The 56,760-nt window shown below is 46.1% G+C and carries 61 protein-coding genes and 1 pseudogene (2 of these 62 cut by a window edge); 10 read left to right on the top strand and 52 right to left on the bottom strand.

Features of this window, described 5'->3' with window-relative positions:
• The 6 genes from RRU94_RS14875 to RRU94_RS14850 form a co-directional block, all read right to left on the bottom strand.
• Positions 1–578, bottom strand: partial view of a purine-nucleoside phosphorylase gene (locus tag RRU94_RS14875; RefSeq protein WP_315695286.1) — the 5' portion only. It extends 238 nt beyond the left edge of the window; the window shows 578 of its 816 coding nt (coding positions 1–578); it begins with the start codon at positions 576–578; its stop codon lies off the left edge, out of view.
• On the bottom strand, positions 575–1,756 hold the full coding sequence (gene deoB / locus RRU94_RS14870; RefSeq protein ID WP_315695284.1) for a phosphopentomutase: 1,182 nt from the start codon (positions 1,754–1,756) through the stop codon (positions 575–577). The genes RRU94_RS14875 and deoB overlap by 4 nt, the downstream gene beginning before the upstream one ends.
• 151 nt (positions 1,757–1,907) lie before the next feature.
• Positions 1,908–2,798 carry a site-specific tyrosine recombinase XerD gene (gene xerD / locus RRU94_RS14865; RefSeq protein WP_315695282.1) on the bottom strand — a complete coding sequence of 297 codons (891 nt, stop codon included), beginning with the start codon at positions 2,796–2,798 and terminating at the stop codon, positions 1,908–1,910.
• Between the two features lie 51 nt (positions 2,799–2,849).
• A complete protein-coding gene (locus RRU94_RS14860) occupies positions 2,850–3,335 on the bottom strand; it encodes a ferric iron uptake transcriptional regulator (RefSeq protein ID WP_242233560.1) in 486 nt (161 codons plus the stop codon).
• 55 nt (positions 3,336–3,390) lie between these two features.
• Entirely contained in the window at positions 3,391–4,020 is a 630-nt protein-coding gene (spoIIM, locus tag RRU94_RS14855; RefSeq protein WP_251270965.1) for a stage II sporulation protein M, read from the bottom strand.
• A gap of 48 nt (positions 4,021–4,068) precedes the next feature.
• On the bottom strand, positions 4,069–4,614 hold the full coding sequence (locus RRU94_RS14850) for an NUDIX hydrolase (protein WP_315695279.1): 546 nt from the start codon (positions 4,612–4,614) through the stop codon (positions 4,069–4,071).
• Between the two features lie 67 nt (positions 4,615–4,681).
• Here RRU94_RS14850 and RRU94_RS14845 point away from each other — a divergent pair, with 67 nt between their 5' ends.
• Both RRU94_RS14845 and RRU94_RS14840 read left to right on the top strand, forming a co-directional pair.
• Positions 4,682–5,605, top strand: coding sequence for an aldo/keto reductase (locus RRU94_RS14845; protein WP_315695277.1), 924 nt, complete (start codon positions 4,682–4,684; stop codon positions 5,603–5,605).
• A complete protein-coding gene (locus RRU94_RS14840) occupies positions 5,554–6,516 on the top strand; it encodes an alpha/beta hydrolase (protein WP_315695275.1) in 963 nt (320 codons plus the stop codon). The genes RRU94_RS14845 and RRU94_RS14840 overlap by 52 nt, the downstream gene beginning before the upstream one ends.
• 280 nt (positions 6,517–6,796) lie before the next feature.
• On the opposite strand, the gene RRU94_RS14835 is transcribed toward RRU94_RS14840, so the two are convergent.
• The gene (locus tag RRU94_RS14835) at positions 6,797–7,573 is read right to left on the bottom strand and encodes an SDR family NAD(P)-dependent oxidoreductase (protein ID WP_315695273.1); all 777 of its coding nucleotides are present in this window, start codon (positions 7,571–7,573) and stop codon (positions 6,797–6,799) included.
• Entirely contained in the window at positions 7,563–8,528 is a 966-nt protein-coding gene (locus RRU94_RS14830) for an MBL fold metallo-hydrolase (RefSeq protein WP_315695271.1), read from the bottom strand. Before RRU94_RS14830 ends, RRU94_RS14835 begins: the two co-directional genes overlap by 11 nt.
• Before the next feature lie 153 nt (positions 8,529–8,681).
• On the opposite strand from RRU94_RS14830, the gene proC reads away from it, so the two are divergent.
• Complete coding sequence (gene proC, locus RRU94_RS14825) at positions 8,682–9,503, top strand: pyrroline-5-carboxylate reductase (RefSeq protein WP_315695269.1); 822 nt, start codon at positions 8,682–8,684, stop codon at positions 9,501–9,503.
• On the opposite strand, the gene rnz is transcribed toward proC, so the two are convergent.
• On the bottom strand, positions 9,500–10,417 hold the full coding sequence (rnz, locus tag RRU94_RS14820; RefSeq protein WP_315695977.1) for a ribonuclease Z: 918 nt from the start codon (positions 10,415–10,417) through the stop codon (positions 9,500–9,502). The two genes, proC and rnz, sit on opposite strands and share 4 nt — an antisense overlap.
• Before the next feature lie 128 nt (positions 10,418–10,545).
• On the opposite strand from rnz, the gene zwf reads away from it, so the two are divergent.
• Complete coding sequence (zwf, locus tag RRU94_RS14815; protein WP_315695267.1) at positions 10,546–12,045, top strand: glucose-6-phosphate dehydrogenase; 1,500 nt, start codon at positions 10,546–10,548, stop codon at positions 12,043–12,045.
• A gap of 332 nt (positions 12,046–12,377) precedes the next feature.
• Here zwf and RRU94_RS14810 read toward each other — a convergent pair whose 3' ends face one another.
• From RRU94_RS14810 to mce, 3 genes are all read right to left on the bottom strand, one after another.
• Complete coding sequence (locus tag RRU94_RS14810; protein WP_315695266.1) at positions 12,378–13,493, bottom strand: M20/M25/M40 family metallo-hydrolase; 1,116 nt, start codon at positions 13,491–13,493, stop codon at positions 12,378–12,380.
• An 83-nt stretch (positions 13,494–13,576) separates the two neighbouring features.
• Positions 13,577–15,127, bottom strand: coding sequence for an acyl-CoA carboxylase subunit beta (locus RRU94_RS14805; RefSeq protein ID WP_315695264.1), 1,551 nt, complete (start codon positions 15,125–15,127; stop codon positions 13,577–13,579).
• Positions 15,124–15,534, bottom strand: coding sequence for a methylmalonyl-CoA epimerase (mce, locus tag RRU94_RS14800; RefSeq protein WP_251270975.1), 411 nt, complete (start codon positions 15,532–15,534; stop codon positions 15,124–15,126). The genes RRU94_RS14805 and mce overlap by 4 nt, the downstream gene beginning before the upstream one ends.
• Before the next feature lie 123 nt (positions 15,535–15,657).
• On the opposite strand from mce, the gene prli42 reads away from it, so the two are divergent.
• Positions 15,658–15,753: a stressosome-associated protein Prli42 gene (prli42, locus tag RRU94_RS25705; RefSeq protein WP_410493026.1), complete on the top strand. Its 96-nt coding sequence runs from the start codon at positions 15,658–15,660 to the stop codon at positions 15,751–15,753.
• On the opposite strand, the gene RRU94_RS14795 is transcribed toward prli42, so the two are convergent.
• The 5 genes from RRU94_RS14795 to RRU94_RS14775 all read right to left on the bottom strand — a co-directional run bounded on the left by RRU94_RS14795 (position 15,746) and on the right by RRU94_RS14775 (position 22,215).
• On the bottom strand, positions 15,746–16,732 hold the full coding sequence (locus RRU94_RS14795) for an aromatic acid exporter family protein (protein WP_251270976.1): 987 nt from the start codon (positions 16,730–16,732) through the stop codon (positions 15,746–15,748). The genes prli42 and RRU94_RS14795 overlap by 8 nt on opposite strands.
• A gap of 58 nt (positions 16,733–16,790) precedes the next feature.
• Positions 16,791–17,228 carry a BrxA/BrxB family bacilliredoxin gene (locus RRU94_RS14790; RefSeq protein ID WP_251270977.1) on the bottom strand — a complete coding sequence of 146 codons (438 nt, stop codon included), beginning with the start codon at positions 17,226–17,228 and terminating at the stop codon, positions 16,791–16,793.
• Positions 17,229–17,426: 198 nt separating this feature from the next.
• Positions 17,427–18,509, bottom strand: a complete 1,083-nt coding sequence (gene meaB, locus RRU94_RS14785) for a methylmalonyl Co-A mutase-associated GTPase MeaB (protein ID WP_315695259.1) — start codon at positions 18,507–18,509, stop codon at positions 17,427–17,429.
• Positions 18,506–20,689, bottom strand: a complete 2,184-nt coding sequence (gene scpA / locus RRU94_RS14780; RefSeq protein WP_315695257.1) for a methylmalonyl-CoA mutase — start codon at positions 20,687–20,689, stop codon at positions 18,506–18,508. The genes meaB and scpA overlap by 4 nt, the downstream gene beginning before the upstream one ends.
• Positions 20,686–22,215, bottom strand: coding sequence for a methylmalonyl-CoA mutase family protein (locus RRU94_RS14775; RefSeq protein WP_315695255.1), 1,530 nt, complete (start codon positions 22,213–22,215; stop codon positions 20,686–20,688). Before RRU94_RS14775 ends, scpA begins: the two co-directional genes overlap by 4 nt.
• Before the next feature lie 186 nt (positions 22,216–22,401).
• Between RRU94_RS14775 and RRU94_RS14770 the strand changes: the two genes are divergently transcribed.
• Positions 22,402–23,262: a DUF1002 domain-containing protein gene (locus RRU94_RS14770; protein WP_315695253.1), complete on the top strand. Its 861-nt coding sequence runs from the start codon at positions 22,402–22,404 to the stop codon at positions 23,260–23,262.
• Positions 23,263–23,298: 36 nt separating this feature from the next.
• Here RRU94_RS14770 and RRU94_RS14765 read toward each other — a convergent pair whose 3' ends face one another.
• The 4 genes from RRU94_RS14765 to lpdA are packed head-to-tail and all read right to left on the bottom strand — an operon-like array spanning position 23,299 to position 27,969.
• Positions 23,299–24,528, bottom strand: coding sequence for a dihydrolipoamide acetyltransferase family protein (locus RRU94_RS14765; protein ID WP_315695251.1), 1,230 nt, complete (start codon positions 24,526–24,528; stop codon positions 23,299–23,301).
• 20 nt (positions 24,529–24,548) lie between these two features.
• The gene (locus tag RRU94_RS14760; protein ID WP_315695249.1) at positions 24,549–25,532 is read right to left on the bottom strand and encodes an alpha-ketoacid dehydrogenase subunit beta; all 984 of its coding nucleotides are present in this window, start codon (positions 25,530–25,532) and stop codon (positions 24,549–24,551) included.
• Positions 25,532–26,539 carry a thiamine pyrophosphate-dependent dehydrogenase E1 component subunit alpha gene (locus tag RRU94_RS14755; protein WP_315695247.1) on the bottom strand — a complete coding sequence of 336 codons (1,008 nt, stop codon included), beginning with the start codon at positions 26,537–26,539 and terminating at the stop codon, positions 25,532–25,534. Before RRU94_RS14755 ends, RRU94_RS14760 begins: the two co-directional genes overlap by 1 nt.
• 14 nt (positions 26,540–26,553) lie before the next feature.
• A complete protein-coding gene (gene lpdA / locus RRU94_RS14750; protein WP_315695245.1) occupies positions 26,554–27,969 on the bottom strand; it encodes a dihydrolipoyl dehydrogenase in 1,416 nt (471 codons plus the stop codon).
• Between the two features lie 168 nt (positions 27,970–28,137).
• Here lpdA and RRU94_RS14745 point away from each other — a divergent pair, with 168 nt between their 5' ends.
• Positions 28,138–28,377 carry a DUF2627 domain-containing protein gene (locus RRU94_RS14745; RefSeq protein ID WP_315695243.1) on the top strand — a complete coding sequence of 80 codons (240 nt, stop codon included), beginning with the start codon at positions 28,138–28,140 and terminating at the stop codon, positions 28,375–28,377.
• 364 nt (positions 28,378–28,741) lie between these two features.
• On the opposite strand, the gene RRU94_RS14740 is transcribed toward RRU94_RS14745, so the two are convergent.
• Positions 28,742–29,050: a replication initiation and membrane attachment family protein gene (locus tag RRU94_RS14740; protein ID WP_315695241.1), complete on the bottom strand. Its 309-nt coding sequence runs from the start codon at positions 29,048–29,050 to the stop codon at positions 28,742–28,744.
• A gap of 484 nt (positions 29,051–29,534) precedes the next feature.
• On the bottom strand, positions 29,535–30,053 hold the full coding sequence (locus RRU94_RS14735; protein ID WP_315695239.1) for a DUF6241 domain-containing protein: 519 nt from the start codon (positions 30,051–30,053) through the stop codon (positions 29,535–29,537).
• A gap of 301 nt (positions 30,054–30,354) precedes the next feature.
• Here RRU94_RS14735 and RRU94_RS14730 point away from each other — a divergent pair, with 301 nt between their 5' ends.
• A complete protein-coding gene (locus RRU94_RS14730; RefSeq protein WP_315695237.1) occupies positions 30,355–30,948 on the top strand; it encodes a restriction endonuclease in 594 nt (197 codons plus the stop codon).
• A gap of 111 nt (positions 30,949–31,059) precedes the next feature.
• Here the strand turns inward: RRU94_RS14730 and RRU94_RS14725 are convergent, their stop codons facing one another.
• The 28 genes from RRU94_RS14725 to RRU94_RS14590 all read right to left on the bottom strand — a co-directional run bounded on the left by RRU94_RS14725 (position 31,060) and on the right by RRU94_RS14590 (position 53,731).
• Complete coding sequence (locus RRU94_RS14725) at positions 31,060–31,284, bottom strand: hypothetical protein (RefSeq protein WP_251270990.1); 225 nt, start codon at positions 31,282–31,284, stop codon at positions 31,060–31,062.
• Between the two features lie 311 nt (positions 31,285–31,595).
• Positions 31,596–32,372 carry a sporulation transcription factor Spo0A gene (spo0A, locus tag RRU94_RS14720; RefSeq protein WP_315695234.1) on the bottom strand — a complete coding sequence of 259 codons (777 nt, stop codon included), beginning with the start codon at positions 32,370–32,372 and terminating at the stop codon, positions 31,596–31,598.
• Positions 32,373–32,558: 186 nt separating this feature from the next.
• On the bottom strand, positions 32,559–33,641 hold the full coding sequence (gene spoIVB, locus RRU94_RS14715; RefSeq protein WP_315695232.1) for a SpoIVB peptidase: 1,083 nt from the start codon (positions 33,639–33,641) through the stop codon (positions 32,559–32,561).
• 89 nt (positions 33,642–33,730) lie between these two features.
• Positions 33,731–35,422 (bottom strand): DNA repair protein RecN, encoded by a 1,692-nt coding sequence (gene recN / locus RRU94_RS14710; RefSeq protein ID WP_315695230.1) that lies wholly within the window; start codon positions 35,420–35,422, stop codon positions 33,731–33,733.
• A gap of 17 nt (positions 35,423–35,439) precedes the next feature.
• Complete coding sequence (gene ahrC, locus RRU94_RS14705; RefSeq protein ID WP_251270998.1) at positions 35,440–35,889, bottom strand: transcriptional regulator AhrC/ArgR; 450 nt, start codon at positions 35,887–35,889, stop codon at positions 35,440–35,442.
• 133 nt (positions 35,890–36,022) lie between these two features.
• Positions 36,023–36,850 (bottom strand): TlyA family RNA methyltransferase, encoded by an 828-nt coding sequence (locus RRU94_RS14700; RefSeq protein ID WP_315695228.1) that lies wholly within the window; start codon positions 36,848–36,850, stop codon positions 36,023–36,025.
• A 2-nt stretch (positions 36,851–36,852) separates the two neighbouring features.
• A complete protein-coding gene (dxs, locus tag RRU94_RS14695) occupies positions 36,853–38,748 on the bottom strand; it encodes a 1-deoxy-D-xylulose-5-phosphate synthase (protein ID WP_315695226.1) in 1,896 nt (631 codons plus the stop codon).
• Between the two features lie 92 nt (positions 38,749–38,840).
• On the bottom strand, positions 38,841–39,722 hold the full coding sequence (locus tag RRU94_RS14690) for a polyprenyl synthetase family protein (RefSeq protein ID WP_315695224.1): 882 nt from the start codon (positions 39,720–39,722) through the stop codon (positions 38,841–38,843).
• Positions 39,719–39,949: an exodeoxyribonuclease VII small subunit gene (gene xseB / locus RRU94_RS14685; protein WP_242233525.1), complete on the bottom strand. Its 231-nt coding sequence runs from the start codon at positions 39,947–39,949 to the stop codon at positions 39,719–39,721. The genes RRU94_RS14690 and xseB overlap by 4 nt, the downstream gene beginning before the upstream one ends.
• Positions 39,939–41,294: an exodeoxyribonuclease VII large subunit gene (xseA, locus tag RRU94_RS14680; protein ID WP_251271002.1), complete on the bottom strand. Its 1,356-nt coding sequence runs from the start codon at positions 41,292–41,294 to the stop codon at positions 39,939–39,941. The genes xseB and xseA overlap by 11 nt, the downstream gene beginning before the upstream one ends.
• An 87-nt stretch (positions 41,295–41,381) precedes the next feature.
• Positions 41,382–42,233 carry a bifunctional methylenetetrahydrofolate dehydrogenase/methenyltetrahydrofolate cyclohydrolase FolD gene (folD, locus tag RRU94_RS14675; protein ID WP_315695219.1) on the bottom strand — a complete coding sequence of 284 codons (852 nt, stop codon included), beginning with the start codon at positions 42,231–42,233 and terminating at the stop codon, positions 41,382–41,384.
• 14 nt (positions 42,234–42,247) lie between these two features.
• Positions 42,248–42,640, bottom strand: coding sequence for a transcription antitermination factor NusB (gene nusB / locus RRU94_RS14670; RefSeq protein ID WP_242233522.1), 393 nt, complete (start codon positions 42,638–42,640; stop codon positions 42,248–42,250).
• 102 nt (positions 42,641–42,742) lie between these two features.
• The gene (locus RRU94_RS14665) at positions 42,743–43,162 is read right to left on the bottom strand and encodes an Asp23/Gls24 family envelope stress response protein (RefSeq protein ID WP_242233521.1); all 420 of its coding nucleotides are present in this window, start codon (positions 43,160–43,162) and stop codon (positions 42,743–42,745) included.
• A 16-nt stretch (positions 43,163–43,178) separates the two neighbouring features.
• Positions 43,179–44,537, bottom strand: coding sequence for an acetyl-CoA carboxylase biotin carboxylase subunit (gene accC, locus RRU94_RS14660; RefSeq protein ID WP_315695216.1), 1,359 nt, complete (start codon positions 44,535–44,537; stop codon positions 43,179–43,181).
• A 13-nt stretch (positions 44,538–44,550) separates the two neighbouring features.
• On the bottom strand, positions 44,551–45,033 hold the full coding sequence (gene accB / locus RRU94_RS14655; protein ID WP_315695214.1) for an acetyl-CoA carboxylase biotin carboxyl carrier protein: 483 nt from the start codon (positions 45,031–45,033) through the stop codon (positions 44,551–44,553).
• Positions 45,034–45,182: 149 nt separating this feature from the next.
• On the bottom strand, positions 45,183–45,701 hold the full coding sequence (locus RRU94_RS14650) for a SpoIIIAH-like family protein (protein WP_315695212.1): 519 nt from the start codon (positions 45,699–45,701) through the stop codon (positions 45,183–45,185).
• The gene (locus RRU94_RS14645) at positions 45,701–46,249 is read right to left on the bottom strand and encodes a stage III sporulation protein AG (protein WP_315695210.1); all 549 of its coding nucleotides are present in this window, start codon (positions 46,247–46,249) and stop codon (positions 45,701–45,703) included. The genes RRU94_RS14650 and RRU94_RS14645 overlap by 1 nt, the downstream gene beginning before the upstream one ends.
• Complete coding sequence (locus tag RRU94_RS14640) at positions 46,242–46,742, bottom strand: stage III sporulation protein AF (RefSeq protein ID WP_315695208.1); 501 nt, start codon at positions 46,740–46,742, stop codon at positions 46,242–46,244. Before RRU94_RS14640 ends, RRU94_RS14645 begins: the two co-directional genes overlap by 8 nt.
• 4 nt (positions 46,743–46,746) lie before the next feature.
• Complete coding sequence (gene spoIIIAE / locus RRU94_RS14635) at positions 46,747–47,832, bottom strand: stage III sporulation protein AE (RefSeq protein WP_251271009.1); 1,086 nt, start codon at positions 47,830–47,832, stop codon at positions 46,747–46,749.
• Between the two features lie 3 nt (positions 47,833–47,835).
• Complete coding sequence (locus RRU94_RS14630) at positions 47,836–48,144, bottom strand: SpoIIIAC/SpoIIIAD family protein (RefSeq protein WP_251271010.1); 309 nt, start codon at positions 48,142–48,144, stop codon at positions 47,836–47,838.
• A gap of 99 nt (positions 48,145–48,243) precedes the next feature.
• Entirely contained in the window at positions 48,244–48,447 is a 204-nt protein-coding gene (gene spoIIIAC / locus RRU94_RS14625) for a stage III sporulation protein AC (RefSeq protein ID WP_242233513.1), read from the bottom strand.
• A gap of 13 nt (positions 48,448–48,460) precedes the next feature.
• The gene (locus RRU94_RS14620) at positions 48,461–48,973 is read right to left on the bottom strand and encodes a hypothetical protein (protein ID WP_309087539.1); all 513 of its coding nucleotides are present in this window, start codon (positions 48,971–48,973) and stop codon (positions 48,461–48,463) included.
• Positions 48,970–49,863: a stage III sporulation protein AA gene (gene spoIIIAA, locus RRU94_RS14615; protein ID WP_315695201.1), complete on the bottom strand. Its 894-nt coding sequence runs from the start codon at positions 49,861–49,863 to the stop codon at positions 48,970–48,972. Before spoIIIAA ends, RRU94_RS14620 begins: the two co-directional genes overlap by 4 nt.
• Before the next feature lie 92 nt (positions 49,864–49,955).
• Positions 49,956–51,062 carry an acyl-CoA dehydrogenase family protein gene (locus tag RRU94_RS14610; RefSeq protein ID WP_315695975.1) on the bottom strand — a complete coding sequence of 369 codons (1,107 nt, stop codon included), beginning with the start codon at positions 51,060–51,062 and terminating at the stop codon, positions 49,956–49,958.
• A gap of 108 nt (positions 51,063–51,170) precedes the next feature.
• Positions 51,171–51,728, bottom strand: coding sequence for an elongation factor P (gene efp / locus RRU94_RS14605; protein ID WP_242233510.1), 558 nt, complete (start codon positions 51,726–51,728; stop codon positions 51,171–51,173).
• A 20-nt stretch (positions 51,729–51,748) separates the two neighbouring features.
• Entirely contained in the window at positions 51,749–52,810 is a 1,062-nt protein-coding gene (locus RRU94_RS14600) for a M24 family metallopeptidase (protein WP_315695197.1), read from the bottom strand.
• 4 nt (positions 52,811–52,814) lie between these two features.
• Complete coding sequence (gene aroQ / locus RRU94_RS14595; RefSeq protein WP_315695195.1) at positions 52,815–53,252, bottom strand: type II 3-dehydroquinate dehydratase; 438 nt, start codon at positions 53,250–53,252, stop codon at positions 52,815–52,817.
• Between the two features lie 59 nt (positions 53,253–53,311).
• Entirely contained in the window at positions 53,312–53,731 is a 420-nt protein-coding gene (locus tag RRU94_RS14590; RefSeq protein ID WP_315695193.1) for a hypothetical protein, read from the bottom strand.
• Positions 53,732–53,838: 107 nt separating this feature from the next.
• Between RRU94_RS14590 and RRU94_RS14585 the strand changes: the two genes are divergently transcribed.
• Together RRU94_RS14585 and RRU94_RS14580 are read left to right on the top strand one after the other, a co-directional pair.
• Positions 53,839–54,777 carry a DUF1385 domain-containing protein gene (locus tag RRU94_RS14585; protein WP_315695191.1) on the top strand — a complete coding sequence of 313 codons (939 nt, stop codon included), beginning with the start codon at positions 53,839–53,841 and terminating at the stop codon, positions 54,775–54,777.
• 37 nt (positions 54,778–54,814) lie between these two features.
• The gene (locus RRU94_RS14580; RefSeq protein ID WP_315695189.1) at positions 54,815–55,195 is read left to right on the top strand and encodes an SA1362 family protein; all 381 of its coding nucleotides are present in this window, start codon (positions 54,815–54,817) and stop codon (positions 55,193–55,195) included.
• Positions 55,196–55,291: 96 nt separating this feature from the next.
• On the opposite strand, the pseudogene RRU94_RS14575 reads toward RRU94_RS14580, so the two are convergent.
• Positions 55,292–56,760 (bottom strand): annotated as a pseudogene (locus RRU94_RS14575) (vitamin B12-dependent ribonucleotide reductase) (its annotated part continues 274 nt past the right edge of the window); the annotation flags it as partial.

Raw genomic sequence — 56,760 nt, 5'->3', positions numbered from 1 at the left:
GTTTCATAAACTGGGCCCGTATTGCCTGCATAAACGCCCTCTCGAACGTTCAAGCCAACCCGCTCCGCTGCTTTTCTTGCCAGTTCTCTTAGTTCCCGGCTGTAAGCAACAGACATATCCGGAAAACGAACGCCAAGGCGTGAATCATTTTTGCCGATCAGCGGGTTTCCGCCCATTAAATTTAAATGATCTGAAATGAGCATTAAGTCGCCCGGCTCAAACGATTCATTTACGCCGCCCGCTGCATTCGTCACAATAATCGTTTCGATGCCCAGTGCTTTCATCACGCGCACCGGAAATGTCACTTCCTGGAACGAATAACCTTCGTAATAATGGAAGCGGCCTTTCATCGCTGCAACAGTTTTTCCTGATAAAGTTCCAATTACGAGTTCTCCTGCGTGGCCTTCTACTGTTGAAACCGGAAAGTGTGGAATGGTTTCATACGGAATCGAAACAGCGTTTTCCACTTCGTCCGCCAATACGCCGAGACCAGACCCTAAAATCAATCCGATTTCTGGTGTGACATTTAGTTTTTCTTTTAAAAATCCCGCAGCTTCTTCAATATGTTGAATGTTCATGTTAATTCCCCCATAAAACTATTTCCATGCTCTGGCATTTTGACGTTAAAGTTGTCCGCAACCGATGCGCCAACATCCGCAAACGTTTGGCGAAGAGGCAGCTCGCGGCCTTCGGCAAACGCTTTTGAATAAACGAGCAGCGGTACAAATTCACGTGTATGATCGGTTCCATGATGAACAGGGTCATTGCCATGGTCCGCCGTTAAAATAAGCAGATCCTGTTCAGTCAGCTTTTCTAAAAGCTCCGGCAGCCGCGCATCAAATTCCTCGAGCGCCTTGCCGTAGCCCTCTGGGTCCCGGCGGTGTCCAAAAAGAGCGTCAAAGTCAACCAGGTTTAAAAAAGACAAGCCAGTAAAATCTTTTTCCGCCGTTTGAATAAACTTATCCATTCCATCCATGTTTGATACAGTTCGAATGGCTTCGGTAACGCCTTCCCCATCATAAATATCAGAAATTTTCCCTACCGCAATCACATCTAATCCGGCATCCTTCAATTCATTCATGACCGTGCGGCCAAATGGCTTCAGTGCATAGTCATGCCGATTAGCAGTTCGTTTAAACTGCCCTGGTTCGCCGACAAACGGGCGGGCAATCACGCGGCCGACCATATAATCACCTGTTTTGGTCATTTCACGCGCCATTTCACAGATACGATACAGTTCATCAAGCGGCACGATGTCCTCGTGAGCAGCAATTTGCAAAACGGAATCTGCTGATGTATACACGATCAGGGCCCCGGTTTTCACATGCTCTTCTCCAAGCTCATCTAAAATTTCGGTACCGCTGGCCGGCTTGTTTCCGATAATTTTGCGCCCTGATTTTTCTTCCAATTCTTCAATCAGTGAAGCAGGAAACCCATCCGGAAACACCTGGAAAGGCGTATCGATACGCAGTCCCATAATTTCCCAGTGTCCTGTCATGGTGTCTTTTCCGTTTGATGCTTCCTGCATTTTCGTCCAAAAAGCCGCCGGATGGTCCGCTTTCGGGATACCTTGAATTTCTTTAATATTCGACAAGCCCAGTGCTGCCATTTTCGGCATATTGAGCCCGTTCATTTTTTCGGCAATATGCCCAAGCGTATCAGCGCCCTCGTCTCCAAAAGCAGAAGCATCCGGTGCTTCTCCAATACCTACTGAGTCGAGAACGATTAAGTGAATCCGTTTAAATGAATGATTCATCTGGCCGCTTCTCCCTTCTAATCACATTCTTCTTTATTTTTACCCAGACTATCGGATAAATCATGCTTTGCCTGGTAATTGTCAGAAGTCTGACTTCTCGTTTCTAGTATAATCCATTTCGTTATAAAAAACAAAAAGCGCCTGACCTTCTTCAGGCGCGGGGATGAAACTGGCTGTACACATCTTTTAGTCGTGTTTTCGTTACATGTGTGTAGATCTGCGTGGTCGAGATATCAGCATGGCCGAGCATTTCCTGGACAGCCCGCAGATCCGCTCCGTTTTCAAGCAGGTGGGTCGCAAACGAGTGACGAATCGTATGAGGCGTAAGCTCTTTTTCAATGGTGGCTTTTTTCGCCAGCGCTTTAATCACCTTCCAAAATCCCTGCCGCGTCAGCCGCTGTCCATAATGGTTCAAAAACAAGGCTTCATCGCGCCGCTTCGGTGATACAAGCTTGGGGCGGCCCTCCTGCAAGTATCGTTCAATGGCGCCTAGTGCATGACTGCCGGCCGGGATAATTCTTTCCTTGCCGCCTTTTCCTGTGCAGCGCACAAATCCCATTGTTAAGTGAACGTCTTCTTTGTTTAAAGCCGTTAATTCACTGACCCGCAGCCCCGATGCATACATTAGTTCAATCATTGCTTTATCCCGCATGCCTAGAGGCGTCGTGGCATCCGGTGCTGCCAGCAGTGCTTCCGTTTCATCCATATTTAACACTTTCGGAAGCGTACGGCCCGACTTTGGTGTTTCAATATGATGTGTCGGATCATGCGTACTAATCCGGTCTTGAATTAAAAAGTGATGAAAAGAGCGGATCGTGGAAATATGGCGTGCAATTGTCTTCGATGACTTTCCCTGATCCCGCAGCTGTTCTAAAAAATGCAAAATATGCAGCCTGGTGATATCCGGTATTTTCACTTGCTCTACTTTTTCTATGTATTCTGTATAATGGCGAAGATCACGCCGGTATGCTGAAATGGTATTATCAGAAAGTCCTTTTTCTACAAGTGAAAAATGCAGGAAATCATTTACATAGTCATTCATCCGCCTGCCTCCTTCATGATAAAAAAACCTTTCGACTTGGATCGAAAGGTTTTATTCTACATGCTGCTTTTCTAAATCTTCCTGCTCATCTTCCTGCTGCTTTGAATGGCATCTGCTGCAAATACCATGGAAAGTTAAGCGGTGGTCTTTAATTTTAAAATTCCATCTGCTTTCCACAATGGCTTCCACATCATCAAGCAAATCTTCTTGAATTTCATCCACTGCTCCACACTCGATGCAAACGAGGTGATGATGAAAGTGCGCAGCACCTTCCTGACGAAGATCATAGCGGGAGACACCATCTCCAAAATTTATTTTATCAACAACTTTAAGTTCATTTAGTAATTCAAGCGTTCTGTAGACTGTGGCCAACCCAATTTCAGGAGCTTTTTCTTTAACGAGGAGGTACACGTCTTCAGCACTTAAGTGGTCCTCTTCATGCTCAAGAAGAACACGCACAGTAGCTTCACGCTGCGGTGTTAATTTGTAGCTTGCCGCATGCAGCTGTTTTTTTATTCGGTCAATCCGGCTTTCCATATTTGTTCCCTCCCTCGCCGATGTATTCCCTATTATAACAAAAGGCGTCAATGAATCAAAAGAATTTATTTACGAGAATATTCATAAATTGGCTTGAAATAAACGCCTCTGTTAAAGACGCAAGCAATATAGCTGCCGCTCCTGCTGCAGCGTACCCTATATAAGAAAAAACACTTTTGGTAACCGGAAGAGGCATTGTCTGCCGGGTTGTAATTTTTTGCACGAGCCGGATCGAGCAGGATGCCGACATCACAGCGGTAAAAAGAAAAACGGGAATGAGAATCAGATTTTGCGGCAAAATGGCCAGAAGCGACAGAAAGAGCCCGTCCCATTTCATTTGCTGGATAAGAAAGCCAACAGAAAACCCTGTTACAGCTCCTTTAATAAAAAGAAGAATAAAAATAAGCGGCAGTCCGATAATCGAAATGCCGGCGACCCACATCGCCCCTGTAAACTTTATGTTATGAATTAAGCTCTCCACAAAAAGATCAGTCGGGTTGGCAACAGTTCCAGACGAAGACTGGCCGAAAAACTCTTTTACATACGTGTACAGCTCCGATTTCTGCACCGGTTCCATGCTATTGACTGTAATGGCTCCGAATGCTGTTCCCGTCATAAACAATACGGCTGAAAACAAATATAGTGCGGCTCTTTTTTGAATGTGTTCGATGATGGCAGTCCACATAAATGGAGGCCCCCTCTCTTTTCGCACTATATGAGAGGGGAGCCCTTATTATGCCAGGCCGTTTAAGCGGATATATTGCAGTGCCCAAAGTGTTTTAGCATCAAAAATACGTTCTTTTTTCGCCAGTTCCTCTGCTTCTTCCAGCGTGACTTCGAGCAGGTCTACAAACTCATCTTCATCTGCTGCAAGTCCGCCCTCAACCTTTTGAAGCTGCTCCGCTAAAAAAACATGTACAAGTTCATCGGCAAATCCCGGCGATGTGTAAAACGATTGAATAGGCTGGATACTGCCTGGACGATAGCCTGTTTCTTCTTCCAGCTCCCGCGCGGCACAAAGAGACGGCTCTTCTCCTGGCTCCAGCTTTCCTGCCGGCACTTCAACGAGCGGGCGCTCCAGTGCTTTCCGGTACTGTTCTACCAAAATGATTTTCTTTTCATCTGTAATCGCGATCACACAAACCGCCCCCGGATGTTTAATTAATTCTCGTTTTGAGTGCTTTCCATCCGGCAGTACAACCTCATCCACTCGTACCTGTATCACTTTTCCGCTGAAAATCGATTCGCTTTTCATTGTTTTCTCTTCAAATTTGTGCATAAAGGTCCCTCTTTTCTATTTTTTTCTTCCATATGTTACACTGTACAAAAAAGGAAGGTGATGCAAATTGAATAAACGTGAAATTGGGAAATCTGGTATTTACGCCAGCGAGCTGGGTCTTGGATGCATGTCCATTGGCACCGAAGAAAAGCAGGCAGAAACGCTTTTAAAAACAGCCCTAGATGAAGGCATCACCTATTTTGATACAGCTGATTTATACGACTTTGGTGTTAATGAACAGCTGGTCGGCAAAACATTGCGCGCAGTTCGTGACCAGGTCGTGATCGCGACAAAAGCAGGCAACCGCTGGACCGAGTCGAAGAACAGCTGGACATGGGATGCCTCAAAGGCATACATAAAAGAAGCAGCCAAACAAAGTTTAAAACGGCTCAGTATTGACTATATTGATTTATACCAGCTGCACGGCGGCACCCTTGAAGATCCCATTGATGAGACAATCGAAGCATTTGAGGAATTAAAAGCAGAAGGGCTTATCCGCGCTTATGGTATTTCCTCCATTCGACCGACTGTGATCAATGAATATGTAAAAAGATCGAATCTTTCAAATGTCATGATGCAGTACAGCATACTGGACCGCCGTCCTGAAGTACAGGCGCTTCCTATTTTAGCAGAGAATGGCGTCACTGTCGCCGCACGCGGTCCGGTGGCCTTCGGACTTTTAACCAGCCACTGGCGTGACAAGCTCTCAAAGGCGGCAAAAAAAGGGGTTAACTGGTACAGTGAGCCGGAACTCGAATCGGTGCTGTCAACACTTGAGAAAAACGTACCGGAAGGACGCACACTAAACGGGCTTGCTTTCCGCTATGTGCTCGGTCATCCAGCTGCTGCTACTGTTGTGGCCGGGGCAAGCTCCGTTGAGCAGCTGAAAGAAAATGCCCGTGCCGTACGGGAAGCAGCGCTGACGGAGGAAGAATACAAATGGATACAAGATATCTCAAAAACAGCCGACTACGACGCGCATCGGCTGTAAAAAAGGGCCTGGCCGCCAGCGCTTCCGCGGTACTGGCCATAGCAGGAACCGGCCTTTATCTATCCCAGCGGATTTTGTATATCGCCAAAAAAGCGGAAGAAGCGGTTGCAGAACGGGAAACGAGAGCCGGGCGATTCGACCTTGAGCTATACAGGCAGCTTCCAAAAGAAGAAGTGTGGGTCCGCTCTATAGACGGTACCCGTTTAAAAAGTGTTTTTATTACGCCCAATCCCGGCCGTCCATATGTGATCTTCTGCCATGGAGTTACAGAGCATAAAATCAACTCCGTAAAATATATGAATGTATTTTTAAAACGCGGCTTTAACGCAATTCTTTTTGATCATCGCCGACACGGGGAGTCCGAGGGATCTTTTACAAGCTATGGTCATTTTGAAAAGCAGGATTTAAAAGCCGTCATTGATGAATTGATCCGCCGGGAAGGTGAGAGTGTCCGCTTTGGCATCCATGGAGAATCAATGGGTGCCGTTACGCTTTTACTTTATGCCGGCACAGTGGAAGACAAAGCATCTTTTTATATAGCCGATTGTCCGTTTTCAGATTTTCGGCAGCAGGTGCGTCATCAAATGAAAAGGGAGCTCGGTTTTTCTCCTCCCTTTTTTATGACGATTGCTGAATGGGCCGTTTGGCTGCGCGGGCGTTATAAAATGACAGAGCTGTCTCCGCTTGAAGCGATTCAATCCATCGAGAAGCCGGTTCTTTTTATTCACAGCAAAGAAGATGACTTTATCCTTCCTGATATGACAGAAGCGCTGTTTGAAGCAAAAAAGGGGCCGAAACAGCTCTTTATGGCCGACAAAGGCGGACACGCTCAATCTTATAATGAAAATCCGGAAGAATATGAAAAAGCCATTGATCGCTTTCTGGCAGAGTTTGATTTATATCCATCATAAAAAGGAGCCGGCTCGGCTCCTTTGAGACTGTCGACAAAGTCGTCAGTCTTTTTTATAAAAGTTTTCACCGCCGAAAATAGGCAGGAGACTTTCCAAGAAACATTGCTTCTTAAAAAGAGCCGATAGGGAAAGCCGGCCGGCTGGGCCGCATGGCGACATAGACGGGGCCCCATGGAAAGCGAAGCCGCCTGCGCGACTTGCATAAAAAAGAAACGAAAGAAATCCTTTGGCAATTAATTTTATTTGTCTACAATCTGCAAGGAGCCGAATCGGCTCCTTTTTATTTTTTGAAAAAAGCGTTTTTCCCCAGCTTTTCAACTGCGTTTGGAAACAGGGAATGAATGCGGCTGCCTGCGGCCATCCAGCGCGGAACATTCACTTCCCGCACCGGCCGTCCGATGATGGCAATCGTTTTTTCGGCTACTTTTTTTGGGTCCAGCATAAAACGGCCGGCATTTTTTACGTACGTGCCTTCCGGGTCGGCCTGATCAAAAAACGGGGTCGCAATCGGGCCGGGATTAATGGCCGTCACCAGCACCCCGGCCCGGCTCATTTCCATTCTCAGGCTATTCGTGTAACCGAGTACTGCATGTTTTGTTGCCGCATAAACGGCTGACTTTGGCGTAGCCATCTTGCCGGCTTGTGACGCAATATTGATAATATGACCGCTCCGGCGCGCCATCATGTGCGGAATAACCAGTTCACAGCACGTAATCAGCCCGCTCACATTTACATCAAGCATCTGCTTGGTTTCCTCCGCCTTCGCTTCATGTGCCCATGTAAAAAAACCGACTCCCGCATTGTTAATCAGTACATCAACCGTGCCTATTTGTTTAAACACCTCTTCCATTCTCTGCCTGTCCGCCACATCCGCTTCAAACACGCGGACAGAGACGCCCTGTCCGCTCAGCTCCTTCTGCAGCTTCTTTAACCGGTCCAGCCGTCTTGCAAGAAGCACAAGACGGTATCCTTTTGCTCCGGCAGCCCTCGCAAGTTCTGTACCAAGTCCGGATGAAGCACCTGTGATCACCACAACTTTTTCTTGATTACGCTCCATAGTAATAAATCGCTCCGTCCTCTGCCCGGTCTGCACGAATACTTCCCTGCTGGAGCAAATAATCGACTTGTCCGGCTGTTTCAGACAGCGTTAAGCCGGTTTGTTTTTCGTATACTTCCGGAAACAGCTGGATACACAGCTCAAACATAGTCATAGGCCGGCTTTGAAGCATGGATAAAACAAGCATAGCCCGTTCGTGCTGCCGTTCAAAGCGGCGCTGAAGCAGCGGCTTGATCGATGAAAGATCATTCCCATGCCCTGTCATCACATGGCTGATATCCAGATCCATTATTTTTTTCAGTGAATGATGATATTGAAGCAGTGACTTGCTTCGTTCCCCTCCCACCTCCATTGGCGGTTCAATCAGAGGATTTGACGAAACAGTTTTTAGTATATGGTCTCCGGCCAGAAGGAGGCCGTCCTTTTCCCGGTAAAAAACAAGATGGCTCTGTGCATGGCCCGGCGTTTCAAACACACGAAAATCCGGCAGGCCCGGTACAGTATCTCCCTCTTTTAAAAAACCGCTGAGCCGGCTCCTCTGCGATCCAAAAGACAGTGCTTTTTCTAGATTCGCTGCCATTTTGTACTTGTCTGCCGGAATACCAAACTCTTTAAAAAGAGCGAGGAAAAACACTTTGCGCCATTGCATAAAGGGCTCATTATAGGAAAGCCAATTTTTGGCGTACTCATGACCATATATATGGACGTTAAATTGATCTAAAAGCCCGATATGGTCAGGATGATGGTGAGTTAAAACCACTTGTTCAATGTCCGAAGCCTCGTAGCCAGCGTTTTTCAATCCTGCTTTTAAGGCGGCGTCTGCTTCTTCCGTACGAATACCCGCATCGATCAGGGTCAGCCGGTCTCCTTTTACAATATATGTATTGACGTCACCGATTGGAAAAGGGGTTGGCACCGTTATTTTTATAATATCCTTATACATTTCAATCGCCATTTTTTCACCTCATTCTTGCTTATGTACTCATTGTTCTATTTCATGCAGCGTTTCAGAAAGGAATTGTCACTCCCTTTATCCTCTCCTCTTGACAGATGGGTGATTATTCCGCATAATCACTTGAAAAGTCAAAATGTTTAGGCAATGGGAGGAATGAAATTGAAAACTGTTTTTATCGGCGCGGGCTCTATGGCAGAAGCCCTCATCGCTGGAGCTCTGCAGAGCGGTGCATTAAAGGCTGACCATACATATGTAACCAATAAAGCCAATGATGCCAGGCTGCGGCAGCTCGCGGATGAATTCGGGGTTCAAACCGGCTATGAAGCCGGCGCCGCTGTGCGGGATGCTGATCTGGTTGTGCTGGCTATGAAGCCGAAAGATGCAGAAGCCGGCCTGTTAAGCATTCAGCCTTTTATTCAGGAGAATTCGGTTATCGTCAGTTTACTTGCTGGTGTCAGCCTTGACTTCATTGAGGAAACGATCGGCAAGCCGTGTGCCATTATCCGCTCGATGCCTAATACGTCCGCTGCAGTCAGAAAATCCGCTACGGCGATTGCCCTGAACCGCTTTGTTACAGAAGAACAGCATGCTGCTGCCATTCATTTATTTTCGGCTATCGGCACCGTGATTACGGTCGATGAATCGAAAATGGATGCTGTAACGGCTGTTTCTGGAAGCGGCCCTGCTTACTTCTATTATGTAGCAGAAGCGATCCAGCAGGCTGGCGAAGATCTTGGCCTGGACCATGATACAACGAAGGAACTGCTCATGCAGACACTGCTCGGCGCTGCCAGCATGTTCTCCAAACATAACGGCCAGGCCGCTGCCCTCCGAAAAGCCATCACAAGTCCTGGCGGCACAACCGAAGCGGCTGTGCGCACATTCGATGAATTTCGGGTAAAACAGGCGATTGAAGCAGGCGTTAAAGAAGCAGCTGTCCAATCAAAGCGCCTTGGCAATGCTTATATCCGCTAATCAATCGGAACTTCCAGGAAATCATGTGCAATCACAACAGATGGGAACCGTTCAGCCGCTTCCTTTACAAGCTGATGTTCTTCTTCTTTCGTATAGCGGGAGCTGATATGGGTCAGGCATAGTTTTTTAGCTCCAGCTCGTTCCGCTGTTTCGGCTGCCTGTTTCGTAGTTGAATGAAAATAGTCACGGGCCATCTTTTCACTTTTCGCATCAAACGTCGCTTCATGAACGAGTACGTTTGCGTTGAGAGCCAGCCGGACAGCACTTTCACACTGTCTTGTATCACCCAGGACAGTGATGATTTTTCCCGGCTGCGGGCCGCTTGTGTAGGGAGCTGGGTCAATAACCCGCCCATCCGGGAGGGTAACCGTCTGTCCTTCTTTTATTTTTTTATAAACGGGGCCCGGCGGAACCCCATCTTCGCGCAGCTTCTCAACAAGCAGTTCGCCTGGCTTTTCCTTTTCAGCAAACCGGTAGCCGTATGAATCAATTCCGTGATCAAGCTTTTCGGCTGTTACAAGCATGTGGCTGTCTTCAAACACCATTCCTTCTTGAATTTCTTCGATTAAAAGAGGGTACTGTAAATGAGTATTGCTGACTAAAAGAGCTGTTTCAATAAAAGCTCTTATGCCGGACGGCCCATACACGGTTAACGGTTCCGTCCCGCCTTGAAATGAACGGCTGCCAAGTAATCCAGGCAGTCCAAAAAGGTGATCGCCGTGCAAATGCGTAATGAAAATTTTTTCTATGCGGCGCGGCTTTAAGCTCGTATGTAAAATTTGATGCTGTGTGGCTTCACCGCAGTCAATCAGCCAGACTGCACCGCGCTCATTCAGCATTTTCAGGGCGATGGACGTAACATTACGCCGTTTTCCAGGAACGCCAGCCCCGGTACCAAGAAATAAAAGTTCGATCAGAAACACTCCTTTGTTTATCTTCTTTTGACATATATGTATCATAAACAAAAATACTTGTCACTTTCACTGTTTTGTGAAAAAATGCAATAGTATAAAAATGAAAACTCAAAAGCGGGGTTACTATCGTGAAACAATTCGAAACGCCATCAGCGCTGACAATCCTGTTCGGCGCAACAGGAGACTTGGCTAAAAGAAAATTATATCCGTCCCTTTATCGTCTTTACCGGAAAGGACATTTAGCTTCGGGCTTTGCCGTAATCGGAACAGCACGCCGCCCATGGGACAATGAAGTGTTCCGGGAACACGTAAAAGAATCCGTCATGAAATCCACTTCTCTTCATGACCAAATAGATGAATTTATTTCACATTTTTATTATCTGCCGCACGATGTATCGGATTCCGAGTCGTATGCTGAATTGCGGACACTGGCCGACGAGCTTGACCAAACTTATACTCTCGGTGGCAATCGTCTTTTTTACCTGGCGATGGCACCAGAATTTTTTGGAACAATCGCCGATCATTTAAAAGCAGACGGTTTAACCGATACAGAAGGCTTTGGGCGTCTCGTGATTGAAAAGCCATTTGGCCATGATCTTCCTTCTGCTCAAGAGCTGAATGCCCAAATTCGTCAATCATTTGATGAAAAAGACATTTACCGAATTGACCATTATCTTGGCAAGGAAATGGTGCAGAACATCGAAACAATCCGTTTTGCCAACGCGCTGTTTGAACCGCTTTGGAATAACCGATATATTTCAAATATTCAAATTACATCCAGCGAAACGCTCGGTGTGGAAGAGCGCGGCGGTTATTATGAAACAAGCGGCGCATTAAAAGACATGGTTCAAAACCATATGCTGCAAATGGTAGCCCTTCTTGCTATGGAACCGCCAATCAGCCTTCAGGATGAAGAAATCCGGCTGGAAAAAGTTCGGGCTTTCCGTTCTATGCGTCCGTTAACGCCTGAAACGGTCAATGATTATTTTGTCCGCGGCCAGTACGGTCCGAATGAAGGTGAACTTCTTCTTGGTTACCGCCAGGAGAGCAATGTGGATCCCCAGTCCAATACAGAAACATATGTAGCTGGAAAAATCATGTTTGATAATTTCCGCTGGGCGGGTGTGCCATTTTATATCCGCACAGGAAAACGGATGCCGATGAAATCGACAAAAATTGTAGTTCAGTTCAAAGATATCCCAATGAACCTGTATTATCGTCCGGATGATCAGGAATTGGAGCCAAACTTGCTCGTTATTCATATTCAGCCGGAAGAGGGTATTACGCTTCACTTGAATGCAAAGCGTGCCGGCCATCAGCTGGAAACAACACCAGTTAAGCTTAGCTACGCAAACAACGGCGTTGATATTATGAATACACCTGAAGCATATGAAAAGCTCATTCATGATGCCATGCGCGGTGATTCAACGAACTTCACGCATTGGGATGAAGTATCTCTTTCCTGGAGCTTTGTGGATGTCATTTCAAAAGCATGGCGTGAGGAAAAAGCTCCGTTTCCAAATTACGCGGCTAACACGAAAGGACCACAGGCAGCCGATGCACTCCTTGAGAAAGACGGCTTCTTCTGGTGGCCGCTGAACATGCTTGATGTAGATGTATGTAACTAATCTTTCTTATGAAGACGCCTTTTAAAAGGCGTCTTTTTTCGTGCCCATATCGATGTCGGTCTTTACGGTCAAACAGCGCCCGCCATTGCGTTCATTTTCTTATCATATACTATAAAGGTACCGTAAAACTATTATATTTCTTTATTTTTTACGAATGAGCTCATTTATGAAGGTGCTTATCCCTTTTGCAAGAGAGACATTTGTATGCAATGAATAAAAAATAAAGACGCGGCAAGGCTGTATTGTCTATAGCGGCGTGACTCCTTTAAAAAAATGGCTGAAGAGCTCTTATACAAGCAAAAAGCAGCTGCCGAAACGGGCAGCTGCTTTTTTTATTCTGCTGTAATTTCCACAATAGCGACCGCCATTTCGGCAAGCTTGACTAGTTCTTTTACCGGCATTTTTTCGTTCACTGTATGAATATCTTCGTATCCGACAGCCAGGTTGACAGTTGGAATGCCAAAACCGGCAATGACATTGGCGTCGCTTCCGCCGCCGCTTGTTAAAAGCTCGGATGGCCGGCCGATTTTTGCGGCAGCTTTTTGTGCTACTTGTACAACATGATCGTCAGCACCAAATTTAAAGCCTGGATACATGACTTCAATTTCTACTTCTGCACGTCCGCCCATTACGGCTGCCACTTCTTCAAAAGCGGCTTTCATTTTACCCGCCTGCTCCTCCATTTTATCCGGTACAAGCGAGCGGGCTTCCGCCAAAATTTTAACATAATCACAAACGATATTGGTTGCCTGTCCGCCTTCAAAGCGGCCAATATTCGCAGTCGTTTCCTCGTCAATCCGGCCAAGAGGCATGCGCGCAATTGCTTTAGCAGCCATTGTGATCGCTGAGACGCCTTTTTCAGGTGCTACACCGGCGTGCGCTGTTTTCCCGTATACATGCGCCGTAATTTTGGCCTGCGTCGGTGCGGCTATAATAATGTTGCCGACATCCCCGTCACTATCAAGAGCAAATCCGTATTTAGCTTTGATAAGGGATGGGTCAAGCACTTTCGCTCCTACAAGCCCGGACTCTTCCCCGACTGTAATGATAAATTGAATGTCTCCGTGCTCGATATTACGCTCTTTGAGCTGGCGGATCATTTCAAACATGGCCGCAAGCCCGGCTTTATCATCCGCCCCTAAAATGGTTGTGCCATCCGTTTTGACGATGCCGTTCTCTACAACAGGCTTTACCCCGTTGGCCGGAACCACTGTATCCATATGAGAGGTAAAATAAATTGGGTCAACGCCCGGTTTATTTCCCGTCAGGGTACAAATTAAATTGCCGGCTCCATGTCCTGTTTTTGCCGCTGCCTCGTCTTCATGAACATCCAAGCCAAGGTCTTCAAATTTCTTTTTAAGCAGCTGGGCAATCACCTGTTCATGCTTTGTTTCTGAATCTGTTTGTACAAGTTCTAAAAATTCATTTACTAAACGTTCTTCATTCATCGCGCAGCACCTCCACATTTTCTCACTTTTTCATTATAAACATTTCAAGCGGAAAAATCAGCCAGCAAGCGCTGCAGCACCGCTTATAAAGGCATGTTTCCATGTTTTTTCTTTGGCCGGTCCTCTTGTTTTGTCCGCATCATATCAAGAGCCTGAATTAATTTAATGCGTGTTTCGCGCGGATCAATGATATCATCCACGATCCCGTGGGCTGCCGCCACATAAGGGTGAGCAAATTTTCTGCGGTACTCTTCTATTTTCGCCTGACGGGCCGCTTCTGGATTTGGACTTTCGGCAATTTCACGGGCAAAAATAATATTTGCAGCGCCTTCAGGCCCCATAACGGCAATTTCCGCATTCGGCCAGGCAAATACGAGGTCAGCGCCAATGGACTTTGAATTAAGGGCAACATAAGCACCGCCATACGCTTTTCTTAAAATCACTGTAATTTTCGGCACGGTCGCTTCTGAATAAGCGTACAGAATTTTGGCACCGTGGCGGATAATTCCGCCCAGCTCCTGCTTCACACCCGGAAAAAAGCCTGAAACATCTTCAAATGTAATAAGGGGAATATTAAACGAATCACAAAAGCGGATAAACCGGGCTGCTTTATCAGATGAATCGATATCGAGCCCTCCTGCCATACATTTTGGCTGATTGCAGACAAGACCGACCGCTTCTCCTTTTATTCTGGCAAAGCCGACTACAATGTTTTTGGCGAATTCTTTTTGAACTTCCATAAAAGAGCCTGTATCGACAACTTGGCTGACAACGAGGCGCACATCGTATGGACGAAGCCCGTCAAATGGCACTATATCCGCCAAGTCGTCTCGGTAATCGCTTTCATCTTTTACTGCAGAAAGAGGTGTTTTTTGATGATTGTTCTGAGGGAGATAGGTTAATAATGTGCGCACGCCTTCTATGACTTCTTCTTCTGTACGGCCGCGAAAATGGGCATTGCCGCTGACGGTGTTATGTACCTTCGCCCCGCCTAAATCTTCGGCCGAAATTTTTTCACCTGTTACCGTTTCAATCACTTTGGGGCCTGTAATAAACATCTGGCTCGTTTGGTCGACCATAAACACAAAATCAGTAATGGCCGGCGAATACACCGCGCCGCCTGCACATGGGCCCAAAATAACTGAGATTTGCGGAATCACTCCTGAATAAATCGCATTCCGATAAAAAATTTGGCCGTATCCATCAAGCGAAAGGACTCCTTCTTGAATACGGGCTCCTCCTGAGTCGTTTAAACCGACAAAAGGAGCACCATTTTTAGCCGCTAAATCCATTACGTGAACAATTTTCTGTGCGTGCATTTCACCGAGAGCGCCTCCGAAAACGGTAAAATCCTGTGAGAACAAATAAATCGGACGGCCGTTTACTTTCCCGTATCCCGTGACAACTCCGTCTCCAGGCCCCTCGATGTGGTCAAGTCCAAAGTCTGTGCTCCGATGTTTGACAAATGGGTTTAATTCGACGAATGTACCTTCATCTACAAGCAGGTCAATCCGCTCACGTGCTGTTTGTTTTCCTTTTTCATGCTGCTTGTCAATTCGCTCGTCGCCGCCGCCCAATTCCACTTCCCGCCGTTTATCCTGCAAATAATGAATAGCATCAAACATATCCTTCATGCTTTGCCCTCCCCTTTTTCACACAGTTCCATCAGCACGCTGCCTGTTGACTTCGGATGCATAAAAGCAATTTTAGCTCCTCCCGCACCGGCGGCCGGCTCTTCTTGAATCATCTCAATTCCCCGGCTTTTCATCTCTGCTATTCTCGTCTCGATATCTTTCACGTTAAACGCGATATGGTGGATGCCAGGCCCTCGTTTTTGGATAAACCGGGCGATTGGGCTGTCAGGCGCAGCCGGCTCTAATAATTCCAATTTTACATTACCGGCATCAATAAAAGCGACGCGCACCTTTTGTGACGCGACTGTTTCTGTTTTGATATGAGTCATGCCAAGCTGCCCGGTATACAGTGAAAGTGCTGCTTCCAATGATGAAACGGCTATGCCAATATGATCGACTTTATTCATGTTCCCATCCCCTTTGATGAAAATAGATAAGCGGTTAAATGGCGTTTCTTCTGCAGTGAGCCTGTTGAAAATCCGCTTCATTGCCGGTACAATAATACTCAACAACCCTTAAAGGAGAGTTTCATGCGTAATAAAACATTTCAAAAGATTATTGTGTATTTAATGTTATTTGCAATGTTGATTTCAACACTTATGTTTGGCTTAACGATGTTTATGTAACAGAAGGGCGGCGCCTATGGGCTGCTCTTTTTTTCATGCCCCGGAACCGTGCTTTAATACGGAGATATCGTTCCATTTCCCTTACAAACTGCAAAAGAGCAGCACGTGCTTCGAACTCTTCGCGTGTTTTCGGTAAAGGCATTTCTTCAAATTCCCGTTTTAAATCATTTAAATGGCTTAAATGCAGCTTGGCAGTATTGCCTGGGTGAATATTCCCTTTTACTTCTTCCATAAAAGAAGCGATCATTTCCGCCTGCTCCGGACGGTGAGAAATAGAAATCACGACTGAAATAAGCCGTTCGATAATTTCAAACTGCTTTTCACGCATCGTGAAGTACTGATAAAACAAGCTGTTATGACGGGTAAAATGGTTTTGTACGTCTTTGTAGGAAAGCGATTTTGCCCGTTTAAGCAGCTCGGCCGTTTCCGTCAGTTCTTTTCCGTCCCAAGTGTGTTCATTCGTTCGTAAGTAAGAGATAATTTCTTTGAAAATACGCTCGAACAGTTCTTCTGTCTGCTGCTGCATTTTTACAAGCTCGTTTTCTACGCTCGGCATGTAGGAATTGAGTACAAGTGCTATGCCTACTCCTATGATGACAAGAGCCATTTCATTTAAGAGAAGCGCTGTAGAAACTTCTTTTGCAGCATACATATGCAAAATAAGAACGGTGCTTGAAACAATGCCTTCCTGTACTTTAAGCGCCACGGTTGTCGGAATAAAGACGATTAAGATCAGGCCGATCACAACCGCGTGATACGCAAGCAATTCAAAAAAAACGGCGGAATAAAAAAGAGCGAGCATCCCGGCTACAAGACGGGTCCAGGAAGCTTTTAAAGACTGCTGCTTCGTGTTTTGAATACACAAAATGGCAATAATGCCGGCAGAAGCCGAGTTGTGAAGGCCGATCCATTCAGCAATTAAAATAGACACCGCTATACCAAGAGCCGTTTTGGACGTTCGGTACCCGATTTTGATCATTACATTCACCTCGAATTAAAGAAAGCCCTGCCGCACACGGCAGGGCTTCAGGTCATCCTTACACTTCTTCGCAGTGCTGATCGAAGAGTGATTGCAGATGTTCAACGACAGACATCGGGTGATGCCCTTCAATTTCATGGCGTTCCACCATCGCTTGAATCTGTCCATCTTTTAATAAAGCAAAAGATGGAGAAGACGGCGGATAACCTGTGAAAAAGCTGCGCGCCTGAGCTGTCGCTTCTTTATCCTGCCCTGCGAACACAGTCACTAAACGGTCAGGGCGCTTGTCATAATGAATCGCATGTGCTGCTGCTGGACGGGCAATTCCTCCGGCACAGCCGCATACAGAATTCACCATTACAAGTGTTGTTCCTTTTTCGTTTAGAGCTGCATCGACTTCCTCGGGTGTTGTAAGCTCTGAATAGCCGGCCGCTTTGATTTCATCGCGCGCCTGGCGAACAACATCATTCATGAAAAAATTAAAATTCATTCCCATGTTTTTCTCTCCTTTGTGATTAGTAGCTTAATCATAAGGGAAAAAAACGTTTATTTCAATAAAGCGGCTCCTCTCTTTTATATGGCTTTAAAAATAATGTTTACTTTTTTAAAACGCGGGTAGAATAATAAGGCAACTGGATCCATACCCCTAAACTCCCTGTATTGACTGGCTGAGTGCAACTCGGCCGGTCCTTTTTTATTTATAAGCTTGAAGTACTTGTTTACAAAGTGCCCGGGCGGCCTGGGCTGGAGTTACACTGCCCGCCATGGACTGCTGTTCCCAGCCATCGAGATGCTCCTTCACGTACGGATGATGATAAAAATAGCGATCCAGCTCATCTGCAATCAACGTATGCATCCATGCTTTTACCTGAGTACGGCGCCGCTTATCAAATGTACCCGTTTTTTGTGTAACGGATTGAAAAGATTGGATCGCCTGCCAGAGCATATCTATGCCTTCGTTTTCCAAAGCGGAGCACGTATAAGCTTTGGATTTCCATCCTTCCGTATATGGCTTTATCGCATGAAGAAACTGTTCGTATTCCTTTCTCGTTCGTTCAGCCAGCGGCTTATTCGGACCATCTGCTTTGTTGATTACAATGGCATCTGCCAGTTCCATAATCCCTTTTTTGATTCCCTGCAGGTCATCTCCGGCCCCCGTTAACACAAGCATCATAAAAAAATCAACCATATTGCGAACGATGCCTTCACTTTGGCCTACGCCAACTGTTTCTACGAGGATGACATCAAAGCCGGCAGCTTCGCATAAAAGAATGGTTTCGCGTGTTTTCCCGTGTACACCGCCAAGCGTTCCTCCGGATGGCGAAGGGCGGATAAAAGCATTTGAATGCTTCGCCAGCTCTTCCATTCTTGTTTTATCCCCTAAAATAGAGCCTCCTGAAATGGAAGAGCTCGGATCAATGGCCAAAACAGCAACCCGGCGGCCCTGTTCACATAGCATAAGGCCAAATGATTCAATAAACGTGCTTTTTCCTGCCCCCGGCACCCCCGTTATTCCAACCCGAATCGAGTTTCCTGTATGCGGCAGCAGCAGTTGAAGCAGCTGCTCGCTATATTCAAAATGAGCCGGTGTGCTGCTTTCTATACAAGTAATCGCCTTTGCCAAATCCGTTACCGATCCGCTCCTTACTGCAGCAGCGAGTGATGCTGGCTCAGGCAGCGGACGGTTCTTTTTGCGAAACCTTTTGGGCGGCGGTGCTGTCATGCCATCATGAGACGCGTTGCCCTTTTCCTCTCCTCCTTTTTGTTTACCGCTCATTCCACCACTTCCTCATACCCAAGCCGTTCATAAATTTTTTCTAAGATTACTTGAGCAGAAACAGGAATAATGGTTCCCGGCCCAAAAATAGCAGCAGCGCCATGGCTTTTTAAAAAAGCATAATCTTTTGGCGGAATCACACCGCCTACAAACACGACAATGTCTTCCCGCCCGCGGTTTCTCAATTCCTCTACGAGCGCAGGCAGCAGCGTTTTATGAGCAGCAGCAAGAGAACTAAAGCCAACGGCATGAACATCATTTTCAACTGCTTGTTTGGCTGTTTCTTCCGGCGTTTGAAAAAGCGGTCCGATATCCACGTCAAAGCCTAAGTCTGCATAAGCAGAAGCAATCACCTTCGCTCCCCGGTCATGGCCGTCCTGCCCCATTTTAGCAACTAAAATCCGTGGACGCCGCCCTTCCTGTTCTTTGAATTCTTCCGTCATCTTCTGAACCGCTTCTATTTGTTCTGCATCCGAGTAATGTTCACTGTACACACCGCTCACTGTCCGGATCACCGCCTTATGCCTTCCGCTTGCTGCTTCTACAGCAGCAGAGATTTCACCGAGCGTTGCCCGCAGTCTTGCCGCTTGAACAGCCAATTCAAGCAGGTTTCCCTTACCTGATCTAACAGCCGTTGTAATCGCTTCGAGTGATTGTTTAACTTGGTGATTGTCACGGTTTTGCCGCACGTTTCTCAGCCGGTCCGTTTGTTCTAAACGGACAGCAGTATTGTCAATGTCCAAAATGTCGATCGCTTCCTCCTGTGAAAGCCGGTCCCGGTTTACGCCAATAATCACTTCTTCCCCTGAATCGATTCTTGCCTGGCGGCGGGCAGCCGCTTCCTCGATTTTAGACTTCGGAATCCCTGTTTCTATCGCTTTTGTCATCCCGCCAAGCGTTTCAATTTCTCCAATATGGGCCCATGCACGTGTCATCAGCTCATCGGTGAGTGTTTCTACATAATACGAACCGCCCCATGGATCAATCACATTGGTAATACCTGTTTCCTCCTGTAAAAAGAGCTGTGTGTTACGGGCAATCCGTGCCGAAAAATCGGTTGGAAGAGCGATAGCTTCATCAAGGGCATTCGTATGAAGAGATTGTGTGTGCCCCATCGCTGCAGCATGTGCTTCAATCAACGTTCTTGTCACATTATTAAACGGGTCCTGTTCGGTTAAGCTCCAGCCGGATGTTTGCGAGTGGGCCCGCAGCATGCGCGATTTTGGATTTTTAGGGCCAAATGGCTTCATCAGCTCTGCCCACATCCGCCGGGCGGCACGCATTTTCGCCACTTCCATAAAATAATTCATGCCGACCGCCCAGAAAAAGGATAGCCGGGGAGCAAAAGAATCAATGTCAATGCCGGCAGCAAGTCCTGTACGGACATACTCCAGTCCGTCAGCGAGCGTATAAGCAAGCTCCAGGTCAGCCGGTGCACCGGCTTCCTGCATATGATAGCCGGAGATGGAAATCGAATTGAATTTTGGCATATGAGCCGATGTGTAACCCAAAATATCGGTGATAATCCGCATGGAGGTTTCCGGCGGATAAATGTACGTGTTGCGCACCATATATTCCTTTAAAATATCATTTTGAATCGTGCCGGCCAGTTTTTCTTTCGCTACTCCCTGTTCTTCTGCCGAAATAATATAAAAAGCCATAATAGGCAGGACAGCGCCGTTCATGGTCATAGAAACCGACATTTGATCAAGCGGTATGCCTTTGAATAATATATTGGTGTCTTCTACAGAGTCAATGGCGACGCCAGCTTTGCCCACGTCCCCGACCACACGCGGATGATCGGAGTCATACCCCCGATGGGTCGGCAGATCAAACGCAACAGAAAGCCCCTTTTGACCCATTGCTAAATTGCGCCGGTAAAACGCATTGCTTTCCTCGGCTGTTGAAAAGCCGGCATATTGGCGAATGGTCCACGGACGCGTGATGTACATGGTTGGATAAGGGCCACGGGTAAATGGGACAATACCTGGATAATCATTTGTATGAGCAAGTCCCTCAGTTTCTTTTTCTGTATAGAGGGCACGCAGGCGAATGGATTCGTTTGTTTGGAAGGATAGTGCCTCATACAACTGCTTGATGTTGGCTGATGCTTGTTTCTGCTCCCGTTTCGATGACGGTTCGGACGGCCGGTTAAACGGATTTCGCTTTTTTAAATTCATGCAGGACGGCCTCCCTTAAACACGGCAAGGATTTGCGTGAGTTTTTTTACCGTGTCGTCTCCAGCCGCAATCCGTCCGTCAGCCCCCTCCACTGCCTGGCTTCCGGCACTATCAATCACCGCACCGTTTGCTGCTTTTTTCAGCGAAGGCGCCAGAGAGGAACCGAATTGTTCATACGTCTCATCGGAGCCGCAAATGCAGTAGTAGCTTGTTGAATGGTTTTGGATAAACGCAACAGCTTCCTCTATTGTGCGGCACCCCTCAGAACAAATTGTTTTAATTCCTCCCGCAGACAAAACACCTGCCGCATAATCGGCCCGCTTTTGATAAGTTTTCCGTTCACCGAAACAAATCAATCCCGCTGTAAGAGACTGTCCAGTTTGTCGCAGCTTTACAGCTTCCAATCGAAGCGCTTCAAATGGCTCTGCTGTTCTTTTTGGCACAACAGGCTGGATAAGTTCTCCCCGTGCTGCTTTTTGTACCGCCGGCTTCTTCGGCTGCTGGACCTGCCCTCCTGGATCAGCGTAGTGGTTAACCCCGATCATTTTAAACCGGAGCTTCGCTGTATCTTGTTCTTTTTTTGTGCGGACCGCTTCTATATTTTTTTGAATCGATCCAGCCGTTAAGGCCTGCTTGATCCCGCCGGCTTCTTCGATTTCCGCAAATAAATCCCAGGCTCTTCGGCCAATTTCTTCGGTAAGTGACTCGATATAATAAGAGCCTCCTGCGGGGTCCATTACTTTGTCGAGCAGTGCCTCATGCTTTAAAATGGACGGTATGTTGCGGGCCATCCGCTCAGCAAGCTCGGAGGAAGCTCCTTCTTTTATTTGATCAAATGGGGATACTTTTACATAATCAACATTTCCAACGACAGCAGCAAACGCGGCGCTGCTTGTACGTAACAGGTTTACATGAGGATCTAGGACAGACAGCATCGATTCACTTGTTTCCACACTCAGCACCGGCTTTTGATGGCCTTCAATCTGATATATATCCACAAAGGCAGACCAAAGTGTGCGGAAAGCCCGGATTTTCGCTATTTCTGTAAAAAAGCTGGTGCCGGCGGCAAAATGAAACAGCCACTTTGAGACCGTCTCCCACTCTTTTCTTTCCGCTTTTAAAAAGCAGGCCGCCTCCGAAAGCGCCAAGGCGAGTTCCTGAACTGCATTCGCTCCGGCTGTGTGGTAAGGAACGGTATTAACGGTAATCCTTTCTCCTTTTCGTACAGCTTGAAGAGCGGAATCTTCTGGAAAAACGCCGGCTGCAGCACCGGAAGAAATAGGGTCGATCCCCAGCTCAGCATTTGTTTCCGGAAAAGACCACGCAGCTCGAAACCCTCTGGTAAACGGCTTTTCACCTGGCAAAGGTGAAAGTACGCTGCGATCTTCCTTCACATACAACGGTTTCAACTGAAATCCTTCTGCAGTTTCTGTACACAAAGCCGATAAAGAAGCGCCTTTTAATGCAGCTTCTGCAGCTGCTTTCCAATCTGCCTCTGATACCGGTGGAAATAATTGATCAGCCAAGTTCCCACTCCTCTTCATTTTGTAATCGGTTACAAATAAAAAGTAAGCAATTGGATATTCTCTTTATTGTAATATAAGCACCACTTTAGAAGCAATGCACTTTAGCCAAAACGTGAAAAAATATCAGCCGCATGCTATTCTATTACTAGCTCTACGGAGCCAATTTTAGAATTCAGGAGAGAGAGTATGAGAAAATTAATGGGTTTGCTTGGGGTTGCCGTTTTGAGTTTTGGTACTGCCGTTTCTGCAGATAGTACGCCCGGCGATACAATGGTCACGCTTGGCGAAAATTTAACACCTGCCCAAAAAGAAAAGGTGCTTGAAGAAATGAACGTACCAGCGGATGTTCAAACGATTACGGTATCCAATGCGGAGGAACACAAATATTTGGGTGAATATATTCCAAAAGCCCAAATTGGGACAAAAGCCATCTCATCAAGCAAAATTACAACGACGGAATCTGGTTCCGGATTAAATGTAGAAACCCAAAACATTTCATGGGTATCGAAAGAAATGTACACCAATGCCTTATCTACTGCCAGTGTAAAAGATGCTGATATTTTCATTACAGCCCCGTTTGAGGTGTCCGGTACTGCTGCTCTAACCGGCATTATTAAAGCCTATGAAACGACGACTGGTGAAAAAATTCCCGAAGAACAAAAACAAGTAGCCAATGAAGAAATGGTGACAACGGCTAAGCTTGGTGAGGACATCGGACAGGAAGATGCCACTCAGCTGATTGAACGAATTAAAGAAGAAGTGGCCGCTCAGAATCCACAAACGCTTCAGGAAATTAAAGTGATTGTCAATAATATTTCCAACGAGCTTAATATTACGCTGACCGACGCACAGACAGACCAGCTTGCTGGTTTATTCAATAAGATGAAAGATTTAAATATCAACTGGGATCAAGTAAACTCCCAAATTGATAAAGCAAAAGAACAGTGGGACAGCTTTAAAAATTCGGAAGAAGGACAAGGCTTTCTACAGTCCATTATCGATTTCCTTCAATCAATCGTCGACAGCCTTGCCGGCTTGTTTAAATAAAAAAACAGCTTCTCCCAAATAGGAGAAGCTGTTTTTTTAATAAATCGGCATTGTATCTTCTGAAGCCGCCTCTAACAATTCTTTCACACGCTGCATAAACCGCCCGCATACAAGCCCGTCAAGCACGCGATGGTCGAGTGACAAGCACAGGTTTACCATATCCCGCACTGCGATCATACCGTCAATAATTACAGGACGCTTCACAATCGATTCTACCTGTAAAATAGCCGCCTGCGGATAATTGATAATGCCCATTGACTGAACAGATCCAAACGAGCCTGTATTATTTACCGTAAAAGTACCCGCGCTGACGTCTTCAGTTGTCAGTGTACCGCTGCGCGCTTTTTTAGCCAATTCATTTACATCTCGGGCAATGCCTTTGACGGTTTTCTCATCCGCATGCTTCACAACCGGTACAAACAGCTTGTCGTCTGCTGCGACGGCAATCGAGATATTAATATCCTTTTTGCGGATAATGTGGTCGCCCGCCCACATGGCGTTCATTTCCGGAAACTCTTTTAACGCACGCGCGACTGCTTTCACAAAAAAAGCAAAATACGTTACGTTGTACCCTTCCGCTTCTTTGAATGACGTTTTAATGGAATCCCGGTAACGCACAAGGCTGGTAACGTCCACTTCTACCATCATCCACGCATGAGGCACTTCTTGCTTTGTTTTCACCATATTGGCTGCAACCGTCTGCTTAATGCCATCGATTGGCACAATGATATCGCCTGTTTGCGTTTCAAATGATTTCTTTGTTTCAGCGGCCGGAGTGCTGGCCGTTGCCGTTGGAGGCACAACGCTTTTTACTCCGCTGTCGATGACTGCCTGCACATCTTTACGGGTAATGCGGCCGCCTCTTCCGCTTCCTTTGATTTCTTTTAAATCGATGCCATGAAGCTGCGAAAGCTTTAATACTGCCGGTGAATATCGGCTGCTTTGATCAGCGGCTGATTGAGCAGATGTTTCACCTTTTACAAATGTTTGAGCTTCAGGCTGCTTTTCCGGCTCTTTTGTGGCTGCTTCTGTTTCAATGGTGCAGATCACTTCGCCAACAGCCATTTTTTCATCTTCTTTTGCTACAATTTCACTAATGACTCCGGCGAAAGAAGACGGAATATCAGCTGTTACTTTATCGGTCAGCACTTCAGCGATCGGGTCATATTTATTCACATAATCTCCCGGTGCAACAAGCCATTTGGTAATGGTTCCTTCTGTTACACTTTCGCCGAGTTTAGGCATTTTCATTTCTTGAATTGCCATGGTGCGCCTCCTCTTTCTTATTAAAATTCAGCGAGATCACGCATTGCTTTCTCTACTTTTTGGGGATTTACTAAAAAATGCTTTTCTAAAGGTGCTGCATATGGCGTAGCTGGCACTTCAGGCCCAGCCAGACGCGCAATTGGAGCATCCAGATCAAACAAGCAGTGCTCGGCAATAATCGCCGCTGCCTCACTGATTACACTGCCTTCTTTATTGTCTTCTGTAATCAAAAGTACTTTCCCTGTTTTGGAGGCGGATTGAATAATTGTTTCCTGGTCAAGAGGATAAACCGTCCGAAGATCGACTACTTCTGCACTGATGCCTTCCCCTGCCAGCTTTTCGGCCGCCTGCAGAGCATAGTGAACGCAAAGACCATACGTAATCACGGTAATGTCTTCTCCTTCGCGCTTTACGTCCGCTTTGCCGATTGGAAGTACATAGTCATCTTCCGGCACTTCCCCTTTAATGGAACGGTACGCCTTTTTATGCTCAAAAAATAATACCGGATCTTCATCACGGATAGCGGCTTTTAAAAGCCCTTTTGCATCATACGGTGTAGATGGAATCACAATTTTCAGCCCCGGCTGGTTGGCAAAAACGGCTTCTACCGACTGAGAATGATATAATCCCCCTTGAATGCCGGCTCCATACGGCGCCCGAATGACAATTGGGCAGTGCCAGTCGTTATTGGACCGATATCGGATCCGCGCAGCTTCTGAAATAATTTGGTTCACTGCCGGCATAATAAAATCGGCAAATTGCATTTCAGCGATGGGTCGTTTTCCAACCATGGCCGCACCGATAGCTACGCCGGCAATCGCCGATTCAGCAAGAGGCGTGTCAAGCACCCGGTCTTCTCCAAACTGTTCATAAAGCCCGGCTGTTGCTTTGAAAACACCGCCTTTTTTCCCAACATCCTCACCGAGGATAAATACGTTCGGATCGCGTTCCATTTCTTCGCGCATCGCCATGGTCACTGCTTCGATATACGAAATAACAGCCATTATTTTTCCGCCTCTCTTTCTTCTTCGGCGTAAACAAATTGAAGAACCGATTCTGGATTTGCAAAAGGTGCTTCTTCCGCATACTCCGTTGCATCGTTAATGACGGCAGCAATTTCTTTTTCAAGCTGCTCTTCACGCTCGTCACTTAAAAGACCTGCTTCTTTTACGTACAGCCGGAAGGAGTGAAGCGGATCTTCTTTTTTCGCGCTTTCCACTTCTTCTGCTGTCCGGTACGAACGGTCATCATCATCAGATGTGTGTGGCGTCAACCGGTATGTGAGTGTTTCAATTAACGTAGGTCCCTCGCCGCGACGCGCACGGTCGGCGGCTTCTTTTACGCACTTGTACACTTCAATCGGATCATTTCCGTCAATCGTATAGCCCGGCATCCCATACCCTGCTGCCCGGTCTGATACGCGGGCTGCAATTTGCTTGTTTAACGGTACTGAAATAGCATACTGGTTGTTTTCACACATAAAAATAACCGGCAGCTTGTGCACGCCCGCAAAGTTTGCTCCTTCATGGAAATCACCTTGATTAGAAGACCCCTCTCCGAACGTCACAAATGAAACGATCGGTTTTCGATCCATTTTCGCTGCAAGCGCAATGCCGACAGCATGCGGCACCTGGGTCGTTACCGGGGATGATCCTGTCACAATCCGGTTTTTCCGCTGTCCGAAGTGCCCAGGCAGCTGGCGCCCTCCTGAGTTTGGGTCTTCTGCTTTCGCAAAAGCAGAAAGCATCAGGTCGCGAACCGTCATGCCAAAAGCAAGTACGACTCCATAATCACGGTAATAAGGTAATATGTAGTCCTCTTTTCTATTTAACGCATAAGCAGCACCGACCTGCGCCGCCTCCTGGCCCTGGCCCGATACGACAAATGGGATTTTTCCTGACCGGTTTAAAAGCCACATTCTTTCATCGAGACGGCGTGTAAGGAGCATTATTTCATACATGCCGATTACGTCCTGATCGGTTAATCCTGCTTGTTTATGTTTAGATTCCATTTCTCCCGCTCCCTTCAAAAGTGAATCGCTTTTCCATCCAGCATTAGAGCTGCTTCTCCTATCGCTTCCGATAAAGCAGGATGCGGATGAATGGCTGCGCCAAGCTCCCAGCCGGATGCATCGAGCAGCTGGGCCAATGCAGCTTCTGAAATCAGCTCGGTTGCATGCGGTCCAATTACATGAACTCCTAGTATATCATCCGTTTTAGCATCTGCCACTATTTTTACGAATCCTTCTGTTTCACCATATACAAGAGCTTTCCCATTCGCTTGAAATGGAAATACACCTGTTTTAATTTTCGTTCTTTCAAGAGCAGCCTGCTCTTCCGTCATACCGATACTGGCCGCTTCTGGATGTGAGTAAATACAACGCGGAACAGCCGAATAATCAACGGGGTCTGCCGCTTTTCCTGCCATATGTTCAACGGCTGTAATTCCTTCGTAAGAAGCTACATGTGCCAGCTGCAGCCCTCCCGTTACATCGCCCACCGCATAAATGTGCGATTCATTTGTCTGCATCCACTCATTCACTTGGATCACGCCGTTTTCAACCTTAATGTCCGTGTTTTCAAGTCCAAGCTGTTCCGTGTTTGCTGTACGACCGGCGGCAACAAGTATTTTCTCTGCCGAAAAGGCTTCGCCTGCTTCTGTTTGAATCGAAACAGTACCCGAGTTTTTTTGCAGCGTGTCTGTTTTCACTTTTGCATTTACGATAATTTGAACGCCTCTTTTTGAAAGCTGGCGTGCCATTTCGGCCGAAACCGCTTTGTCCTCAAACGGCAAAATTCGGTCTCCGTATTCAAGAATGGTGACCTTGCTGCCAAAGTCAACAAGCATAGATGCCCATTCCACTCCAATCACACCGCCGCCTACAATCATAATGGACGCCGGGATCTCTTTCATCTCAAGTGCTTCGTCCGAAGACAAAACGATTTCGCCATCCGGCTGAAGGCCCGGAAGATGCTTTGGACGCGATCCTGTTGCGATAATGACATTCCGTGGTACGAGCATTGCATTTTCTGTTCCATCATTCATTTCAACCGAAACTGTTCCGGCCATCGGTGAAAATAAAGATGGACCCAGCAGGCGCCCCGTCCCTTCATAAAGGTCAATTTTCCCTCGTTTTAAAAGGGACTTTACGCCGTTATATAATGTATGTACAATTTCTTCTTTTCTTTCCTGTACCCGCTCAAAATGAACGATTGGACTGCCCGCTTCTATACCAAATGATGCAGCTTCTTTTACCGTTCGCTGAACGTCTGCACTTCTCAGCAGCGCTTTTGTTGGAATACAGCCTTTGTGCAGACAAGTGCCGCCTACTTTCCCTTTTTCAACCAGGGCTGTTTTCAACCCAAGCTGTGCTGCACGAATGGCTGCCGTATATCCACCGGTTCCTCCGCCTAAAATGACAAGATCATATGTTATTGTCATGTACTTCGCTCCTTATTTATAATTCCTTTATCATTTTATACGGTTTTTAAAACTATGTCATGTAATAAACCAAATTTTATTTGTTTTTTCACTCTTTATCCTGTTCTTGACAAATAAAGCGTTTGCGCTATGATGTGAAAAAGAAGAATCTTGAAAGAAGGGGTTCACATGATCCGGATTATTGCCCTGCTTATTTTAGTCATCCCCGGCTTTTTAGCCGGCGTCGGAATTAAATGGATGCGGGATATGCTTTTTGGCATTTTGCAGTCCCCTTTTCCTGCATTATGGATGCAATTTATGGCCGGTTTCCTTCTTTTTATTGGCGGTCTTGGCTTTGTTGCCGGATTTATTTTTAGACGGGACCGCAAATACAACAAGGTGCAGGCAAAATTCCAAGAGAAAAAATAAAAGCAGTCCTTTCCCGAGGACTGCATTTTGTCTGTTCACATTCTTTCTTCGCATTATCTGAGCCATTCTATAATCAAAGAAAACTGCACTCATAAAGAATACAGTTTGAGACTGTCGACAAAGCGGGCAGTCTTTTTTATGAAAGTTTTCACCGCTGAAAACGGGCAGAAGATTTTTCGAGAAACATTGCTTCTCAAAAAGAGCCGATAGGGGAAGCCGCGCATCCGCCGCCTTATCGACTCTCCTCCCAACCACTCGAACGTCTTACATGAAAAAGAAACGAAGGAGATCTTTTGACAAAAGATTTTATTTGTCTACAATCTGAAACTGCACTCATAAAGAGTGCAGTTTCAATGGGAGACATTTACTTCTGTTGTTGAAAACAACCCTCCTGCTTCGCTAATTCGAACGCTTCTTCTGCTGTTTGAACACGGAGCCTGTTCCAGCGGGCGGCTATTTTATAAACGTCCCTATAATTTATGTGTTTGCTCATTTTACATTTTGCACAGTATAATAGAACGTTTTTTACTTCTTCAGGCAAGCGGTACAACCGCAGCTTTCCAATCGCCCTCAGGTCCGTTCCTAATAATTTTCCGTCAGACAGCTCTTGAACTAATTGAGCTGTGCTGACTTCTCTGACATATGTGATGATTTTGCGTTCGTCTTCTGTCATTCGGCTGCATAACCCCTTTTAAAAGATACTGGAGGGTCTAACGGTCAGCGTCAGTTTTATTGGCAGAATTTCATTTCAGCCAAACAAGCCGGAGCTGTTCCGTAATATTGCAGCCTTTGATACGAGCGAATGGAGAAAAAATAAGTGAAGCTTCATGCCTCCCCAAAAGCATTTGACTGGCTTTGGTCGTTTTGATCCATCAAAGCGGCTTGTACTGCATACCGGCTTGCTTGACGTTATCTGACCGAAAGCTCCATGTATTACTATTTCCGTCATGCGCTCATGTTAAACCTTTCTATAAAAGAGAGGCTTCTTCCGCTTATGCTTTGCCTCCTTTAACGTTTCTCCTGTTGGCAGTACAATCTTTTTTATACAAGTATTTACATTTTGAATTTTACACATTATGAACTATGTGTAAACCAAGTTCCCCTATAGCGAAAAAAGCGCCTCTTTAAACAAAATGGACGCTTTTTTGCAGACATTCCTATAGGTAACCGAGCTCTCTTGCAACAGTCTCGTTAAAGTTTTGATGAACAAATTGCCTTTCCTGAACAGGGCTCATGATTCCGTAGGCTTTGCCTTCTGTTCCATCTTGAAGTGTCCATAAATAATTATGATCTTCGTCAATTTCTGTAAAATTGCCCGCCTGCCATTTTTGAAGTATGTCAAGAAGAGGCTTCTTTTCTTTATAATCCTCTTTTTCTACAATTGAAATAACTTCATTGATAGTAGAAGGTGTCATGGGCACGGCTCCCCATTTTTCATCAGCTGCTACTTTTTGATGCGTCATTTTATGCATAACAGAAACGACTTTTTCTTTATCGTCACTCTTTTTTAAATGGGTTGTATTTTGAACACCGCCAATTTTCTCATCGTTCCCGCCATTCAGCTTTTCTTGTTGAGTTGCTTTTGTATTATTCATTTCTATTAATACATAAGTCCCCAGCCCGGCAATGAGAAGAGTGATACAAACAACGATGGTCCATCCAATGACCTTCTTCATTTTCCCAGCTCCAATCTATAAAACAACTTTACCATAAAACTGGAGGGTATTCACGAGGGATTGGAAGAAATTTCTTAAAGAGTTAATTTATCTTTTTTAATCATTCTGCCGATCTTTCTTTTCCCGCTTTAACCAAACAAGCAAAGTTCGTTTCTTTTATTGCTTTTTTGCCATAAAAAAGATCATGATTAAAAAATGCTTCGGTCCACACTCTTGAATGAGTGTTTTTATTTTATCTTTTTGGATAGTTCTCGCTTTCGTCGTCAAAAATAAAAAAAACAGGTTTAAAGGAGCTGGGACGATGTCAGGAAGGGGCCATAAAGGACTTGGGATTAGCAGCGATAAAATACTGATCTACATGCTGTATGCTGTCGTTTTAATTGTTATCCTGCAGCATATCGAAGTGTTCATTGGCTATACAATACTCGTCGCCCTGTTAGCGATCCCGTATTTTTTGCTGCGCTGGTATACAAAAGATAAGAAAAAACAACAATTCCTTCAATCAGGATTAAACGAACTTGACAATATGGATAGTGTTCAATTTAAAGAATATGTGGGTGCCTTGTTTGAAAGCAAAGGGTACGCCATTGAGTATACGCCGAAATCAGGTGATTATGGGGCTGATTTTATTTTACGCAAGGGAAACGACAGTATCGCTGTGCAGGCAAAACGGCACAATGGCTCAGCCGGTGTCAAAGCCGTGCAAGAAGCGAGCTGCGGCAAAGCGTACTATAAAACAAATGAAGTTTGGGCTGTCACCAATCATGCATTTACTAAAAGTGCGTATCATTGTGCAGAGAAACTGAACGTAAAACTAATCGACCGCAATGATTTGATTGGGCTGCTCTCAGAAAACAGTGTTATGGCCAAACCGCAGGAAACCCGGCCAACGTAATAAATAGCAAACGCCGGGATTTTCAATATATTGTGCGGTAGAGCGGATAATAAGTAAAAAAGAAAAAAGCACCTTTTTGCGGCGCTCATTTGGCATTACTTATTTACCATATCAGCTCTTTAAAAGTGGTTCTATCGCCGGGTGCGCCTCTAATTGCTGCTGTCTTTGTTCCGGCTGGCTGCCTTTATATACCCAGCCGCTCTCTTCTTTTTCCCATGTTTCAAGGTAAAGTTCATATGGCTCATACAGCTTGTTGCTTTCTTTTCTAAAGCCCGCTTTTGCTGTTATTTTATCATGCGAGTCGTTTAATTTAGACCAATATACTCTTTTCAGCATGATTTTTTCGCCTTCTTTCGGTCCTGATATTTTACCTCGCTTTTGTGAACCTTGCTTTACCCTAAATTTATGTTTTAAATTTGAACTCATACCCATCAGCTTTAAAACCCGTGTAATTTTTTGCTTATTCAGCTCTTTGACTCGCGGTTTGTCAGCCTGAAAATCGGTTGGGCGGCACAAAAAAAGCGCCCTCTTTTTATGGAAGAGGTACGCTTTTATAACTGGAAAGCCGGCGTCGCCCTTATCAGCCTGCATCGGAAGCCCATCTATAATCATTGTATCTTAACGTGTAAAGCTATATTATTTCCGCTTCAAGAAGCCATGTATTCAATGCGGAGCTTATCTGCTACCATGGCGATGAATTCTGAATTTGTCGGTTTGGCCTTGGATACAGATACTGTATACCCGAACAATGCCGCAATGGATTCCATATTGCCGCGGCTCCAAGCTACTTCGATCGCATGCCGGATCGCCCGTTCCACCCGGCTTGGTGTTGTGTTGTATTTCCGGGCAATTTCTGGATAAAGTACTTTTGTGATTGAGCCAAGCAGTTCAATGTCGTTAAATACCATTGTAATTGCTTCGCGCAAATACAAATAGCCTTTTATATGCGCGGGTACACCGATTTCATGAATCACTGCCGTAATGCTGGCGTCAATATTTTTCTTTTGCTTTTTCGGCTCTTCTTTTCGTTCTACATGGCGCATCGGCTGTTCTGCACCGGCCACCTGGCGGATTTGACTGATTAAACTTTCCATGTCAAATGGCTTCAGCATAAAGTAGGAAGCCCCCAGATCAACCGCTTTTTTCGTTACATCTTCCTGGCCGAATGCAGTCAGCATAATCACATGAGGCTGCTTCTGGCCGCTTGCCCGGAGACGCTCAAGTACAGCCAGTCCGTCCATATGCGGCATAATAATATCTAAAATTAACACATCTGCTTCTGTTTCCGGCAGCATGCCGAGACACTCCTGCCCATTAAATGCCGTTCCTGCAACTGTCATATCTTCCTGGCTTGTTATCACTTCTTCAAGCAGCTGTACAAGCTGCCGGTTATCGTCCGCAATTGCTACCTTTATTTTACTCAAATCATTTCCTCCTCACTTCTCGATCCTTAAGGCGCTGCTCAATCCATAAGGTTATTCTAAAGGTTTTTTCGACAAAGCGAAATGGATTCCTTTAAAAAATTCAAAATATTTATTTTACACCGTTTTCTGTCATTTTTCGACTTTCTTTCCAGAAAAAATTCGCCAAAAAAAGAGCGCAGCTGCGCTCTACAACACTCCGGCATCTTTAAGCATCCAGTCAATGTGGACACCGTATCCGGAAAGTGGATCGTTCACAAAAACATGCGTAACAGCTCCAACCACCCGGCCATTTTGTAAGATAGGGCTGCCGCTCATTCCTTGAACGATACCGCCTGTTTTTTCAATTAAACGGGGATCGGTCATTTTAATAATCATACCTTTAATGGCAGGCTTTGACTGCTCAACCGTGCGAACAATGGAAATATCGAATGTTTCAATTTTATTGTCCTTTGTCACCGTCCAAATTTGCGCCGGTCCTTCTTTTACTTCATCCGGGTGCGCCGCCGGATACAACTTTGTTCTGCTCAATTCGCGATCCAGCCGTCCAAACAAGCCGAATGGTGTATTAGATGTGACCGTTCCCCATCTCTCTTCTGTAGGAATCTCAGCCGCTTTCTCTCCCGGAATCCCTTCCGTTGCACGCTTGATTCCAGTTACATGGGCAGGGTAAAGCGTACCTTTAACAGGTGCAAACGGCTTTCCTGACTGCACGTCGCTGATGACGTGGCCAAGTGCGCCAAATTTTTTCGATTTTGGTTCATAAAACGTCAATGTCCCAATTCCTGCAGTTTTATTTTTAATGTATAAGCCCAGCTTTGAACTTTTTGTTTCTGTATCCTTGATCGGTTTTACTGAAAGACTCAGCGTTTTCTTGCCGCGTAACACTGTGAGCTTTACGGAGGTTTTTTCATCAGCCGCTTTTTGTACATACGGCCGAATGGCTTGAGGTTCTGTTACTTTGTGGCCATTTATACTTGTAATGACATCACCTGGCAGGAGACCTGCTTCTTCACCTGGAGAAATACGGTTTGTATCTGTTTGGATAAAATGAAAGCCGACTACATAAAGCCCTTTTGTTTCAAGCTGTACACCAACCGACTGTCCGCCGGGTACAACAAAAACACGTTCACGCTTTTCCTCTGCTTTTAAAAAGCCAGCCGATTGCAGCAGCTCTGTCTCTGTCTGCTCTGCCTTCGTGACGGCTCCATCTGCCGTCCAAAACGTAAACAGTAGTAAAAATGAAAAAAGACCCCGACTTACTACCGCCATCCCACTCCCTCCTTTTCATCCTGCGTTGTTACTTTGTCCGGAGGTGCGTGTTCTTATAACGGTAATTAGGGGGCTAGATGGATGGCTTTTCAAACAGCCGATTGCTTTAATTTTGCAGATAGAGCCAGCAGCTCTTTCGCATGTTTTTTCGTTAAGTCGGTCATTTCTACACCGGAAATCATACGGCCGATTTCTGCCGCTTTTTCTTCTTCATCCAGAGGTGTTACAGACGTGCTTGTCCGTTCCCCTTCCAGATTCTTTTGAATGTATAAGTGTGTATCAGCCATCGCTGCTACTTGCGGTAAATGCGAAATGCACATCACCTGCGAATGAATGGCAATTTTATAAATTTTTTCGCCAATGGCCTGGGCAACCCGCCCGCTTACACCTGTATCGACCTCATCAAAAATGATGGAGGTAATGCCCTGGTGTCTTGAAAAAATCGTTTTCATCGCCAGCATCACCCGGGACATTTCCCCGCCGGAAGCAATTTTCACAAGCGGCTTTAACGGTTCTCCCGGATTGGTGGTCATGTAAAATTCAACCTGATCCATTCCGTCTCTTTTAAATTGCCCGGATTCATTCACTACATGTACCTTAAAAACGGTTTTTTCCATATAAAGTTCTTTTAGTTCTCTGTGAATCGCTTCTTCAAGCTTCACGGCTGCTTCGCGGCGAAGAGAGGAGAGCTTTTCTCCTTCCTTCTGTACAAGAACTTCCACTTCGGCCAATTCTTTTTGAAGGCGGTTTACATGCGTATCACGGTGAGTCAGCTGATCAATTTCTTTGGCAATGGATTCTCCGTATTGTAAAATTTCATCAATAGTGGATCCGTATTTGCGCTTGAGCTGACTGATTTCATTTAAGCGGCTTTGAATTTCATTTAGCCGCTCTGGATTAAACTCCAGTGTATCAAGCAGTGAACTCACATCCCGCACGGTATCTTCAAGTACATAAAAGCTGTTTGCCGCAGATTCGTGAAGAGCTTTGTATTCTTCATGAATATCGGCAGCGGATTCAAGCCCATTCACTCCCACTCCGAGCCAATCCAGTGCTCTGCCTTCGCCGGATAAGGCATTATATGCTTCAGACAGCGCGCCGTATAATTTTTCAAAGTTCGCCAGCTGCTGGCGTTCGGCTTCCAGTTTTTCTTCTTCGCCAGGCACCAGCGCCGATTTTTCAATTTCATTGAGCTGAAATTGAATCAAATCGAGCCGGTGTGCCAGATGCTGGTCGTTTTCACTTAAACGGCGAATCTCAGCTTGTAAATGCGCGTAGCGCTCATATACTTCTCCATACTGTGCACGTGCGCCCAAAACAGCCGAACCGCCAAAATCGTCCAGCAGCCGAATGTGGCTTCCTGCATTCATTAATTCTTGATGCTCGTGTTGTCCATGAATATCCATCAGACGGGCGCCTATTTCCCGAAGAATAGACAGCGTCACCATTTTTCCATTGACCCGGCAGACGCTTTTACCCGCCGCAGAAATTTCTCGCCGTAAAATAATGGTCTCTTCATCCACATCGATGCCGAACTCCCGGCAGACTTGGGCACATGGATGCTCACTATGAATTGTGAACATCCCTTCGATTTCCGCCTTTTTTTCTCCATGACGAACAAATTCGCCTGAACCTCTTCCGCCTGTTAAAAGCTGAAGGGCATCAATTATAATCGATTTCCCTGCTCCTGTTTCACCAGTTAATACCGTGAGTCCCCGTTCAAATGAGAGCGCCAGGGAATCAATGATGGCAAAATGGCGAATGGATAATTCCTGAAGCACAATCGGTCACATCCTTATTAAAGCATTTCTAAAAAGCGAGCCGAGACAACCTCTGTATGCTCTGGCGCACGGCAAATAAGCAGGCATGTATCATCACCGCATATCGTTCCCATAATTTCTTCCCAGTCCAGATTATCAATAAGCGCTCCGACAGCCTGCGCATTGCCTGGCAGGGTTTTCATAACAACAAAATGACCAGCTGAGTCAATGCTGACAAAGCTGTCTACAAGCGTTCGTTTTAGTTTTTGCAGCGGATTAAAACGCTGGTCCGCAGGCAGACTGTACTTATAACGCCCATCCATTAAAGGCACCTTGACAAGGTGAAGCTCTTTAATATCGCGCGATACCGTTGCCTGTGTTACATTATATCCTGATTCACGCAGCAAATCGACAAGCTCGTCCTGCGTTTCGATTTCATTATTGGCAATCATTTCTCTAATTTTTATATGTCGTTGTCCTTTATTCATATCGTTCACCTCGTAATGTATAATTATACTTCTTTATACATTATCATACTGTATCTCATTTAAAATGTATAGAAAAAGCGGCACGTTTCCATTTACACTTACGGAATCGGCCGCTTTTTTGAAGCTGAATCTGTTAGCTTTTTTGGTTAAATTCCTCATGTGCAGCTTTAACGGCTTGTTCAGGTGTAATAGGCAGCTTGATATTTCCGCTTTTTTCTTCACCCGTCCAGCGTATATGCAGCAGAAATTCGATATTTCCGTCGCCGCCTGTAATCGGTGAATGGGATAGGTTGATGATGTCGTACCCCAGTGAGGAAGCCAGCTGTACGATTTTTTCAATAACCGCCTGGTGCACTTTGCGATCACGCACAATCCCTTTTTTGCCTACTTCTTCACGCCCCGCTTCAAACTGGGGCTTTACAAGGGCCATCACGTCAGCACCCGGCACAAGCAATGTTTTCAAAACAGGTAAAATGAGGGACAGCGAGATGAATGATACATCAATAACGGCAAAATCCGGCATGCCCCTCTCCAAGTCCGCCGGTGTTACATAGCGGAAATTTGTTCGTTCCATGACGACTACACGCTCATCCTGCCGAAGCTTCCACGCTAATTGATTGTACCCTACATCGAGTGCATAAGACATTTTTGCGCCGTTTTGAAGCGCGCAGTCGGTAAAGCCGCCCGTTGAAGCACCAATATCAATTAACGTTTTGTCTTGAACGGTCAAATCAAACACCTGCAGTGCTTTTTCAAGTTTTAAACCGCCCCGGCTTACATAAGGCATCGTTTTTCCTTTTATTTCAAGCGGAGCATCAACAGGAATTTTTTCCCCAGGTTTGTCGATTCGCTCTTCATTAGAATAAACAATTCCTGCCATAACAGCACGCTTTGCTTTTTCTCGTGTTTCAATTAATCCTTTTTCTACAAGCAATACATCAATACGTTCTTTTTTTGCCATGTTTATGCACGTTCCTCTTGCTTTTCCCGAACAAAAGCAGCTACCCGGCGAACCGCTTCTTCTTTCGTTAAATTGATTTCTTCAAGCAGCTTACCCACACTGCCGTGTTCTATAAATTGATCCGGGATTCCCATTCGGTCAATGACCGCACCGTGATGGCCTGCCTCGTGTGCATACTCAAGCACAGCACTGCCAAACCCGCCTTCAAGCACTGCTTCTTCAATCGTTAAAACCGGCATCTTTTGCGCGAAAAGAACATTCAGCATGTTATGATCAAGCGGCTTAATAAAGCGTGCATTCACTACTTTTACGCTGATTCCGCGGGCTTCAAGCTCCTCTGCCGCTTCAAGCGCCATCGGAATGGTTGTCCCAAACGTTAAAATAGCTGCATCGCTGCCTTCCCTGATCACTTCCCACGATCCGATTGGAATAACCCCAAGCTCTGGATCGATTTCCACGCCAAGCCCGTTGCCGCGCGGGAAGCGCATCGCAATGGGCCCGCCGTCGTACTGAATGGCCGTATTTACCATATGGCGTCCTTCATTTTCATCTTTCGGCATCATCAGCACCATATTCGGCATATGACGGAGGAATGCAATATCAAACACTCCCTGATGTGTTTCCCCATCGGCTCCAACGAGACCGGCGCGGTCAATGCCAATAAATACATTTAAATTTGGCCGGCATATATCATGAACGACCTGATCGTAGGCGCGCTGTAAAAATGTTGAATAAATGGCGAGAAACGGCTTCATGCCCTGTGTGGCAAGGCCGGCTGCTACGGTTGCCGCGTGCTGTTCGGCAATCCCAACATCAAACATCCGATCCGGAAATTCGCCTGCGAAACCAAGCAGTTTTGACCCGACCGGCATAGCTGGTGTAATCGCCACAATACGCTCGTCCGTACGAGCAAGCTCCCGGACTGTCTCGCTGACAACTGCGCTCCAGGCAGGCGGTTCACCGCTTGCTTTAATCATATCGCCGGTGTCCATTTTATAAGGGCCGGTGCCATGCCAGGAACCAACCGTATCCGTTTCGGCCGGCTTGTATCCCTTTCCTTTTTTCGTGATTACATGCACCAGGACTGGCCCTTCTGTCCGCTTCGCCTGCTCCAGGCTTTTAATCAAATCATCAAAATTGTGGCCGTCAATGGGACCGAGATAAGTAAATCCAAATTCCTCAAAAAACATGCCAGGAACAAACATATATTTCAAGCTGTCTTTCATGCGCTCCGCTGTTGAAGCTACTTTCCCGCCTACAGCTGGAATTCGCTTGAGCAGCACTTCCAATTCATCTTTAAGCTTATTGTATTTGCCGCCAGTTCTCATTCGGCCAAGCATATTATGCATCGCTCCAACATTCGGAGCGATGGACATTTCGTTATCATTTAAAATAACAATCATATTGGTTTTTTCGTGGCCAATATGGTTCAGCGCTTCGAGTGCCATCCCGCCTGTTAGAGCGCCGTCTCCAATAATAGGTACGATATGATCGCCTGACTTTTTTAAATCACGGGCAATTGCCATACCCATTGCCGCAGACAGCGATGTTGAACTGTGGCCTGTTTCCCATACGTCATGCTCGCTTTCAATCGTTTTCGGGAATCCGCATAGCCCCTTGTATTGCCGCAGTGTATCAAATTTGTCGGCACGGCCGGTTAAGATTTTATGAACATAGGACTGATGTCCAACATCAAATAAAAATTTGTCTTTCGGGCTTGTAAAACAGTGATGAAGGGCAATCGTTAATTCAACAACTCCAAGGTTCGGGCCGATGTGTCCGCCTGTAACCGACAATTTTTCAATAAGAAATTTACGGATTTCTGAACTCAGCTGCTCCATTTCATGCACATTCATTTTTTTCACAAAAGATGGGTCTTTAATGGATAATAGATCCAAGTGGATCAGCTCACTTTCCTGACTGTTTCAGTTTTGGTTAAAATGTACCGCTATTATAGCACACGCTCAGAGTGCTAACAATTTTCGGCATTTTACGACGTGCGTTTGGCAATCAAATCCGCAAAGGCTTCGAGAAGAGGTGCTGGTCTTTTTAATGAAGCAAGGGCAGATTGCGCTCCCTGCAGCTCTTCCTCTAATTTCTTTTTGGCTCCTGCCATTGTCAGCAGGGACGGATACGTACTTTTTTCATTCGACTCGTCACTGCCGACGGGCTTGCCAATCTCTTCTTCAGTGCCTTCAATATCCAAAATATCGTCCCGGATTTGAAAAGCAAGGCCGATATGACGGGCGTAGGTCTCCAGCAGCGCTTTTTCCATTTCGTCCGCCCCGCCGATCAATGCGCCGGCCATTACACTAAAAGCAAGCAGACGGCCCGTTTTATGATGGTGAATATATTCAAGCTCTCCGAGAGACAGCTTTTTTTGTTCCCCTTCCATGTCCGCCACTTGCCCGCCGACCATTCCGGCCGGTCCTGCTGCAAATGACAGCATTCGAATCAGCTCAACCGCCTGCTCCGACGAATACGCCTCGGAACGCGCAATCACTTCAAATGCGTATGTTAGGAGGGCATCTCCCGCTAAAATAGCGGTTGCTTCACCAAAGACTTTATGATTGGTCGGCTTTCCACGCCGCAGATCATCATCATCCATTGCCGGCAGATCATCATGAATCAGCGAATACGTGTGAATCATCTCTAGCGCACAGGCTGCATCAAGACCGGCGTCCGCTTTTTTACCGTACGTTTCAAGCGCCGCAAACAGGAGCATGGGACGGATTCGTTTGCCTCCCGCTTTGAGTGAATAGATCATTGCTTCTTTAAGCGAACCCGGTGCCTGCAGCGCGTCTATCCGTTCCATCATATGCGCTTCAAATAACGGCAGCTTTTCTTCGATGTATGTTTTAATATTCGTCATGCGTCTTCCCCATCCAGCAAAAATGGCTGGTCGCCGTCATTGGTTACAAGCTTAGCCAGTTCTGTTTCCGCTTTTTTCAGCTTGCTGTGGCATAAAGCGGACAATTCCATTCCGCGTTTATACTCTTCGAGCGCTTCTTCAAGCGGGACATCCCCTTCTTCAAGGCGGGCTGTTATTTTTTCTAGTTGTTCCATTGCTTCTTCAAAACTGATGTCTTCACGTTTCATCTTTGTTCCTCCCAATTGAATCAACCTGTGCGTAAATGGTGCCATCTGCCATCTGCACATGGATGCGGTCTCCTTGTTGTACGTCTTGAACCGTTTTGATTAATTCTTTCTCTTCACTGTATACGAGGCTGTACCCTCTTTCCATCACTTTCAGCGGGCTAAGCGCTTCTAGCATGGCAATATGACGCCCAAATGTCGATTTTTTTTCGTTTACAATCGACTGAGTCAGCCGGTATAAGCTTTTTTTTAATTTCTCAAGCTGCTCTGTCTCATATGCAATGCGCGGGCCGGGTCCTGTTCTCGACAGGCGGAACGATGCATGCTGCACTGTTGTTTTCTTGCGGTCAATTAAAGCGTTGGTGCTGCGGATAAGCTGCTCATGCAGCCGGTCTGCCCGCTCAAACTGCTGCCTGTAAAGCGCTTCTGGATTGCGCATCACGTATGAGTTCATTACGGCTTGATGACGATTCCGTGAAGAGCGGACCATTTCAGAAGCTGCCCGCATCAGACGGCTTTCTTTTGCTTTGATCCGTTCCGATACTTCCTCCACATGGGGAACCGCCATTTCCGCAGCGGCTGTCGGTGTTGGGGCGCGCAGATCTGCTGCAAAATCGGCAATAGTAAAGTCGGTTTCATGGCCAACAGCAGAAATAACCGGAACCTTTGAAGAACGAATCGCCCGCGCAACGGCTTCTTCATTAAATGCCCAAAGCTCTTCGATAGAGCCGCCGCCGCGCCCGGCAATTACCACGTCCGCCCGGCCATCCTGGTTCACTTTCTGAAGCTGTCTGACGATCGACTCAGGTGCACGCTCTCCTTGAACAAGCGCAGGATAAATGAGCACTTCCGCTGATGGATAACGCCGGTTAATGGTCGTTAAAATATCCCGAATCGCTGCGCCGGTTGGAGACGTCACAACGGCGATAACAGATGGGTACGCCGGAACCCGGCGCTTTGCCTCCGGACGAAAAAGCCCTTCCTGCTCAAGCTTTTTTTTCAACTGCTCAAAAGCCGCAAACAAATTCCCAGCGCCTTCCTGCTGCATCGTTTTTACATACAGCTGGTACTGCCCACTTGATTCATAAACGGTGGCATCCCCTGTTAAAATAACTTCCATTCCGTTTTCCGGCCGGAACGCCAAATGCCGGGCAGATGCGGCAAACATAACCGCCATGATACGCGCACTATCGTCCTTTAATGTAAAGTATAAATGCCCGCTGGAGTGGTGCTTTACGTTTGAAAGCTCGCCTTTTACAGACACATTTTTTAAATGCGGATCCGCATCAAATTTTCGCTTTATGTATTTGGTTAATGCTTTAACAGTTAAATGCCGTCCTGGTTCCATTTCCGATCACCTTTTTCTGTCCATTAAAAAACTGTCTTTCCGATTATAACATGATCGAAAAGACAGTTTCATTCATCTGCTATGAATTTATTTCGCTGCGAATGCTTTCGCTGATTTGACTGTATTGTAAAGAAGCATTGTAATTGTCATCGGGCCCACGCCGCCTGGCACTGGAGTAATCGCACCCGCTACCTCTTTCGCGCTGTTAAAATCTACATCGCCGCACAGCTTGCCTTCTTCATTGCGGTTAATGCCGACATCAATTACAACAGCGCCTGGTTTTAAGTGGTCTGCTGTCACATAATTCGGAATGCCGACAGCCGCGATTACAACATCAGCCTGACGGGTGATCGCCGCTAAATCTTTCGTGCGGGAATGGCAGATTGTGACGGTTGCGTTGTTCATTAAGGAAAGAAGAGCAGCTGGTTTGCCGACAATGTTGCTGCGTCCAATGACCACTACATGCTTGCCTTCAAGCGAAATATGTTCTTTCTCGAGCATCTTCATAATTCCGTATGGTGTACATGAATAAAACGAGTCTTTACCGATGACCATTTTACCAACGTTTACAGGATGAAAGCCGTCCACGTCTTTTTCAGGTGAAATGGCGTCAATGACCTTGTCCTCAGAAATATGTTTAGGAAGCGGCAGCTGCACAAGAATGCCATGGATATTTTTGTCACGGTTTAATTCATCCACTTTTTCTAAAAGTGCTTCTTCCGTGAAATCCGCTGGAAAACGGTGTACTTCCGAGTAAATGCCAATTTCTTTGCTGCTTTTTTCCTTGCTGTTTACATACGTATGGGATGCCGGATCATCTCCGACGATCACAACAGCGAGTCCTGGTGTTGTACCTGCTGCTTTCATTGCATCGATTTCTTCTTTTAATTCTGCACGAATGTCTTTTGCAATTGCTTTTCCGTCAATAATAGCTGCCATTGAAAATCCCTCACTTAGTCCATTGATTGATTAATTTTTGATAAAACGCCATTAATAAATTTACCGGCTCGTTCATCACTAAAATATTTCGCCAACTCAATTGCCTCGTTCACGGCTACTTTTGCTGGAACATCGTCTGAATATTGCATTTCATATACAGCGAGACGTAAAATATTCCGGTCCACTTTTGCCAAGCGGTCAAACGACCACTTTTCCAGATTATTTTTAATAATTGTATCGATTTCCTCACGGTGCTGTTCCACTCCCGTGACGATTTCACGCAAGTAACTGCTGTCGCTGTCGCTGTCCTCTAATACGTTTGCAACTGCTTCTGCTGACTCCGCTCCACTTAAATCCATTTGATAAAGAGCCTGGATGCCCTTTTCCCGTGCCGTACGTCTGTTCATTCGATTGCTCCTTTTTGTTTAATGCCTTTTTGATCATAGCATAAAACAGCGCCGTGGAAAACATACGAAAAACGCTCCGGCAATGCCAGAGCGCTTTTTCACTTATACTTCATCCTGATATTCAGGTTCCGGCTGTTTCGTTTCAAATTGTATCCCAACAATATGAATGTTAATCTCGTCAGCTTCGAGTGCCGTCATGTTGAGAAGTGTCTGGCGGATTCCTTCCTGCATCAATTTGGCAACACGCGGAATCGATACACCAAATTTCACAACACAATAAACATCTACTTTAATGCCGTCTTCCGTTAAATCAACCCGGACACCTTTGCCGTGGTTTTTCTTTCCAAGCCGTTCCACTACACCCGATGCAAAGCTTCCGCGCATTTTTTCAACGCCATCCACTTCTGATGCAGCGATACCGGCAATCACTTCTATTACTTCAGGAGCAATTTCAATACGGCCATGGCCGCCCTCTCCATTGCTCATTTCAAGTACTTGATTTACAGATTGCTGTTCCGACATTTTAAGCACCTCCGGATTAGGATTGAGTTTGCATTACATCATGGATTTCAAGAAATTTCGTATTGAAATCTCCGCCTACAAACACTTCATGCTCAAGCAGCTTCTGATGAAACGGAATAGTTGTATGAACACCTTCAATCACAAATTCTGAAAGCGCCCGCTTCATCCGTGCAATCGCTTCTTCCCGGGTTTTCCCGTGAACAATTAATTTCGCAACCATTGAATCATAATAAGGCGGAATCATATAGCCTGGATACACTGCAGAATCGATCCGTACCCCGAATCCGCCCGGCGGAAGGTATCCTTCTACTCTTCCTGCAGACGGCATAAAATTCTTTTCCGGGTTTTCTGCATTGATCCGGCATTCAATCGCCCAGCCGTCAAATGTGACGTCTTCTTGTGTCAGTGATAATGTTTCACCGGAAGCGACCCGGATTTGCTCCTTGATCAAATCAACGCCGGTGACCATTTCTGTGACAGGATGCTCTACTTGAATACGGGTATTCATTTCCATGAAATAAAATGTGCCCGCATGCGCATCATAAATAAATTCTACCGTGCCTGCCCCTGTATAATCAACTGCTTGGGCTGCTTTAACGGCTGCTTCACCCATTTGGGCTCTTGTTTCTTCGTTCAAAGCCGGAGACGGCGTTTCTTCAAGCAGCTTTTGCATACGGCGCTGAATCGTACAGTCACGCTCACCCAAATGAATCACGTTTCCATGCGTATCAGCCAGCACCTGAATTTCAACATGACGGAAATCCTCGATGAATTTCTCTAAATACACACCTGGATTACCGAAAGCAGTCGCTGCTTCCTGCTGCGTCATATTAATGCCTTTTTCCAGTTCCGCTTCATCACGGGCTACGCGGATCCCTTTTCCGCCTCCGCCGGCTGTCGCCTTGATAATCACCGGATATCCGATTTTGGCGGCAACCGTCAGTCCTTCCTCAATATCTTTAATGATCCCATCTGAACCAGGAACAATCGGCACTCCTGCTTCTTCCATTGTATCGCGCGCTACGTCTTTTGTTCCCATTTGCGTAATCGCTTCTGGCGACGGACCGATAAAGGTAATATTCAACTCGCGGCATAATTCCGCAAAGCTCGCGTTTTCCGCTAAAAAGCCGTAACCGGGATGGATGGCATCTGATTCTGTCAGCTTCGCTACGCTGACAATATTGGTAAAGTTCAAGTAGCTGTCTTTTGAAGCAGTTGGGCCGATGCAGTACGCTTCATCAGCCAGTTGTACATGCAGCGCTTCGCGGTCTGCTTCTGAATAAACCGCCACTGTGTCAATCCCAAGCTCCCTGCAGGCGCGGATAATTCGAACCGCGATTTCTCCGCGATTGGCAATCAATACTTTTTTAATCATCGCAAATGCTCCTTTATTCCGGTTTCACCAAGAAAAGCGGCTGGCCATATTCAACAAGCTGGCCATCTTTTACAAGGATTTCAACAACTTCTCCGCTTACTTCTGCTTCGATTTCATTAAACAGCTTCATAGCTTCCACAATGCAGACAACGGAGTCCGGCTGAACCTTTGACCCTGCTTTTACATATGCTTCTTTATCCGGCGATGGCGATTGATAAAACGTTCCAACCATTGGTGAAGTAATTTTATGTAGGCTGGAATCATCCACTGCTGATTTTGGCGCTTCTGGTGCCGGTGTTTCCTGCATAACAGGCGCGGCTGGCGCTTCCGGTGTAACAGATACTTGTTGAACATGTGAGACCGGTGCTGCAGCATATGTAGTCGTTCCTGTTGATTTTTTCATTTTCAGCTTACTTCCTGCTGATTCAAATACAAATTCATCAATTCCTGATTGATCAACCAGTTTGATTAATTCTCTAATTTCTTGTACTTTCATGTACAGAGCACCCCTTTTAGGAAAAAAATAAACGAGCCGTTTTCACATAACAAAAAAGCTCCTTTTCTCATTTTATCTTTTTTTCGTCAATTAGCAAATATAGAATCCAAATGAAAGGAACCCGCTTTACGAAAAGCGGGAAGCTTTTTTTATTTTAAGGGTTCAAATTCTACTGAAACAGGCATTTTGTCGCCCATTTCCTCTTTGGCAAGCCGAATCAGCTCATTGGCGGCTTCGGTGGAATGGCTGTCCGCTTTGACGGTAATCCGAACTTCTCCATCCATTGTTCGTACGAGTGCGTCTTCATACCCTTTTGATTTAATTACCGTCTCAAGCATCCGCTCGCTTGCAGCCTGCTCATCGAGCTCCTGTATCGTTGTATAAGCTTCATCTTTTGCTTCCGCTGACAGGTCCGCAGAAGCTACTTTAGCGGTTAATTCTTCTTTTAAGCGGCTGCGCTCTTCTTCCGCTTCAAGCCGGATCATTTCAAATACTTCATCCGTTGGCGTTTCTTCGACGGCTACATCTACTTCTTTTTCCGGTTCTGACACTTTTTCCTCAAGGGTAGAGGCTGGCAGCAGCTTCTCCGGACCGGTCATATAATACACACCAAGCACAGCCGTTAAACTAACCATTGTAAACAGCCAAACCGTTTGTTTTTTCGGCATTAGTTTTTCCCTCCTGATTTTCCGGGCATGACGGCTACGCGGTGCACCGGAACACCAAGCACCCGTGTGACCGCCTCTACCACCCTTTTTTTGACTTGAGCCCGTTCTGTCCCTCCGGCAACAATGAGTACTCCTTGAATATCCGGCCTGCGCGTTTCAATCATGACCGGACTTTCTACATCGCCATCCCGCACAAGAGCGATTTGTTCATCCCTCGTGCTTTCACTTTCTCCATCGGAAGAAACAATGTTTTTTTCGTATACCTTTCGTTCAGAAGAAGCCAGGTTCACGACTACTGAAACATCCGAGACACCTTCAATTTTATTTAATACGTCTGTTAATTCTGTTTCGTAGCTTTTTTTCCAATCCGCTTCTGTATTCACAGCAGCAGGCTTGCTTTCTTCTTTCTCAGGCGGTTGTTCCGGTCCGGTTAAATCACTAAGCGCCATCAGTGCGATGCCGGCGCCCAGCATGATTGCTGCCCACTTCAGCGGCTTGTCCGCTTTTCCATTTTTCCACCATGTTAAAAGCGATTGCCGGTCAGCCACCTCCTGTTTCCTCCTTTTCCATCACCATATTCAGCTGATGAGCCCCAATATTCCATTTTTCCGTTAAACGGCGCTCAATTTCTTGTTCCGGGCACTGCCCTTTCATCTCTATGTCCACCTGTTTTACTTGCTCTTCTGCCACTTCTGCTTCAACAGTGGTTACTTCACAGGAGGAAAAAGCAGAAACAGTCGCCTGTGCCTCCTGCTGCAGCGCTTGGTTGACATAGGTATCAGAAGCCAGTTCAGAAACACCGGACAACTGCTCGACCTGCTGTTTCGTTTCCTGCTCAAACGAAGAAACGGTTCGTTCATTCGAAAAAGAAAAGGACCAATCAGCAGAAAATAGCGGCTTGACCAGGGCGGCCATGATCACAAGTCCTGCCGCCAGCCTGACATATTTTTTCATCGGTGATTCGGACAAAAACATGTCTACGATAGAAGCGCATAAAAGAAGTGCCAGCACTGATGCAAGCCAGTCAAAAAGCCCCTGCATTTCCTCACCTCATCATGTAAGCGGCATTTCCAGCCGCTACAACAGCGGCCATGAATAGAAAATACATAAAAGACACGAGTGCCAGCGCAGCCAGCATAAATGACATCGTTTTGCCGATAATATCCAGCAGTGACGCAGCCGCTGAGTCGCCAAGCGGCTGCAGCACGGCGGCAGATGCCTTATACAGGATGACGAGCACCATTAGTTTTACGACGGGAAAAAGAGCCGTCAGCGCCAAAAGCCCAATGCCGGCCACACCGGCTGTATTGTGAATCATTAAAGCGGCCCCGGAAGCCGTGTCCGCGGCATCCGCCATCATGCGCCCTACAACCGGCACAAACGTACCGCTTATAAATTTTGCTGTTTTGACGGTTAAACCGTCTGCCGCCGCAGCAGTCACACCCCTTAAAGTTAAAATGGTCAGAAACACCGTCATAAACGCACTGAGAAGCCAGATACTGACCGTTCTAAGGAGTGCAGCAATCCGATCGGCATTGTAGTGGTCGGAAAGCAAACTGACCAGGCTGAAAACAACCGAGAAGATCAAGCACGGCAAAATAATCTGGTCAATTAAAATGCCGGACGCGTTCATCATAAAAAGAAGCAGCGGCGGGAATAAAGCAGCAGAGGCTACAGCGCCGCTTATCGTCAATAAAGCGATCAAGACCGGCATAAAGGCCATCATGAAAACGGTCATTTGCTCTACCGCACCCGAAATAGACTCGACAGCGAGCCGGAATGTGCCCATCGCCAGTATAAAAATCGGTATCAATACGGCGGCTTCTGCTGTCTTCGTTACCGTCTGCGTTTCCAATGCTTGTCCTACTGTTTTAAGCACAGCTGCCAAAATGGACAGCAAAAAAATAATGGCTAAGCTTTGCGCGTGTGTGGTGACTTCGAAAAGCACGTAAGACTTCAATGCCGACATCCAGCTTTCGGGAGAAAACAAAGCAGCTAAATCAATATTTCCGGAATCAAACTCCATTTTTCTTGGCAAAAAAGGGCCGTACAGCTGCTTTAATTCGCTCCACCTTTTTTCAAGCGCCGATAAATCCGCTTGCTCCATTATCGGCTGCCATATAGATCCCATGGATCACCGCCCTGGAAGCATGTTTAACACTGTTTCAATCAAAATGGTCAAAATCGGCAGGATAAGCGCTAAAATAATAATTTTCCCGGCTATCTCCATTTTTGCCGCAAGCGCCTGCTGACCGGCATCTTTCGCAATATTAGCGATAAATTCCGATATAAAGGCTACGCCGACCGCTTTTAAAACGGTCTCAATATAAAGGGTTTCCACGCCTGCATAGGCAGCCATTTTCCGGACGGCCGCAATCAGTTTGGCCATTTCGTCTGCAAATTGAAATAAAAGAATGCTGCACGTAAACAGAACAAACAGCAAAGAAAAACCCGGATTATACTCCTGAAGCAGAATGGCTAAAAAAACAGCGACGAGTATAATAGCGGCAATATGAGTAATGGCAATGATCCACCGCTCCTGTCATTGAAATAAAAATACGGATTTGATTTTTTCAAACAGCTGGCCAACAATAGTAGCCGCCATAAATAAAATGTAAACAAAGCCAAACAGCGTGACCCACTGGGCATATTCTTTTTTTCCAAGCTGGTCTAAAATGGTGTGCAGAAAAGCAGCGACAATGCCAATGCCTGCAATTTTAAACAGTAAATCCACGTCCATATCCATCTATCGACCCACCCTATAGGAGCAAAATGGCTGTCATAAGTCCACACAGCAGGCTGACGGACCGTGTCATGCCGGAAAGCCTTTTTTCTTCGATGGCTGCTTCCTCCCGCTGCTTTTCAAGCTGCTTTAAAACAAGCTGGAGCTTTCTCGCTTCTGCCGTCTGGTTTACAGTCCCCAGCATACAGCCTGCCTGTTCTACAACCTGTAAGTCCCTTTTTTTCAATGCCAGCCCGGTTCCCTGCTTTTTTAAAACAGCGGACCAAAGATCACCGGCACTTTTTTCTGAGACGGCCAGCGCTTCAGCAAATTCTGCAAAAGCCAGATTGGCAGGCTTTTCAATCGTTTGGGAAATAGAGCGCGCAGCCGTTTCCATCGATTCAGCACCATAAGCAATAGAAGACTCAAGCATCATTAGGGCTGTTTCAAACTGGCGAATTTGGCGAACACGCTCCCCGTATGACCTGGACTTGTGCCAGCCGATAAACAAGCTCGCTGCGATAATAAAAAGAGCCCCTGCCCACTTCATCCGGCCGCTTGCCTTTCCTTTTTTAAAATCGTAAAGCCATGCTCCCGGTTTACCTCAATATACGTATCAAACAAGCCGCTTTCTTTAATATGGCGAATAACGGGACGGCGGAGCGCTTCTTCTAAGGAGCGTGCATGAACAGTGGCAATCACCGCAATGCCTGCATGCAGGGCTTCAGAAAGCGCCTGCGCATCCTCTGGCCGTCCAATCTCATCCACAATCAAAACTTCCGGGCTCATCGAACGGATCATCATCATCATGCCTTCCGATTTAGGACATGCATCGAGTACATCTGTTTTCATGCCAACGTCGAGCTGGGGAACCCCATAGAGACAGCCGGCAATTTCAGATCTTTCATCGACGATGCATGTTTTCACCGGCTTTATATTCCGCTTGTCCTCCCCCGTACCCGCAATGCGGGCAATATCCCGCAGAAGCGTTGTTTTACCGGACCTTGGGGGACCAATCAGCAGTGTGCTTTTCCATCCGTCTTCACATAAAGATGCCAGCAACGGAAGAGCTGCTCCTTTTTTTTGCTTGGCGATCCTAATATTGAAGAATGATAAGTTTGTCATCGAAGACACCGTTCCGTCTTTTAAAACAGCTTGTCCCGCCAGACCGATTCGATGTCCTCCTTCGATTGTTAAATAACCGCGCTTTAATTGCTCCTCAAGCCGGTATACAGAATGTTTGGTAATTTTATGAACAAACGCGGCACGGTCCTGCTCGGAAAAACAAGTGGACAGCACGTACGGCTTTGGTCCTGACAGCTCTATACGCTGCCCGGTTCGAAGCCGGATTTCTTCAATCGCCGGGTCGCTTTTCAAAAGAGGACTGACAGCTTGTAACGTCGATTCGGGTAAATAAGGAATAATGGTTTTATAGGGCAATCCGCCGCCTCCTTCCGCTCTTTTCACATTGTATGACTGAAGAAGGCATATTATCCATGAAAAAAACCGCCAAGAGATTGGCGGTTTAATATTTATGAGCGAAATTGCGCCAGTGCACTTTGAGCAAGCGTCCGGTAAGCAATATCGTCCATTGGCGGATTATGAAGGCCTGCACGAACGTTTTGCCAGTACCGATGAAGCGGGTTTTTCGCAGACAAGCTTCTGGCACCGACAATCCGCATGGCTATATCGGTTACTTCAATAGCTGTGTTGGTTACAAACGCTTTTGCGGCGGCCATTTGCGGACCGATCGGATTCTCTGGTTCCCGGTCATACAGCTCTGCCGTTCGGTACAAAAATTGACGGGCAGCCATCAGCTTGGTTTCCATTTCACCAATAGACTGCTCCATAACCGGCAATTCGCCGATCGGGTGATCGAGTGCAGCCGGCGTATAAGAGGCCGCAAACTTGAGCGCATAATCACGGGCGGCACCGGCAATGCCAATGTAACAAGCCGGGATGTGAAGAAGAGACCCTTTTCGGCGAAGCCGCTGGGAATGATCAAGCTTCTCCACAATATAATCAGCTGGAATTCTCACATTCTCGAGAAGTAAATCATGGCTCGCTGTTCCACGCATGGCTACACTGTCCCACGTTTCCCGTATGGAAACTCCTTCGGCAGACATTGGTACAAGAAACACAGCTGCCTCTTTTGTCTCACCAATCGATGCAGAGACAAATACGTAATCCAAGACGGGCGCTGCAGAGGTAAATGTTTTTTCCCCGTTGATTACATATTCCTGGCCGTCACGAACGGCATTTGTTTTAAATCGTGCCCCTCGAAGCGGGCTTCCTGCATTGCGTTCACTTGCTGCCGCATTGACCAGTTTGCCGTTTTGGATTTCTTCTACAAGAAAGTCAGCAATCGCCGGGTTCCAGTGCCGGTACTCTGCATATTCCATCAGGATGCCGGTGTGCCACCCAATTGAAAGACCCGTTGCCCCGCATCCTTTTGCGATCAATTCCTGATGCTGGATAAAATCAACGAGTGACATTCCTCCGTTTTGCGGAAGCATCGCTTTTGTATAGCCGATCTCCTTTAAATCTTTTATATTTTCAAACGGAAAAGAATTCAGCTCGTCTAATGCCGGTTCTCTAGATTGAAAGGCCGGAATCAGCGGCTCGATTTTTTCTTTCATATTCAATACGATCGACCTTCTTTCTCTTTATCTTCTTTCATCGTACGAATAAGCAGGACAGAACGCAAATAAAAAGGGCATACCTGTCAGGTACGCCCTAAAAAATTATTATGCACGCGATACATATGATCCATCTGTTGTATTTACGATCAGTACGTCACCTTCGTTTACGAAGAACGGCACGTTTACAGTAAGTCCTGTTTCTACAGTTGCCGGCTTTGTACCGCCTGATGCTGTATCGCCTTTGATGCCTGGTTCTGTTTCTGTTACTTTTAATTCTACTGTGTTTGGAAGTTCTACACCAAGTGTTTCTGTTCCAAACATCATAATGGATACTTCCATATTCTCTTTCAAGAATTTTAACTCATAGTCAATTTGAGATGCTGGAATTTCGATTTGTTCATATGATTCGTTATCCATGAACACGTGCTGGTCGCCGTTTGCATACAAGTATTGCATACGACGGTTGTCGATTTGTGCTTTTCCTACTTTTTCACCGGCACGGAATGTTTTTTCCTGAATGGCACCCGTACGAAGGTTGCGCAGCTTTGAACGAACAAACGCTGCTCCTTTTCCTGGTTTTACGTGCTGGAAATCTACAACGCGCCAAATGCCGTTGTCTACTTCAATCGTTAAGCCTGTACGAAAATCGTTTACTGAAATCATGTGTGTTCCTCCTGGGGTTTTTACAAAATAATAAGTTCTTTAGCAGAATGTGTGAGCCGTTCATTCCCGCTGTTTGTAAGCAGGATATCGTCTTCGATCCGGACGCCGCCGATACCCGGCAAATAAATGCCCGGTTCCACTGTTACAACCATACCGGATTCGAGCGGTTTATCACTTGTTACCGAGAGTCTCGGACTTTCATGCACTTCAAGGCCAAGGCCGTGGCCAGTGGAGTGGCCAAATGCATCTCCATATCCTTTTGATGAAATAATATCGCGTGCTACAGCATCTGCCTCGGCACCTGTCATTCCAGGCTTGATTTGATCTACCGCAGCCATTTGCGCTTCCAATACAATCGCATAAATTTCCTTTAGCTGCTCGGATGGTTCTCCAACCGCTACTGTACGGGTGATGTCCGATGCGTATCCTTTATAGTATGCGCCAAAATCAAGCGTAACAAAGTCGCCTGACTGGATTTCCTTTTCACTCGCTACACCGTGCGGCAAAGCTGAGCGGGCACCTGAAGCAACAATAATATCAAAAGAGGAAGAATCTGCACCGCATTTTCTCATGAAAAATTCAAGTTCATTCGATACATCAATTTCTCTTACTCCCGGCTTTAGAAAATCCAAAATATGCTTGAACGCTGCATCTGCGATGTCACACGCTTCCTTTAATATCTTAATCTCTGGTTCGGTCTTAATCAAGCGCAAGTTTTCCACAATTCCTGCCACCGGCTTGAGTGTCCCGTTGAAATACTTTTGAAGCAATTCAAACTCCTGGTAAGAAACGTATTCTTTTTCAAAACCAAGCGTCTTTACACCAAGTGCTTCTGCTTTTTGCATAGCTTCTTCGAAAATCGATTTTGTATGCTGGACGATCGTAAATCCAGCTGCCTGCTTTGCTGCCTGCTCTGTATAACGAAAATCGGTCATAAAAACGGCTTCTTCACTTGTAACGAGCACAGCGCCTGATGTACCGGTAAACCCGCTCACATAGCGGCGATTATAAGGGCTCATAATAAACAAGCCATCCAGTCCCTGCTCAGCTATTTTTGAGCGCAGCTTTTCAATCTGTCCCATTTTCTCAGCCCTCCCTGTTTACCAAAAAGTCGAGTGCCATTTCGTAGCCATACAGCCCAAAGCCGCACAGCTGTCCTACCGCGTGAGATGCCGTAACTGAATGATGCCGGAAAGCTTCCCTCTTATGAATATTTGAAATATGTACTTCTACAATCGGTACGTTAATCCCTGCTGCTGCATCAGCAATAGCATAGCTGTAGTGTGTGAATGCGCCGGGATTGAAAATAATCCCATCCATTCCTTCATCCTCTGCTAGATGAAGCCGCTCCACAATTTCTCCTTCAAAATTGGAGTGAAAGGTTACCACTTCCACGCCTGCCTGCGCCCCGCGTTTGATCAGCCGTTCCTCAAGCTCGGCAAGCGTCGTCGTTCCGTAAATATGCGGTTCACGCTTTCCAAGCCGGTTCAGGTTTACCCCATTAATAAGCAAAATTTTCTTCATTTCTTATCCCCCGGCTATTCATTTTCCCGACTAGTTTACCATATTTGCCCGGCTTCTGACTACTTGGCTCTTTCGTAATGCCAGGAAATTGTGAGGCTGATAAACAGGAAATAACCGAGCAAAAGAGAAAAAATGGTGACCAGGTGCAGAAGTGACCGGTCAGCACCGAAAAAAACAAACAAAAAAAAGAAAACAGTTATGGAAATTCCAACGGTGAAGGGCTTTCTTTTACGGAACAGCGCATAGTATAATAAAGAGAGTACAATAGAAATAAGCACACTTATCACTAAGGCAATTCCGTATTTTACAAGCAGCGGCAGCGGGAAAACAGCAAGCATAAAGACAGGGTTCCAGTTCATAAAATGAAAGGTATAAGAAAGCCAGCTGAATAGCAGCAGCAGCAGGCCTGCCATCACGCCGGTCTCACTTATCATACGCCTTGAATAATCAGAATGTTTAGAATTGTTGGTTCGAATCATTTCTTTCCTCCTTCAAGCAGGTCCCGCTTTTATTTTAGCCGGATTATCGCTAAAATATGATTACTATACGTCCTTGCTAAAGGATGAACGAAAGAAGGAACGAACACATGAGTAATGAAAAGCCGGTGTATGGCGGGCAGGCCGTTGTTGAAGGTGTTATGTTCGGCGGAAAAAATCATACGGTTACCGCCGTACGGCGCAACGATGGATCCATTGAATATTTCCATCTGCCCCGCACGATTCGCCCCGCCCTCCAGACAATAAAAAAAATTCCTCTTCTTCGCGGTATCGTTGCCATTTTAGAAGCTGCTGCGACAGGGTCTAAACATTTAAACTTTGCCAATGACCGGTATGATGTCCCGCCGGGTGAAGAAGAAGCAAAAGCAGAAGAGCCGTCGAAGTTTACCCTTATGTTTGGGGTAGCGCTCGTTGGGATTTTATCGTTCCTGTTTGGAAAATTTGTTTTTACCCTTGTACCGGTTGGCCTGGCTGAACTGACAAGGCCTATTTTTCAAAGTGATATGGCCCAGATCTTGGTAGAAGGGCTGTTTAAATTACTCCTGCTGCTTGTTTACATTTGGGCCATTTCGATGACGCCGCTTATTAAACGTGTATTCCAATATCACGGAGCGGAGCATAAAGTAATAAATGCTTATGAAAACGGGCTTTCGCTGACTGTGCAGAATGTGCAGGCCTCTTCCCGGCTTCATTACCGCTGCGGATCCAGCTTTATTTTATTTACGGTTATTGTTGGTGTTTTTGTGTATATGCTTGTACCGACTGAGCCATTTTATGTACGAGTGCTTAACCGGCTTGCTCTTATTCCTGTTGTGCTTGGCCTTTCTTTTGAGGTTCTGCAGCTCACAAACAAAGTTCGTGATGTTCCCGGCTTAAAGTGGCTTGGGTATCCTGGACTTTGGCTTCAACTTTTAACCACAAAGGATCCATCAGATGATCAAGTGGAAGTGGCGATCGCCTCTTTCAAGAAATTAATTTCCATTGAAGAAAGTACTGAAAAAGGATTAAAAGCAGACGAAATTGTCTAATATGTAAGTAACACTATTTTTCCGGGAGGTGGCTTTAATGAATGTTCGCACTGTTGTCGTTTCCGTCATTACTGCACTCGCTGCCATTGGTCTTGTGTCAATGATGATCACCTCTCCCGGGCAGCTCGTGCAGCAAATTGCTTTTGCTGTAATCACTGTTGCGATTGTGATGTTCTTGCTCCGGCTGTTTATGCGTAACCGGACTGGAGGAAATCACAGCGAAAACCGCGCTTACTCTAAAGCTGTGAAACAATCCAAAAAACGCTACGCCACAAAAACAGGTTTTAAATCGAAACCATCTGTTGCTTTCACGACAGGAAAGCCGAAAAAGAAAGCAGCCCGCCGCAAGAAAGCCTCACATTTAACCCTTATTCAAGGAAATAAAGGAAAGCGAAGCTCCCGAGCTTCTTCTGAATGACTCTGCCGGATATCCGCGCAGGGTTTTTTATTGCCGGCAATATATAAAAAGCCGCCCTTTTTATTCAAGGGCGGCTTTTTGGAGGCCTTCTTTTTCTTATAATCCACATTTCAGCTGGGCGCCGCAGTTCGTACATGTGTTGCAGCCGCCGAGCTCTTCTACTGTTCCTTTGCGGCAGACCGGGCAAGTATTGCCGACTTCACTGCCAATTGTCACATTCGTTGAACGAAGATCCTGAATCGTATCAATTAAAACAACGTGGTTTTCATGTTGTTTCGGTTCTGTTTTCTCTTCTTCATCCCACGTGTTTTCTTCTGCTTTCAGCGTAAGAACCTGGGAATCACGGCTTCCATCTACATAAACCGTGCCGCCTTTTGCCCCGCCTTTGTAAAGACGCTCATACACGCTTTCTACCTGCTCAACTGTATAGCCGCGCGGTGCGTTTACGGTTTTGGAGATAGAGCTGTCAATCCACCGTTGAATCACACACTGAACATCTGCATGCGCCTCTGGTGCCAGGCTCATCGCCGTTACAAAGTAATCCGGTAATTGATCCGGATCTGCTTCCGGATTGCGCTCCAGATAGTCTTTTACAATATCCGCTTTGACCTCAATAAATTTACCAAGACGTCCGCTGCGGTAGTACGTAAAGGAGAAATATGGCTCCAATCCCGTTGATACACCCACCATCGTTCCAGTAGAGCCCGTTGGTGCTACAGTTAACAAATGCGAATTGCGAATACCATTTTGAAGAATAGCTTCCCGTACATGATCCGGCATTTTTTTCATGTAGCCTGTATCAATAAATGCCTCACGAAGACGATTGGTTTCACCTTGTGTTTCTCCCTGAAGGAATGGGAAACTGCCTTTTTCTTTTGCCAGCTCTACAGACGTTTCGTACGCTGTTACAGCAATCGCTTCGAACACCTGGTCAACAAGGGCATTTCCTTCTGGAGAACCATATTCTTTTTCGCAATAAATAAGCAGGTCCGCTAGTCCCATTACGCCAAGGCCAACCCGCCGTTCACCGAGCGCCTGTTTTTTGTTTTCCTCAAGGAAATACGGTGTCGCATCGATCACGTTATCCTGCATACGGACACCTGTGCGAACCGTTTGTTTTAACTTATCAAAGTTCACCGTTTTCGAATCCTTGTCCGCCATTTCAGCAAGGTTAACGGCTGCTAAGTTGCAGACTGAAAATGGTGCAAGGGGCTGCTCACCACATGGATTTGTTGCAACAACCTGCTGGCCATACGCTTTTGCATTGGTCATTTCATTGGCATTGTCGATAAAGAAAATGCCTGGCTCTGCTGAATAGGTTGCACAGACATTGATTAAATTCCATAGCTCGCGCGCTTTAATTTTGCGGTACGTGCGAACTTTATGTCCCTCGCGCTCCCATTCACGGACATCGCCGACTTTGTGCCAATTTTCGTTGTAATAGGCCATTTCTTCTTTGTCGTACGTTTCTACAGCCGGAAAACGAAGCTCATAATCCGCATCTTTTTCCACTGCCTCCATAAATTCATTCGTCAGGCAGATTGAAATATTGGCACCTGTTAAAA

The sequence above is a fragment of the Domibacillus sp. DTU_2020_1001157_1_SI_ALB_TIR_016 genome (assembly GCF_032341995.1).
GTDB lineage: Bacteria > Bacillota > Bacilli > Bacillales > Domibacillaceae > Domibacillus > Domibacillus indicus_A.
The sequence above is the reverse complement of the archived record's forward strand: the minus strand, read 5'-3'. Positions and strand labels throughout refer to the sequence as shown.

Bases quoted from the DNA above. Each gene is read 5' to 3' on its own strand.
- prli42 (WP_410493026.1), top strand. From the start codon at position 15,658: ATGCGTAATAAAACATTTCAAAAGATTATTGTGTATTTAATGTTATTT.
- RRU94_RS14620 (WP_309087539.1), bottom strand. From the start codon at position 48,973: ATGAAGTGGGCAGGGGCTCTTTTTATTATCGCAGCGAGCTTGTTTATC.
- folD (WP_315695219.1), bottom strand. From the start codon at position 42,233: ATGGCAGCTATTATTGACGGAAAAGCAATTGCAAAAGACATTCGTGCA.
- spoIVB (WP_315695232.1), bottom strand. From the start codon at position 33,641: ATGGCGGTAGTAAGTCGGGGTCTTTTTTCATTTTTACTACTGTTTACG.
- accC (WP_315695216.1), bottom strand. From the start codon at position 44,537: ATGATTAAAAAAGTATTGATTGCCAATCGCGGAGAAATCGCGGTTCGA.
- spoIIIAC (WP_242233513.1), bottom strand. From the start codon at position 48,447: ATGGATATGGACGTGGATTTACTGTTTAAAATTGCAGGCATTGGCATT.
- efp (WP_242233510.1), bottom strand. From the start codon at position 51,728: ATGATTTCAGTAAACGATTTTCGTACAGGCTTAACGATTGAAGTAGAC.
- RRU94_RS14600 (WP_315695197.1), bottom strand. From the start codon at position 52,810: ATGGGACAGATTGAAAAGCTGCGCTCAAAAATAGCTGAGCAGGGACTG.
- RRU94_RS14610 (WP_315695975.1), bottom strand. From the start codon at position 51,062: ATGAAAGAAAAAATCGAGCCGCTGATTCCGGCCTTTCAATCTAGAGAA.
- RRU94_RS14835 (WP_315695273.1), bottom strand. From the start codon at position 7,573: ATGGAGCGTAATCAAGAAAAAGTTGTGGTGATCACAGGTGCTTCATCC.
- RRU94_RS14580 (WP_315695189.1), top strand. From the start codon at position 54,815: ATGAATGTTCGCACTGTTGTCGTTTCCGTCATTACTGCACTCGCTGCC.
- RRU94_RS14585 (WP_315695191.1), top strand. From the start codon at position 53,839: ATGAGTAATGAAAAGCCGGTGTATGGCGGGCAGGCCGTTGTTGAAGGT.
- RRU94_RS14735 (WP_315695239.1), bottom strand. From the start codon at position 30,053: ATGAAGAAGGTCATTGGATGGACCATCGTTGTTTGTATCACTCTTCTC.
- RRU94_RS14810 (WP_315695266.1), bottom strand. From the start codon at position 13,493: ATGAATGAAGAACGTTTAGTAAATGAATTTTTAGAACTTGTACAAACA.
- RRU94_RS14805 (WP_315695264.1), bottom strand. From the start codon at position 15,127: ATGAAGGATATGTTTGATGCTATTCATTATTTGCAGGATAAACGGCGG.
- RRU94_RS14725 (WP_251270990.1), bottom strand. From the start codon at position 31,284: ATGCTGAAAAGAGTATATTGGTCTAAATTAAACGACTCGCATGATAAA.
- aroQ (WP_315695195.1), bottom strand. From the start codon at position 53,252: ATGAAGAAAATTTTGCTTATTAATGGGGTAAACCTGAACCGGCTTGGA.
- RRU94_RS14700 (WP_315695228.1), bottom strand. From the start codon at position 36,850: ATGGCAAAAAAAGAACGTATTGATGTATTGCTTGTAGAAAAAGGATTA.
- RRU94_RS14860 (WP_242233560.1), bottom strand. From the start codon at position 3,335: ATGGAAAGCCGGATTGACCGAATAAAAAAACAGCTGCATGCGGCAAGC.
- lpdA (WP_315695245.1), bottom strand. From the start codon at position 27,969: ATGACAATAACATATGATCTTGTCATTTTAGGCGGAGGAACCGGTGGA.
- RRU94_RS14790 (WP_251270977.1), bottom strand. From the start codon at position 17,228: ATGGGAATGAATTTTAATTTTTTCATGAATGATGTTGTTCGCCAGGCG.
- RRU94_RS14770 (WP_315695253.1), top strand. From the start codon at position 22,402: ATGAGAAAATTAATGGGTTTGCTTGGGGTTGCCGTTTTGAGTTTTGGT.
- RRU94_RS14730 (WP_315695237.1), top strand. From the start codon at position 30,355: ATGTCAGGAAGGGGCCATAAAGGACTTGGGATTAGCAGCGATAAAATA.
- xerD (WP_315695282.1), bottom strand. From the start codon at position 2,798: ATGAATGACTATGTAAATGATTTCCTGCATTTTTCACTTGTAGAAAAA.
- RRU94_RS14690 (WP_315695224.1), bottom strand. From the start codon at position 39,722: ATGACGAATATTAAAACATACATCGAAGAAAAGCTGCCGTTATTTGAA.
- RRU94_RS14640 (WP_315695208.1), bottom strand. From the start codon at position 46,742: ATGCAGGGGCTTTTTGACTGGCTTGCATCAGTGCTGGCACTTCTTTTA.
- RRU94_RS14590 (WP_315695193.1), bottom strand. From the start codon at position 53,731: ATGATTCGAACCAACAATTCTAAACATTCTGATTATTCAAGGCGTATG.
- meaB (WP_315695259.1), bottom strand. From the start codon at position 18,509: ATGAGCGGTAAACAAAAAGGAGGAGAGGAAAAGGGCAACGCGTCTCAT.
- RRU94_RS14850 (WP_315695279.1), bottom strand. From the start codon at position 4,614: ATGCACAAATTTGAAGAGAAAACAATGAAAAGCGAATCGATTTTCAGC.
- ahrC (WP_251270998.1), bottom strand. From the start codon at position 35,889: ATGAATAAAGGACAACGACATATAAAAATTAGAGAAATGATTGCCAAT.
- RRU94_RS14745 (WP_315695243.1), top strand. From the start codon at position 28,138: ATGATCCGGATTATTGCCCTGCTTATTTTAGTCATCCCCGGCTTTTTA.
- xseA (WP_251271002.1), bottom strand. From the start codon at position 41,294: ATGGAACCAGGACGGCATTTAACTGTTAAAGCATTAACCAAATACATA.
- xseB (WP_242233525.1), bottom strand. From the start codon at position 39,949: ATGAAACGTGAAGACATCAGTTTTGAAGAAGCAATGGAACAACTAGAA.
- RRU94_RS14740 (WP_315695241.1), bottom strand. From the start codon at position 29,050: ATGACAGAAGACGAACGCAAAATCATCACATATGTCAGAGAAGTCAGC.
- proC (WP_315695269.1), top strand. From the start codon at position 8,682: ATGAAATTGAAAACTGTTTTTATCGGCGCGGGCTCTATGGCAGAAGCC.
- scpA (WP_315695257.1), bottom strand. From the start codon at position 20,689: ATGAATTTAAAAAAGCGAAATCCGTTTAACCGGCCGTCCGAACCGTCA.
- RRU94_RS14830 (WP_315695271.1), bottom strand. From the start codon at position 8,528: ATGGCGATTGAAATGTATAAGGATATTATAAAAATAACGGTGCCAACC.
- deoB (WP_315695284.1), bottom strand. From the start codon at position 1,756: ATGAATCATTCATTTAAACGGATTCACTTAATCGTTCTCGACTCAGTA.
- RRU94_RS14760 (WP_315695249.1), bottom strand. From the start codon at position 25,532: ATGGCTGTTATTTCGTATATCGAAGCAGTGACCATGGCGATGCGCGAA.
- RRU94_RS14795 (WP_251270976.1), bottom strand. From the start codon at position 16,732: ATGATCAAAATCGGGTACCGAACGTCCAAAACGGCTCTTGGTATAGCG.
- RRU94_RS14665 (WP_242233521.1), bottom strand. From the start codon at position 43,162: ATGTCGGAACAGCAATCTGTAAATCAAGTACTTGAAATGAGCAATGGA.
- nusB (WP_242233522.1), bottom strand. From the start codon at position 42,640: ATGAACAGACGTACGGCACGGGAAAAGGGCATCCAGGCTCTTTATCAA.
- RRU94_RS14650 (WP_315695212.1), bottom strand. From the start codon at position 45,701: ATGCCGAAAAAACAAACGGTTTGGCTGTTTACAATGGTTAGTTTAACG.
- spoIIIAE (WP_251271009.1), bottom strand. From the start codon at position 47,832: ATGGGATCTATATGGCAGCCGATAATGGAGCAAGCGGATTTATCGGCG.
- accB (WP_315695214.1), bottom strand. From the start codon at position 45,033: ATGAAAGTACAAGAAATTAGAGAATTAATCAAACTGGTTGATCAATCA.
- mce (WP_251270975.1), bottom strand. From the start codon at position 15,534: ATGAATAAAGTCGATCATATTGGCATAGCCGTTTCATCATTGGAAGCA.
- spoIIM (WP_251270965.1), bottom strand. From the start codon at position 4,020: ATGTGGACTGCCATCATCGAACACATTCAAAAAAGAGCCGCACTATAT.
- RRU94_RS14755 (WP_315695247.1), bottom strand. From the start codon at position 26,539: ATGGAATCTAAACATAAACAAGCAGGATTAACCGATCAGGACGTAATC.
- RRU94_RS14765 (WP_315695251.1), bottom strand. From the start codon at position 24,528: ATGGCAATTCAAGAAATGAAAATGCCTAAACTCGGCGAAAGTGTAACA.
- RRU94_RS14840 (WP_315695275.1), top strand. From the start codon at position 5,554: ATGGATACAAGATATCTCAAAAACAGCCGACTACGACGCGCATCGGCT.